Source organism: Arthrobacter sp. TMN-49, assembly GCF_054511095.1.
In genome coordinates this window covers 57,672-103,628 of sequence record NZ_JBTNDH010000011.1, presented here as the reverse complement: position 1 = coordinate 103,628, position 45,957 = coordinate 57,672, and the positions used below count along the sequence as shown (strand labels likewise).

32 protein-coding genes and 1 tRNA gene (1 of these 33 cut by a window edge) are annotated in these 45,957 nt (G+C 62.9%); 25 read left to right on the top strand and 8 right to left on the bottom strand.

Going from position 1 to position 45,957, the window contains the following annotated elements; genetic code table 11:
- Nucleotides 1-68 precede the first annotated feature (68 nt).
- The gene (locus ACX80E_RS07100) at nucleotides 69-1,790 is read right to left on the bottom strand and encodes a dolichyl-phosphate-mannose--protein mannosyltransferase (RefSeq protein ID WP_459301210.1); all 1,722 of its coding nucleotides are present in this window, start codon (nucleotides 1,788-1,790) and stop codon (nucleotides 69-71) included.
- A 160-nt stretch (nucleotides 1,791-1,950) separates the two neighbouring features.
- Here ACX80E_RS07100 and rsmI point away from each other — a divergent pair, with 160 nt between their 5' ends.
- Nucleotides 1,951-2,808: a 16S rRNA (cytidine(1402)-2'-O)-methyltransferase gene (rsmI, locus tag ACX80E_RS07095; protein ID WP_459301212.1), complete on the top strand. Its 858-nt coding sequence runs from the start codon at nucleotides 1,951-1,953 to the stop codon at nucleotides 2,806-2,808.
- A gap of 231 nt (nucleotides 2,809-3,039) precedes the next feature.
- Nucleotides 3,040-4,536: an NAD-dependent succinate-semialdehyde dehydrogenase gene (locus ACX80E_RS07090; protein ID WP_459301209.1), complete on the top strand. Its 1,497-nt coding sequence runs from the start codon at nucleotides 3,040-3,042 to the stop codon at nucleotides 4,534-4,536.
- Between the two features lie 125 nt (nucleotides 4,537-4,661).
- Here ACX80E_RS07090 and ACX80E_RS07085 read toward each other — a convergent pair whose 3' ends face one another.
- From ACX80E_RS07085 to ACX80E_RS07075, 3 genes are read right to left on the bottom strand one after another with little or no spacing between them, the layout of a single operon-like run.
- Nucleotides 4,662-7,019 (bottom strand): transglutaminase TgpA family protein, encoded by a 2,358-nt coding sequence (locus tag ACX80E_RS07085; RefSeq protein ID WP_459301208.1) that lies wholly within the window; start codon nucleotides 7,017-7,019, stop codon nucleotides 4,662-4,664.
- Nucleotides 7,016-8,344 carry a DUF58 domain-containing protein gene (locus ACX80E_RS07080; RefSeq protein WP_459301207.1) on the bottom strand — a complete coding sequence of 443 codons (1,329 nt, stop codon included), beginning with the start codon at nucleotides 8,342-8,344 and terminating at the stop codon, nucleotides 7,016-7,018. Before ACX80E_RS07080 ends, ACX80E_RS07085 begins: the two co-directional genes overlap by 4 nt.
- 9 nt (nucleotides 8,345-8,353) lie before the next feature.
- The gene (locus tag ACX80E_RS07075) at nucleotides 8,354-9,418 is read right to left on the bottom strand and encodes an AAA family ATPase (RefSeq protein ID WP_459301205.1); all 1,065 of its coding nucleotides are present in this window, start codon (nucleotides 9,416-9,418) and stop codon (nucleotides 8,354-8,356) included.
- Between the two features lie 123 nt (nucleotides 9,419-9,541).
- Here ACX80E_RS07075 and ACX80E_RS07070 point away from each other — a divergent pair, with 123 nt between their 5' ends.
- The 6 genes from ACX80E_RS07070 to ACX80E_RS07045 all read left to right on the top strand — a co-directional run bounded on the left by ACX80E_RS07070 (nucleotide 9,542) and on the right by ACX80E_RS07045 (nucleotide 16,737).
- Nucleotides 9,542-10,435 carry a TatD family hydrolase gene (locus ACX80E_RS07070; RefSeq protein WP_459301204.1) on the top strand — a complete coding sequence of 298 codons (894 nt, stop codon included), beginning with the start codon at nucleotides 9,542-9,544 and terminating at the stop codon, nucleotides 10,433-10,435.
- A 259-nt stretch (nucleotides 10,436-10,694) separates the two neighbouring features.
- Entirely contained in the window at nucleotides 10,695-11,870 is a 1,176-nt protein-coding gene (locus ACX80E_RS07065) for a transglycosylase family protein (protein WP_459301203.1), read from the top strand.
- Between the two features lie 95 nt (nucleotides 11,871-11,965).
- Entirely contained in the window at nucleotides 11,966-12,844 is an 879-nt protein-coding gene (rsmA, locus tag ACX80E_RS07060; protein WP_459301202.1) for a 16S rRNA (adenine(1518)-N(6)/adenine(1519)-N(6))-dimethyltransferase RsmA, read from the top strand.
- Nucleotides 12,845-12,846: 2 nt separating this feature from the next.
- Nucleotides 12,847-13,896, top strand: coding sequence for a 4-(cytidine 5'-diphospho)-2-C-methyl-D-erythritol kinase (locus tag ACX80E_RS07055; RefSeq protein ID WP_459301201.1), 1,050 nt, complete (start codon nucleotides 12,847-12,849; stop codon nucleotides 13,894-13,896).
- A 44-nt stretch (nucleotides 13,897-13,940) separates the two neighbouring features.
- Nucleotides 13,941-15,719 (top strand): ABC-F family ATP-binding cassette domain-containing protein, encoded by a 1,779-nt coding sequence (locus tag ACX80E_RS07050; protein ID WP_459301200.1) that lies wholly within the window; start codon nucleotides 13,941-13,943, stop codon nucleotides 15,717-15,719.
- A 181-nt stretch (nucleotides 15,720-15,900) separates the two neighbouring features.
- On the top strand, nucleotides 15,901-16,737 hold the full coding sequence (locus tag ACX80E_RS07045) for a hypothetical protein (RefSeq protein ID WP_459301199.1): 837 nt from the start codon (nucleotides 15,901-15,903) through the stop codon (nucleotides 16,735-16,737).
- Nucleotides 16,738-16,779: 42 nt separating this feature from the next.
- Here ACX80E_RS07045 and ACX80E_RS07040 read toward each other — a convergent pair whose 3' ends face one another.
- Both ACX80E_RS07040 and ACX80E_RS07035 read right to left on the bottom strand, forming a co-directional pair.
- The gene (locus ACX80E_RS07040; RefSeq protein WP_459301198.1) at nucleotides 16,780-17,712 is read right to left on the bottom strand and encodes a transposase; all 933 of its coding nucleotides are present in this window, start codon (nucleotides 17,710-17,712) and stop codon (nucleotides 16,780-16,782) included.
- 71 nt (nucleotides 17,713-17,783) lie between these two features.
- A complete protein-coding gene (locus ACX80E_RS07035) occupies nucleotides 17,784-18,218 on the bottom strand; it encodes a hypothetical protein (protein ID WP_459301197.1) in 435 nt (144 codons plus the stop codon).
- Nucleotides 18,219-18,477: 259 nt separating this feature from the next.
- Here ACX80E_RS07035 and ACX80E_RS07030 point away from each other — a divergent pair.
- The 13 genes from ACX80E_RS07030 to ACX80E_RS06970 all read left to right on the top strand — a co-directional run bounded on the left by ACX80E_RS07030 (nucleotide 18,478) and on the right by ACX80E_RS06970 (nucleotide 34,951).
- Nucleotides 18,478-18,552, top strand: a tRNA-Gln gene (locus tag ACX80E_RS07030).
- Between the two features lie 102 nt (nucleotides 18,553-18,654).
- Complete coding sequence (glmU, locus tag ACX80E_RS07025; RefSeq protein ID WP_459301196.1) at nucleotides 18,655-20,103, top strand: bifunctional UDP-N-acetylglucosamine diphosphorylase/glucosamine-1-phosphate N-acetyltransferase GlmU; 1,449 nt, start codon at nucleotides 18,655-18,657, stop codon at nucleotides 20,101-20,103.
- Between the two features lie 39 nt (nucleotides 20,104-20,142).
- On the top strand, nucleotides 20,143-21,123 hold the full coding sequence (locus ACX80E_RS07020; protein ID WP_459301195.1) for a ribose-phosphate diphosphokinase: 981 nt from the start codon (nucleotides 20,143-20,145) through the stop codon (nucleotides 21,121-21,123).
- A gap of 500 nt (nucleotides 21,124-21,623) precedes the next feature.
- Nucleotides 21,624-22,187, top strand: coding sequence for a 50S ribosomal protein L25/general stress protein Ctc (locus ACX80E_RS07015; protein ID WP_459301194.1), 564 nt, complete (start codon nucleotides 21,624-21,626; stop codon nucleotides 22,185-22,187).
- A 9-nt stretch (nucleotides 22,188-22,196) separates the two neighbouring features.
- Nucleotides 22,197-22,769 (top strand): aminoacyl-tRNA hydrolase, encoded by a 573-nt coding sequence (pth, locus tag ACX80E_RS07010; protein ID WP_459301193.1) that lies wholly within the window; start codon nucleotides 22,197-22,199, stop codon nucleotides 22,767-22,769.
- Between the two features lie 238 nt (nucleotides 22,770-23,007).
- A complete protein-coding gene (locus tag ACX80E_RS07005; protein WP_459301192.1) occupies nucleotides 23,008-25,650 on the top strand; it encodes a helix-turn-helix transcriptional regulator in 2,643 nt (880 codons plus the stop codon).
- Nucleotides 25,651-25,664: 14 nt separating this feature from the next.
- Nucleotides 25,665-28,382 (top strand): helix-turn-helix transcriptional regulator, encoded by a 2,718-nt coding sequence (locus ACX80E_RS07000; RefSeq protein ID WP_459301191.1) that lies wholly within the window; start codon nucleotides 25,665-25,667, stop codon nucleotides 28,380-28,382.
- A gap of 401 nt (nucleotides 28,383-28,783) precedes the next feature.
- Entirely contained in the window at nucleotides 28,784-30,349 is a 1,566-nt protein-coding gene (locus ACX80E_RS06995) for a sugar transferase (RefSeq protein ID WP_459301190.1), read from the top strand.
- A 10-nt stretch (nucleotides 30,350-30,359) separates the two neighbouring features.
- Nucleotides 30,360-30,818: an adenylyltransferase/cytidyltransferase family protein gene (locus tag ACX80E_RS06990; protein ID WP_459301189.1), complete on the top strand. Its 459-nt coding sequence runs from the start codon at nucleotides 30,360-30,362 to the stop codon at nucleotides 30,816-30,818.
- A gap of 53 nt (nucleotides 30,819-30,871) precedes the next feature.
- Nucleotides 30,872-32,083, top strand: coding sequence for a DUF1972 domain-containing protein (locus ACX80E_RS06985; protein ID WP_459301188.1), 1,212 nt, complete (start codon nucleotides 30,872-30,874; stop codon nucleotides 32,081-32,083).
- Nucleotides 32,080-32,928, top strand: a complete 849-nt coding sequence (locus ACX80E_RS06980; RefSeq protein WP_459301187.1) for a CDP-alcohol phosphatidyltransferase family protein — start codon at nucleotides 32,080-32,082, stop codon at nucleotides 32,926-32,928. The genes ACX80E_RS06985 and ACX80E_RS06980 overlap by 4 nt, the downstream gene beginning before the upstream one ends.
- On the top strand, nucleotides 32,921-34,048 hold the full coding sequence (locus ACX80E_RS06975; protein WP_459301186.1) for a Gfo/Idh/MocA family protein: 1,128 nt from the start codon (nucleotides 32,921-32,923) through the stop codon (nucleotides 34,046-34,048). Before ACX80E_RS06980 ends, ACX80E_RS06975 begins: the two co-directional genes overlap by 8 nt.
- Before the next feature lie 24 nt (nucleotides 34,049-34,072).
- Nucleotides 34,073-34,951 carry a hypothetical protein gene (locus tag ACX80E_RS06970; RefSeq protein WP_459301185.1) on the top strand — a complete coding sequence of 293 codons (879 nt, stop codon included), beginning with the start codon at nucleotides 34,073-34,075 and terminating at the stop codon, nucleotides 34,949-34,951.
- A gap of 7 nt (nucleotides 34,952-34,958) precedes the next feature.
- On the opposite strand, the gene ACX80E_RS06965 is transcribed toward ACX80E_RS06970, so the two are convergent.
- Nucleotides 34,959-36,113 (bottom strand): glycosyltransferase family 4 protein, encoded by a 1,155-nt coding sequence (locus ACX80E_RS06965; RefSeq protein WP_459301184.1) that lies wholly within the window; start codon nucleotides 36,111-36,113, stop codon nucleotides 34,959-34,961.
- A 588-nt stretch (nucleotides 36,114-36,701) separates the two neighbouring features.
- On the opposite strand from ACX80E_RS06965, the gene ACX80E_RS06960 reads away from it, so the two are divergent.
- The 4 genes from ACX80E_RS06960 (at nucleotide 36,702) to ACX80E_RS06945 (ending at nucleotide 45,766) form a co-directional block, all read left to right on the top strand.
- Nucleotides 36,702-37,502 carry a hypothetical protein gene (locus tag ACX80E_RS06960; protein WP_459301182.1) on the top strand — a complete coding sequence of 267 codons (801 nt, stop codon included), beginning with the start codon at nucleotides 36,702-36,704 and terminating at the stop codon, nucleotides 37,500-37,502.
- Entirely contained in the window at nucleotides 37,499-42,028 is a 4,530-nt protein-coding gene (locus ACX80E_RS06955; protein ID WP_459301181.1) for a PKD domain-containing protein, read from the top strand. The genes ACX80E_RS06960 and ACX80E_RS06955 overlap by 4 nt, the downstream gene beginning before the upstream one ends.
- A 96-nt stretch (nucleotides 42,029-42,124) precedes the next feature.
- Complete coding sequence (locus ACX80E_RS06950; protein WP_459301180.1) at nucleotides 42,125-43,033, top strand: hypothetical protein; 909 nt, start codon at nucleotides 42,125-42,127, stop codon at nucleotides 43,031-43,033.
- Nucleotides 43,034-43,150: 117 nt separating this feature from the next.
- Entirely contained in the window at nucleotides 43,151-45,766 is a 2,616-nt protein-coding gene (locus ACX80E_RS06945; protein WP_459301179.1) for a PKD domain-containing protein, read from the top strand.
- Nucleotides 45,767-45,848: 82 nt separating this feature from the next.
- Here the strand turns inward: ACX80E_RS06945 and ACX80E_RS06940 are convergent, their stop codons facing one another.
- Nucleotides 45,849-45,957, bottom strand: partial view of a hypothetical protein gene (locus ACX80E_RS06940; RefSeq protein WP_459301178.1) — the final stretch only. Its footprint extends 2,003 nt past the window's final position; only the last 109 of its 2,112 coding nucleotides appear in the window; its start codon lies off the right edge, out of view; it ends in the stop codon at nucleotides 45,849-45,851.

The window sequence follows — 45,957 nt, the reverse complement described above, 5'->3', positions numbered from 1 at the left end:
GACGCAAATGCCATAGTTTGTACTATGGCATTTGCGTCAAACGGCGGCATTTTTGCGTGGTGGGCTGGCTAGATCCAGCTGGGCAGCCACATGTGTTGTCGCCAATACTCTTGGGAGATGATTTCCCCCGCCCAGAGCGGGTAGAAGTACGCGCTGACGGCTACCACCAGGACCAGGTAAATGCCCACGATCAGAGCCCCTTGTTGGCGACGCCATGGCGGATCGCCGACCTTGCCCAGGATCAGGCCCAGAACCAGCACAATGGCCAGAATCATGAAGGGTTCGTAGGCGATTGCGTAGAAGAAGAAAATGGTGCGGGTGGGATAGAAAATCCACGGCAGAAACCCCGCGACAAAACCGGCCAGGATGGCACCGGCACGCCAGTCACGCTTGGCGATCCAGTAGCCAATCAGGAACAGGATGGCCAGCGTGCCGAGCCACCAAATGAGTGGGTTGCCAATACTGGTGATGGCAGCCGTGCACTTCTCCGCGGCGCATCCGCCCTCGCCGTTTTCGTAGTTCTTGACGTAGAACGACGTCGGCCGGCCCATGACCAGCCAGGACCACGCATTTGACTTGTACGGGTGGTCCGAGCCCAACCCCGTATGGAAGTTCAAGGCTGTGGAGTGGTAGTGCCACAGCGAACGCAGGGACTCCGGGAGCCACCCCCACATGCCGGAGGGGTTTTCGGCCGCCCAATTCCTGTCGTAGGCGTCCTTGGATAGGAACCAGCCGGTCCAGGTGGCCAGGTACGTCAGGGCGGCCACCGGAACCATGCTGACAAAGGCGAGGATGCCGTCCTTCCCCACAGCACCAAGGACCCAGTATTTGATGCCGGCAATGCGGCGGGCGTTCATGTCCCAGATGACGCTCATCAGCCCAAAGACGGCCAGGAAGAACAGGCCCGACCACTTGGTGCCAATGCACAGGCCCAGCGCAATGCCCGCAGCCAGCCGCCACCAGCGGATCCCCAGCCAGGGGCCGTAGAGCAGCACCTTGGCCGGAACTTTTCCGTCACCACCGGTCAGCGCGGCAAGCCGTGCGGCCAGCCGGCGTCGTCCGTCATCCCTGTCCAGGAGGATCGCACCAAAGGCCACCAGGGCAAAGAACATGACAAAAATATCCAGCAATGAGGTCCTGGACTGCACAATGGCGTGACCGTCAACGGCGAACAAGAGCCCCGCCGTGGCACCCAAGATCGTGGATTGGAACATTTTTTGGGCTATCAAGGCGATCAGGAACACCGAAAGGGTGCCCACCAGGGCGGCGGCGAAGCGCCAACCAAACGTGCTGTCCGGACCAAAAATCCACAGACCCAGCGCTATCATCCACTTGCCCACCGGCGGATGAACCACATACTCGGCGGTGTTCTCCAGGCCGGTGAAAATGCCCCGGTTGAACAGGTCGTTGGCGTTCTCCGCCCAATTGCGCTCATAGCCGCTCTGCAGATAGCTGTACGCGTCCTTGACGTAGTACGTCTCGTCAAAGACCAGCGAGGCGGGCTGGCCCAGGCGGATGAACCGCAACAAGCCACCCACGGCTGCCGTCAGGGCCGGTGCCAGCCAAAACCACAGGCGCAGGTCGGCGGGCGTGGTGGAGAAGGAGCCGCGCATGCCCAGGAGCCTGGCGCGCACACTCGATGACGTGAAGGCCATTGCCGGATCACGCAGCCACCGGGGGTACTTGGCCGGCTCAGTCACGGATGCCGGGGCGGGGTCCACTGCTGACCCGCCGGGAGTCGGCGACTCATCAGGGGCGGGGTGGTCCGAGGCCGCCGTGGCGGTATCCATAGCTTGGGAGTGCACCTTGCCAATGCTACCCAAATGGGTGGCTGATGCTGTGGCGCACTACGCTGGTGTCATGGAAGATGACATTGGCCAACATGACGGCGACGCACCCACCACTGACGAAGACGGTGCCGCACTGGCCGAGGAAACCCTTGACTCGAGCATGGCACCGCCCGCGCGTCCGGGGGAGGGCTACATTATTTTGGCTGCCACGCCCATTGGCAACATGGGCGACGCCTCAGCCCGCCTGATCGCCTGGTTGGGGGCTGCTGACATTGTGGCTGCCGAGGACACCCGGCGTCTGCACCGCCTGGTCACCAGTCTCAACGTCAAGGTTGGCGGCCAGATCGTCAGCTATCACGAACACAACGAGGCCACCAAGACAGCCGAATTGCTCGCACAGGTACAGGGCGGGAAGGTGCTGCTGATGGTGACCGATGCGGGCATGCCCTCCGTCTCCGACCCCGGCTTCCGGCTGGTGGCCGGGGCCGTGGCGGCAGGGGTTAAGGTGACGGCGGCGCCGGGGCCCTCGGCTGTGTTGACGGCCCTGGCCTTGTCCGGGCTGCCCACCGACAGGTTCTGCTTTGAGGGTTTCCTGCCCCGCAAATCCGGTGAACGGGCCAGCAGGCTGCACGATCTTGCCGTGGAAAAACGCACCATGGTGTTCTTTGAGGCGCCGCACCGCCTGGAAACCATGTTGCGGGCCCTGCACACAGCCTTCGGCCCGGCCCGCTCCGGCGCCGTGTGCCGTGAACTGACCAAGACGTATGAAGAAGTTGTGCGCAGGCCGCTGTCCGGTTTGTTGGAATGGGCTGAAACCACACAGATCCGCGGCGAGATTGCCGTCGTCGTCGCCGGTGCCCCGGACACGGCGCCCGGGACCCCCGCAGACCATGTTGCCGCGGTGAACGAACTCATCTCCCAGGGCATGCGGCTCAAGGAGGCGGTTGCCGTCATCGCCCATGACGTCCACGTCAGCAAGCGTGAACTGTACAGTGCGGTGCTCGCCGCCCGCGGCTAAATCGTGCACCGGCGTCGGCACCCTGTTGTACAAATGCACAGCGAATTCATTGCCCGTAGTGCGTACATGCGTAGACACTGTTATCGGCTGAGAACTACCGTGAACTAAAGCACAATGGACCGCAACAACGCCTGGCCACCTCCGAGCACATCTGGCCAGGCGTCGGCGGTCACGCCCAAGCACACGACCATCGGCCCTCGATACACGTCGTCCAAGAAACAAGGAGTCATCATGACCGTGACAGCTGCCACCGAACTCAATGAGCGCGAAAGTGCCTTGTTGGCGAGTGTTCCCACCGGACTGCTAATCAACGGTCAATGGCGCAGTGCAGCATCGGGGCGGACGTTCGGCGTTGAGGACCCCGCCACCGGCAACGTGCTTCTTGAGATTGCCGACGCCGGGGCCGCAGACGGCGCCGCAGCCCTGGACGCCGCCGTCGCCGTTCAAGAACAGTGGGCTGCCACGGCACCGCGTGTTCGTGCCGAAATCCTGCGCCGCGCCTTTGAGCTGGTCACGGCCCGCGCCGAGGACTTTGCCTTGCTCATGACCCTTGAAATGGGCAAGCCGCTGGCTGAAGCTCGCGGCGAGGTGGCTTACGGTGCGGAGTTCTTGCGCTGGTTCTCCGAAGAGGCTGTCCGCTCCTTCGGCCGGTACTCATCCAACCCCGAAGGCACAGCCCAGATCCTGGTGCAGAAAAAGCCTGTTGGCCCCTGCCTGCTCATCACCCCCTGGAACTTCCCGCTGGCCATGGCAACCCGCAAGATTGCCCCGGCCATCGCGGCAGGCTGCACCATGGTGCTCAAACCGGCTAACCTGACACCGCTGACCAGCCTCCTGTTCGCGCAGGTCATGATCGAGGCCGGACTGCCGGCAGGTGTCCTGAACGTGGTGTCCACCACCAACGCCGGCGAGGTTACCGGGCCCTTGATCAAGGACACCCGCCTGCGCAAGCTGTCGTTCACCGGCTCAACACCTGTGGGCCGGCGCCTGTTGGCGGATGCTTCCACCAATGTGCTGCGCACGTCCATGGAACTTGGCGGCAACGCCCCGTTCCTGGTCTTCGAGGATGCCGACATTGACGCGGCAGTGGTGGGCGCCATGGCCGCCAAGCTGCGCAACATGGGTGAGGCGTGCACGGCCGCCAACCGTTTCCTGGTGCACGAATCCGTGGCCGAGGAATTTGCCGCGAAGTTCGCCGCCGCCATGGGCGCCATGACAACGGGCCGCGGCACCGATCCGGCCACCAAGCTGGGCCCCCTGATCGACGCCAAGAGCCGGGACAAGGTTCACGCCCTGGTGAGCGACGCCGTGGCCGACGGCGCCCGCGCCATCACCGGCGGTGCGCCCGTCCAGGGCCCCGGCTACTTCTACCAGCCAACAGTCTTGCAAGGTGTCGAGCCGGGCTCGCGGATCCTCAGCGAGGAGATCTTTGGCCCGGTGGCACCCATCGTCACGTTCAAGAACGACGACGAGGCAGTGGCCCTGGCCAACGACACCGAGTACGGCCTGGTGGCGTATGTCTTCACCAAGGACCACAACCGTGGGCTGCGCATGGCCAACCGCATTGAGACGGGCATGATGGGTCTGAACGCCGGCGTCATCTCCAACGCTGCCGCCCCCTTTGGTGGTGTGAAGCAGTCAGGGTTGGGCCGTGAGGGCAGCCTCGAAGGCATCGAGGAGTACCAGTACACCCAGTACATTGGCTTCCCGAACCCCCACAACGCCTAGCCGCCCGCGAACTGACCCGCAGAAAACGGCCAAAATTCGCGTTTTTGACGCGATTTTCGGCGTTTTCTGCGGGTTAGTTCGCTTGTCGGGTTAGTTCGCTTGTGACGTTAGTTCGCGCGCTGAGGTCAGTTGCGGCTTAAGAACGACGGTGGCGCCATCGTGGCGCGGAGCCGTTCCCACGGCGTGGCCGTGGCGTGGAGCGCCCCTATCAGCGTTTCCACGGCACCAACTAAGTCAGCGTTGCCCACGGTACCGGTGCCGGCTTTGCCGTAGGCGGCTTGTTCGTACGCTCTCAACACCACGGCCACGTCCGCCCGGCTGCTGCGCCCCAACAACCGGGAGAACTGTTCGGCATGGCGGGCCGGCGTCAGGGCCGGGTCATAGTCGTAGCCATAGTCCACGGCCGTGGCCACCAGTTCACGCCACGCCAGAAGTTCCGGAGCGGGCCCGCCCCAGCCAGCGACCCGGTGCCGTGACCTGCGCACCTGTTGAAGCCGCCGGCGTCGAACGATCCGCCGGGCCACGGCAGGGACCCCCAACAACAAGACTGTCAGGGAAACACCTGTCAGCCACAACCAAGGGTTCGGTGATGACTGTGCGCCGTCGCCGGCCACCGCGGCAGCCGTGGCCGTGGCCGTTGGCTCGGCGGTGGGGGTGGCTGACGCCGCCACGGTGGGTGCGCTGCTCGTTTGTGCGGTGGTGCCAGCGTCAGGCTGCGCATACTCGGGAACTGCCCCGCGTGAGGGTGTCGGTTCAAAGGGCACCCAGCCGAGGCCCTGAAAATACAGTTCGGGCCAGGCGTGCGCGTCCCGCCCGGTGGCTTGGAACCCTTTCAAGGACTGCCCGGCCACCTCGCCAATCTCTGAGGTGGACGAACCCGGTGCGTAACCCACGGCAATCCGGGAGGGAATACCCAACTCACGGGCCATGACAGCCATGGCGGCAGAGAAGTGGACGCAATATCCGCTTTTAGCGTCAAGGAAGGTGGCCAACACGTCCAGGCCGGAGCCGTCGTAGCCGGCCTGGACGGGTGCGTCCAGACTGTAGGTGAAGGTGCCGGAGCGTAGATAGTCCTGCAGGGCGACAGCCTGGCCATAGGGGGAGGACTCATTCCCTGCCACCGCACGGGCCGTGGCACCAATAATTGCCGGCACGTCCGGCGGCAGGGCAGCAAATACGGGGTCCAGTGCGGCCCGGGGCTGCCAGGTGGCGGTGGCCAAGACCGCCGGGGACAGCTGTGGCATGGTGCTGCGCACCGTGTAGCTTTGGCCCGCCGTGCTGGAGGTGTTGCTCCGAATCGTTTGGGTGGCCGGGTTCCACAGCCAGGGGCCGGTGAGCCCCGTCACCTCGGTCGCCGAAAGCGGGGTCGGCAGCCACTCGCTGGCGAGCGTCGGGGTGGCAATGACTGTCAGCTTTTCGGTGGTGGGCAGCGAAGCTGCCGGCGGCCGGGCGGGGCTCAGCGATGTCAGTCCGCGGTCAAGCCCCACAGTTTGCGGGGAGGGCTGCCAGTTTTTTCCGGTGAAGTTCTCAAGCGTGCTCAACCGTAAATACTGGGCACCGTCGGAGTTGCTCACATAGGTCAGGGCCACCTCATTGGATTGTTGGCGCAGATTCCGCCCAAGCGAAATCATCGGATCAAGCTGTGAAACACCCCCGGGACCGCTGAGCCGTGAACCCTGCGGGAAAACGCCTTGCGTGAAGCCCGGGATGGCCACCGGCACCAGCATTGTCAGCAACACCACAGCAGCCCCCAACGCCATGGCTCGGGGCAGGATCCCGCCCGCCTGGGCGCCCAGTCCCGAACGGATTTTTCCTTCAGGGGCGTACCAGCTGCAGCAGCCCAGAACCACCAGGAAGCCTGCCGCCGCACAGGCAAAGCCCAGAGCGCCAACACCCGTTGTGGTGGTCAGCGCCGCGGGCATCATGATCAGTGTCAGGCCCAGGGCGCTGGCCGCCGGCATGGCCACCGTGATGGCGACTGTGTCAACGAGCAGGGCCACAAAGCCCAGTCCTGCGCAGATCAAAAAAGCGATGGCCGGGGTTGACGGAACGGGCGCGGAATTGGTCATGATCAGCGTGGAGGCGTCGGCGGCCAACTCCAGTGCGGCCCGCAGTGTGGCCGAGGTGGGCGCAAATCCCAACAAGGCCGTGCCGGGAAAGAACATCATGGTCAGGCCCATGAGCCAGCCCAGCAACGCTCCGGCCGGCGCAAAAGGACTCCAGGGGAGGTACCGACGCAGCAGGGCTGGAAACAACAGTGTCAAGGCAACCACGAAGGCGGCCTGCACGAACCAGTCAAAGTCCACCACCACCGCGCGCAGACTCAATGAGGTGCCCATGACGGCGGCAAAAACCGACACCGCCAAGACCCAGCGAGCCGGCCCGGTTTGGGGCTGGCCACGACGCTTGGGTGCGGCGGCACCGGCCTGGTCGGCGTCGTGTCGGGGCTCGGGCGTTGCCGTGTCCGTCAGTTGCCGGCTCACCGCCCACCCCCAAAGGCGGTTGCCGCTGATTCTAGCTGCGCCCAGGCCTCCGCCACTGACGAATGGTGGGTCAGGGCCGCAGCCTGCCAGCCGGCGCGGTGCAGGATCGCCAGGGCCTCACCGGCATCGGCGCCGTCAGGGCACAGCACGAGGGCGTAGGCGCTGGCCGACGGTTCGGCCGTGCTGGCCAGCAGCAGGGCCTCGGTGGCAGTGAGGGTGCCGGTGATGGCAAGCAGCGGGCCGCGACGCCGCGACTGGTGGAGTTTTTGCGCCAAGGATTCGGCGAAGGGTTCACGGTGGGGTAGTGCCGGGGTCTCTGCCAAGTCGATGGCGGCAAGGGCGGCCGACACCTCAAGGGCTGCCGTGGGCCCGCCAAAGTCTTCCTGTTCGGGGTTTGCCGCGGATGGGGAGGAGTTAAAGGCTGGCTGGCCCAGCTGGTCAAGGATGCGCAGCGAATATCCGCGCTCCAACAAGTGGGTGGCGATGGACACGGCAACGACCACCGCCTGTTCAAACGCCGGTGTTGTCCGCAGTGAGCCCGAAGGTTCGCCCGCACCGGGATGTCCGTGCAGCTGTGTGCCGAAGGCGCCGGGCCGCTGGTCAAGGATCAAGGCGGCCTCGGGGGTGGTGACGGCCTCCTCGGCACGGACCATGAGTTTGCCCGCCCTGGCGCTCACGGGCCAGTGCACGCGCCGCAGCGGATCACCGGGACGGTACTCGCGTGCCGTGGCGTCGTCGTGGCTGGCATGGGCCGGTGACCGGCTCACCTGGGCGCCGTCGTTGCCGCGCGAATCACCCAGCAGTATTGCCGGCAACTCCACGGCGGCAGGGGCCACTGTGAGCCGGTCCCCGGCGTCAAGGGCCTGCCGGGCGAAGGCCACATCAAAGGGGTCGGTGAAGTACCCCTTCAGCGGCCCGACCGTGAAGACGCCGCGGTGGCGTGGATAGAGCTCATAGTGGTAGCGGCTCAACCGCCCGTGCGGCACCACGGGTTGGGGATAGCTAAAGGGCCGGGCGCCGTAGAAACCAGGGGGCAGGGTTTCCACCAGCCGGATCCGGGACCCGCCCGGGTTGCTCCCGCGCACGTCCACGCTCACGGTGACCGCCACGCCCACCTGCGCCAGGTGCGGGGATATGTGGCGTTTGACCGAAAACGCCGGCCGGAGCGCGTAGAGCGTCAGGCATGCGATGACGGGCAGCAGGAAACAAAACACTGCCACCAGCAACAGATCGCGCCGGCCCAACACTGCGGCCAGCACGAAGGCTAGGACGCCACAAACGATCAACAACCAGCCGCGGGGCCGTAAGGGACGGAACGCAAACACTGCAGACTCCTACCGGTTCCGGGCGTCCTTCGCGGCACGCCCGTCAGGCATGCCGGGGACAGCCATGCTGGCCAACACCTCGGCAATCACCGACGCCGCCGTGACACCGGCACTGGCGGCCCGGCGCTCAACAATCAACCTGTGTGCCAGGACAGGCTGGGCAAGATCGTGAATGTCATCGGGGAGCACAAAGGCCCGGCCCGCCAGAGCCGAGGCAGCCTTGGCCGCCCGCAACAGTTGCAGCAGCGCTCGCGGACTGGCACCAAGGCGCAAATCCGGGTGTGTTCGGGTGGCCTGGCCAAGATCTACCGTGTACGCCTTCACGGCGGCCGAGACGTGAATATCCGCCACCAGCTCGATCATGGCGGAGACCTGCTGTGCCGAGGCGACAGCCTGCACGGAGTCCAGGGGGTTGCCGGATTGGTGGGTTTCCAACATGGCCAGTTCCGCGGACGTGTCGGGATAGCCCATGGAGATGCGGGCCATGAACCTGTCCCGTTGCGCCTCCGGCAAGGGGTAGGTGCCTTCCATCTCTATGGGGTTTTGCGTGGCAATCACCATGAAGGGTTCGTCCAAGGTGTACGTGATGCCGTCCACGCTGACCTGGTGTTCGGCCATGGATTCCAGCAGCGCCGACTGGGTCTTGGCCGAGGCCCGGTTGATTTCGTCCCCGATGACCAGATTGGCAAAAATGGCGCCGGGACGGAATTCAAAGGCCTGGGTGGACTGATTGAAAATGGACACACCTGTGATGTCGCTGGGGAGCAGGTCGGGGGTGAACTGAATCCTGTTCACCGAACAGTCAACGGTGCGGGCCAACGCCTTCGCCAGCAGGGTCTTGCCCACCCCGGGCACGTCTTCTAAGAGCAGGTGACCGCCGGCCAGCAGGACTGTCAGGGCCAGTCGGACAGCTTCGTCCTTGCCGTCAATAACAGTGTTCATGACTGTCATGATGTTCCGGCTCAGCTGCGCAAATCGCTCCTGGTCCATGGCCCGTGGTGCCGGAAATAGTGGAGCCGGTGGTTGCCCGGCTGCTGTGAGTGCGGCCGCCGTGAACGTCTCCTGCGCGTGCATGCTCCGCCTTCCCGCCACGTCACTGATGCGCCAACCATCCCGTTCTTGTGACCTACGCTACTATCCTGAGCGTCTTTTGGCCCTACCCGCCAACAAATTCGATAAACGATACAGTTGGGGGCTATGTGCTCCGAAGACATTCCCCGCCCTTACCGCCGTGCGACGAACACCGCCCAGGGCGGGCCGCAGAAGGGCGATTTCGCGCCGGCGCCAGCTAGGTTGGAGGTCCCCCTCTATGACAATCACACACATTTTGACGTGGGTGACTCGCCGGTGGAGCTGTCGGCTGCCCTTGATGCGGCCCAGGCCGTGGGTGTAGCGGGAGCCGTGCAGGTGGGTTGTGATGTGGCGTCGTCACGGTTCACTGTGGCCGCCGTCGACGCCGATCCCCGCCTGCTCGGTGCCGTGGCCATCCATCCCAACGATGCCCCGGCGTTGGCCCGGGAGGGCTCCTTGGATGAGGCGTTGGCGCAGATTGACGCCATGGCCGCCCACCCCCGGATTCGGGCCATCGGGGAGACCGGGCTGGATTACTTCCGCACCGGTGAGGACGGCGTGGCGGCGCAACACCACTCCTTCCGTGAGCATCTTGACATGGCCAAGCGCCGGGACCTGGCCCTGCAAATCCATTGCCGTGACGCACACCTGGATGTGTTGAGCATCTTGGCCGAGGTGGGGGCGCCGTCGCGCCTGGTTTTTCATTGCTTTTCCGGGGATGCGGAACTGGCGAGAATTTGCAACGACAATGGCTGGTACATGTCCTTTTCGGGCACCGTGACGTTTAAGAATGCCAAGAACCTTCGCGAGGCACTTAGTGTTGCCGACCCGGCCCTGGTCCTGGTCGAGACGGATGCCCCGTTCCTGACCCCCCACCCGTTCCGGGGGCGGCCCAATGCCAGTTACATGCTGCCCTACACGGTGCAAAGCATGGGGCACATTGTGGGCCGGGAGGTTGGGGCGCTCAGCCACCAGCTACGCGAAAATACGGAGGCTGTCTACGGCTCCTGGGCTGATTAGCCCTGTACGGTTAATCACTTTTCCGTTATCAACTCTTGTCCACTTGATCACGTTTAGGTTACGCTGAGGAACTAATAGCCGTGGTCGGGGAAGGCCAACGGATCATCTGCTGCGGAAATCACGCCTTGTTCGTGGTCCGGGGCGTTCGTTCGCGAGAACAATTATGGCAGCGCAGTCCTCGATGGTTCGCGGACTAAAACTGTTCATGATTGCGTCATGCCTTCTCCGTGCCCGGGTGCTCTAGAAGTTATGGGAACCAGTGAATTTTCTCTACAAAACCGATGGCAAACTGAGCGTTCTCAAACTTGCCGGCCAAGCAGCCATCCTGGTGGCCCTCGTTGCCGGACTGCTCACCTTCGCCGGTGCCAGCAAGTCCATCACCTTGGTCCTCGATGGTCAGAGCAGTTCAGTTCAAGCCTTCGGCGGGTCGGTGGCAGATGTGCTCGAGGGAGCAGATGTGTCGGTGACAGGAGAAGACCACGTCAGCCCGGCGCTGGACAAAGCTGTTGTAGACGGTGAAGTTGTCACGGTCAACACAGCCAAGGACATTCAGGTGAGCCTGGACGGTGCGGAACAAACAGTCACCACCACCTCCACCAAGATCAGCGGGTTGATCAGCCAGTTGGGCATTGCCGCCAACGCACGCCTTTCGGTCCCGGCGGATACCTTGCTGGCCAACTCCAGTGACATCAGCATCATCACGCCCAAGCAGGTCACCCTGGTCGCTGACGGCAAGAAGAGCGTCAAAACCACCACAGCGCACGATGTTTCCGGCGTGCTCGCCGAAGCCGGCGTGAAGCTCACCGCCACGGATAGGGTGTCCGTCCCGGGCGTTGCCGCCGTGGTGGAAAACATGGTGGTCAAGGTGACCCGGGTGAACACCTCCGGCACCGCCACCGCCACTGAGGCAGTCCCCTTTGAGTCCGAAGAAAAAGTAGACGCAGCACTTTTCAAGGACGAGAAGAAAACCACCCGTGCAGGGGTTGCCGGCAAGCTGGAGAAGACGTTCAGGACTGTCACGGTTGACGGCGCAGTGGTCAGCCGCACCGAGACCGGGTCCAAAGTAGTGGTGGCAGCGGTTGACGCCCAAATCTCGGTGGGCAGCAAGGAACGCCCGGCCGTCAAGCCAGCGGCCAGCGAGCCCAGCAAGGCCAGCAAGCCCAGCGAAACCGGCGAGAAGGCCCCGGCCATGTCCAATGAGGCCATGTGGGATGCCATTGCCCAGTGTGAGTCAACGGGTAACTGGTCCATCAACAACGGCAACGGCTACTACGGTGGCCTGCAGTTCGACATTGGCACCTGGATTGGGGCCGGCGGCGGAGCCTATGCGCCCAACGCCAGCCTGGCCACTAAGGCCGAGCAGATAGCCATCGCCAATAAGGTCTACGCCGACCGCGGCCTGCAGCCGTGGGGTTGCGCACACGCCGCAGGCTAGCACCAGAAGCCAAATGCAGTTCTCATCACACACTCCCTTGCCGGTTTTCACGCCAGCAGGGGAGTGAGTGCGTTAATAGCGGCTACGATTATTTAGTGACCGCACCCGAGCCCAGCCCCGCACCCCAGCCACTGCTGGGTGCCACCGAGATCCGTCGCCTTGCCGAGGAGATTGGTGTGCGTCCCACGAAAACCCTGGGACAGAACTTTGTTATTGACGGCAACACCATCCGTCGAATCGTGGCTGCAGCCAAGGTTGACCCCACCGAGACAGTCCTGGAGGTGGGCCCCGGCCTGGGCTCACTGACCCTTGGCCTGCTCGATGCCGCCGCCCGCGTGGTGGCTGTTGAGATTGATCCGGTACTGGCCGCGAAGCTGCCCTCCACGGTTGCCGCGTTCCGCCCCGCACTGGCGGGAAACCTCGACGTCGTCCTCGCCGACGCGATGCGTGTCACCGAACTGCCGGCCGTGCCCACCGCGTTGGTGGCGAACCTGCCGTACAACGTGGCTGTCCCTGTGGTGTTGCACCTGTTGGAGCATTTCCCCTCGCTGCAGCACGGTCTGGTCATGGTCCAGGACGAGGTGGCCGATCGCATGGTGGCCGGGCCCGGCTCCAAGACGTACGGCGTGCCCTCGGTCAAGGGTGCCTGGTATTCGCAGATGCGCAAGGCCGGCGTCATTGGCATGAACGTGTTTTGGCCGGCCCCGAAGATCTCCTCCGGCCTGGTGGAGTTCACCCGCCGCGAGCCGCCCGTGACCCACGCCAGCCGGGAACAAGTTTTTGCCGTCATTGATGCAGCGTTCGCCCAACGCCGCAAAACCCTGCGGGCGGCGCTGGCCGGCTGGGCTGGTGGTGCGGCACACGCCGAAACGTTCCTGCGCCGGGCCGGGGTGGACCCCAGCGCCCGCGGCGAGGTGATTGATGTGACAGCGTATGCGCGCATCGCCGAAGCCAAGATAGCTGCCACGGTTTAGCAATGGATCCCTCTAACAAGGCTGCCGGCACGTCCAAGGGCGCCGGCCCGGCACGCGGGCAGGACCCAGCTGCCGGGCCTGACCCCTTTGCGGCCGACCCCTTGTGGGCCTCCCGTGTGCACCGGGTCAAGGTGCGGGCGCCGGGCAAAATCAATGCCTTCTTGCAGGTGGGCCCGCTCCGTGACGACGGCTACCACTCAGTCGCCAGCACCTACTTGGCCGTTTCACGCTACGAGGAAGTGCTGGTCACGGCCAAGCCCGGCACCGACGCCACCGACATCACCGTCAGCATCAGCGCGGCCAGTTCGCTGGAGCCGCTGGCCCTGGCCACGATTCCGCTGGATAAGAGCAACCTTGCCGTCCGGGCGGCCTTGCTGGTGGCTGACATCAGCGCCAACCCCAGCGGCGTCCACATAGAAATCACCAAACACGTCCCCATCGCCGGCGGCATGGGCGGCGGCTCGGCAGACGCCGCCGCCACCCTGGTGGCCTGCGACGCGCTCTGGCACACCGGACTCTCCCGCGAGGAGCTGTCCCAACTCGGTGCCGAACTGGGTGCCGACGTGCCGTTCGCCCTGCTGGGCGGTGCCGCCGTCGGGCTTGGCATTGGTGAGAAGCTCACGGCAGCGTTGGCACCCACACCCCTGCACTGGGTCCTGGTGCCGGCAAGTTTTGGGCTGTCCACGCCTGCGGTGTACGGCGCCCTTGACGCCCTGCGCGAGAGTGCAGGTGTTGAGCCCAGTGAGCCGCAGCAGGTCGATGCGGGGGTTTTGGCTGCCTTGCGGGCGGGGGACCCGGCGGAACTGGCGCCGTGCCTGCGCAACGATCTGCAAGCCGCGGCCGAACACTTGGCCCCGTCCCTGACCGAGGTGTTGGCGTTGGGTGCCGAGCTGGGTGCGTTGGCCTCGCTGGTTTCGGGTTCCGGACCCACCCTCGCGTTTCTTGCCGCGGACGGCGAGCACGCCGGCGACCTTGCCGCGGCCTTGGCCGAGCGCGGCCATCAGGGGTGGGCCGTGGCAGGTCCCGTGCACGGCGCCGCAATCATCGCCTAATTTTTTTGTCCTCTTAATAATTGTTGTAAGGAAAGTGGTACCACGTGGCTCATTTGCTTGGCGGAGAAAATCTTAGCGTTGCCTTCGCCACCCGAACCGTCCTCGACGGCGTCAGTGTTGGTCTGGAAGAAGGGGACCGCATTGGCATCGTGGGGCGCAACGGCGACGGCAAGTCCACGCTGATGCGCCTGTTGGCCGGGCGGCAGAGTCCGGATTCCGGCCGCGTCACCGTGCGCGGCGGCGTCCAGGTCAGCTACCTGGACCAGACTGACGTGCTCGACGGCGACGACACCGTCGGTTTCGCCATTGTGGGGGAGGCGGCCGACCACGAGTGGGCCTCCAACCCCAAGATCCGCGAAATCATGGGCGCGTTGGTGGGCGAGGTCGACTGGCACGCCAACATCCACTCGCTCTCCGGCGGCCAGAAGCGCCGGGTGGCCTTGGCCAAGCTGCTCATTGGCGATGACGACGTCATCATGCTCGATGAGCCCACCAACCACCTCGATGTTGAAGGCGTGGCATGGCTGGCCAAGCACCTCAGGCAGCGCTGGCGTGCCAACGAAGGCGCCTTCGTGGTGGTCACCCACGATCGCTGGTTCCTGGATGAGGTGTGCACCCGCACCTGGGAGGTCCACGACGGCATCATTGACCCGTTCGACGGCGGTTACGCCGCCTATGTGCTGGCCCGCGCCGAGCGCGACAGGATGAACTCGGTCATTGAGTCCAAGCGTGTCCAACTGGTGAAGAAGGAACTGGCCTGGCTGCGCCGTGGCGCGCCCGCCCGCACGGCCAAGCCCAAGTTCCGCATCGAGGCCGCCAACGACCTCATTGCCGACGTCCCGGAGCCGCGCGACACGGTGGCCCTGTCCAAAATGGCCACGGCCCGCCTGGGCAAGGACGTCATCGACTTGGAAAACGTGTCGCTGAGCTACGGGGAGAAGGAACTGTTCAACAACATCACCCTGCGCCTGGCGCCGGGGGAGCGGCTGGGGCTGGTCGGCGTCAATGGCGCCGGCAAGACCACCTTGTTGCAGCTGCTCAACGGTGAGGTCCCGCCGTCGTCCGGCAAGGTCAAGCGCGGCTCAACGGTGAAGACCGCCGTGCTGACGCAGGAGGTGCGTGAGCTGGACGATGTCCTAAACATGCGCGTCATTGAGGTCATCGAGCGTGAAAAGCGTTCCTTCGAGGTGGGCGGCAAGGACATGACGGCCGGGCAGCTCGTGGAGCAGCTGGGCTTCACCAAGGACAAGCAGTGGACACAAGTCAAGGACCTCTCCGGTGGTGAGCGCAGGCGTTTGCAACTGCTGCGCCTGCTGGTGGGCGAGCCGAACGTGCTCATGCTTGATGAGCCCACCAACGACCTGGACACCGACACGTTGGCGGCCGTGGAAGACGTGCTCGATGGCTGGCCGGGCACCCTGGTCGTGGTCTCGCACGATCGGTACTTGCTGGAGCGCGTCACCGACCACCAGATGGCCATGTTGGGCGACGGCAAGCTGCGGGGCCTGCCAGGTGGCGTGGACCAGTACCTGGAACTGCGCGAGAATGCCGGTATGGGTCCGTCTGCCAACAATGCTGACGTGGCTGCGGCGCCGTCGGGCCCCACCGAGGGGCAAAAGCGTGATGCCCGCAAGGTGCTGAACCGTTTGGAGCGCCAGCTGGGCAAGAATTCCGCTGCCGAGGCCAAGCTGCACGAGAAGATGTCCGCCCACGTGGGCGAGTACGACGCACTGGCCGACCTCCAAGCCAAGCTGGCCAAGCTGGCCACCGAGCGCGAGGGGCTGGAATTGGAGTGGCTGGACGCCTCGGCGGTCCTGGAGTAACACGCGTCTGCGCAGCATCGGACTCCGATGGTGCGCAACAGTGAGCGCTGCGCATCATGCGAAGACGATGGTGCGCAGCAGCAAAGTCATCGTTCATGCACAAGGGGGTTGCCCCGGCTGATTGTCCACAATGACGACGCCGGGGCTGCCGCCACAGCGTTTCGTGGCCCACGCTGGTTCCATGAACTCACCGTCGGGACCACTCAAGAAACCGGTTGAAGACGTCCTGGCCTCATTGGGCCGGGCAAGCAGTCGCAAGGCCCTGCTGGCCCGTGGGCTGACGGATTGGCAACTCAGGGCGGCCCTGGCCGCCGGGACTGTGCGCCAGCTGGCCCGCGGTGTCTACGCGCTGCCGGATGCCACTGCCTTGGCTGCGCATTTGGCCACCAACCAGGCGATCCTTGATTGCTACAGCCGGGCTGAAACGCTGGGATTGTGGGTATTGCAGCCACCGGCGATCCCCCATGTGGCGACGGCCCACGGGCGCCCCGTCACCGGATGCGTGGTTCACCGGGTCAAGGGCAGACTGACATTCTGGGACGTCCTTCGCCACTGTGTTCAGTGCGGCTCGGACCTTGAAGCGCTCTGTGTGGTGGAGTCGGCCGTGGTGCTCAAGAAGTGCACCATCATTGAACTTCGGCGGGTATTCACCAGGAACAAGGACGGACGGATTCGCCGCATCATTGGCATGATTGATCCGCAATCCATGTCCATCGCCGAAACGTGCGGCCGCTACCGCCTGCGCCAAGCCGGGTACAACGTGCAGGGCCAAGCCGCCATTGCCGGCATGGGCCACTTGGACGCGCTCATCGACGGGGTGCTGGGTTTGGAGATTGACGGGGAAAAATACCACAATGATCCCAAGGCGTGGGCCGAAGATCTGCGGCGCGGCAACATACTCACCGTCAAGGGCATCCCCACCTTGCACATCAAGGCAAGCACAGCCATGTACTACCCAGACGTCATGCTTGATTGGGTCAGGCAGGCGCTGGCCACTATTGCAGCTGCGCGTCATTAGCGGTCGAATAGTGCGCAGCGAAAATTGTCAAGCTGTGTTGAGTCACGTGGCTAGTTTTTGTGGTAGTTGTGGTTTGGGCAGGTTGATTCCGACGTGCTTGGCGGGGGCTGGTGTCGTGGGTGGCCGGCGAAACCTTTCGGGGTGTCTCTGGTAGTACTCCTGATGAGCTTTATCGCGTTTTTCCCACAGGTTTTTCCATGACCCGTTGTGTACTTGTGCCGGTGAGAAGAGCGCGATGCCTGAATGTTTATGCTCGGTGCTGTACCAGTTCACGTATCCGGTGAGGTAGTCCCTGGCGATCTCAAGACTTTTGAAGACCTTGGGGTAGTTTGGCCTGTATTTCATGGTCTTAAAAGCTGACTCGCTGAAGGGGTTGTCGTTGGATACGTAGGGGCGGTTGTGGGTGATCTCCACCCCGTGGGCGGTAAGGGCGTCACGGAGCGCGTGTGACTTCATGGCCGCCCCCGAGTCGGCATGCACGATGCGCGGGGCACCGTGCCGGGCTATGGCGGTTTCAAACATGTCCGCGGCAAGCACGTCGACCTCGCGTTCTTCCACCCGCCAACCGACGATCTCACGGGAGTAAGTGTCCGTGATGGAGTAGACCTTGAACACAATGCCCCGCCATTTGGAATAGATGTCAGTGATGTCCCAAGACCAAACCTGCCCCGGGCAGGTAGCTTTCAGCACCGGCATCTCAGATGTACCGCGTTTGCGGCCGCCGCGTTTCTTGGGCACCTGGGGGCGCAGGTCCTGGTCTTCCATCTCGGCCGCGATCCGCCACCAGGTGCGCCGTGAGGCGAGCATCGCCCCAGTGTCCCACAAGGTGGCATAGGCGTTATCAACGGAGTTTCCGTCCGCCCAGCTTGCCAGGATGCGACCGCAGATCCGTTCACGGTCGGCATCACTAATCCTGCTCTCGTAGGCGCGTTCTGACTGGTGCAGGGGGTCCTGCACGCCTTGGCGTGGCTTCATCCGGTACTGCCAAGTCCCCCGGGAAACGCCCGTAATTTCGAGAGCTTCCCGCTGGGAGCCGGTGAACTCCTTCAGCTCTCTGACGAGGTCGTTTTCCGTGGCAATGAACTGGGCTGTTCGTTCGTCTGGGTTGTATCGGGCTCGGGCACGCTCAACTCGTGCAAGAGCCCGATAGCTTTTCCCAGCGCCGAATTGGTACCTTCAAGCTCAGCAATACGCTTCTCGAGGTCAGCAATTTTGGAATGGTGTTCGGCGGCTTCCCGGGCTCGCATTCTTTCAAACGCGGACCACTGGCCATTCTTGCGTGTCATGTTCCCATCGTCTCGTGGAACGAGGTTCCGGTCGAGGTCGCCCTCGAACACCATCGTGCGCCACTGTCGAAATGTCCACACCGTCAGAGACTTGGAATCAAGCCAAGCCTTCCTCGTTCCATGAGGCTGCAGATAATATTCATGGACCAACCCACGAATCTCATCCCTTGTATAACCCTGCGTAATTGATGACATGGCTGACTCCTCTAATCAAAAGAAATGAATGACTCACAACCAGCCTGACGTAGAGGGCAGCTGTGACAGTGGCGCAGTATTCCGCCGCGACGGTGCGCAGAAGCAGGAGAAATTCCGCTGGCCAGCCCGGGGGTGCTGTGACCTTTGACACGTGGCACCAAGATTCTGCCCGCCACGGCGACGCTCAAGTCGCGAAATATGCCGCCGGCGTGGCACACTATATTCTCGTGAGCTTCTCGCGAGAGCACGTAGCGCACGGTCCGCCCTGGTGTAATGGCAGCACCCCAGCCTTTGGAGCTGTGGAGTATAGGTTCGAATCCTATGGGCGGAACCACTTGTGTAAAAGATCTGGCATAAGTCCTGAGCAGGTACCATGGAATAGTTTCCCATTGCGTACGTTTTAAACGGACTCTGGTCCGGGCAGGAGTGCCACTTAGTGAGCCCCCAAGACAACCCCACCTATACCCCAGCAGCTGTCATCGTTTTGGCTGCCGGAGCTGGCACCAGAATGAAGTCACGCACCCCCAAAATCCTCCACCCCCTCGGCGGGATTTCCATGGTGGGCCATGCGTTGGCTGCGGCCAAGGGCCTGAACCCTGCCAAGCTTGCCGTGGTAGTCCGCCATGAGCGCGATCTGGTGGCCGGTCACATTGCGGCCCTGGACGCTGCCGCGCAGATCGTGGACCAGGATGACATCCCCGGCACCGGCCGCGCCGTCCAGCAGGCACTGGCTGCCCTGGACGCCGACGCCGAACTCAGCGGCACGGTGGTTGTCACCTATGGCGACGTTCCGCTGCTGACCAGCGAGCTGCTGGCCGAGCTGGTTGCCACGCACGCAGCCGACAACAACGCCGTCACGGTGTTGACGGCAGTCCTGGACGACGCCGCCGGCTACGGGCGGATCCTGCGCCACAACGACGGCACCGTGTTGGGTATTCGCGAGCACAAGGACGCCACGGATGCCGAACGCGAGATCCGTGAGATCAACTCGGGCATCTACGCCTTCGACGCGGCAGTTCTGCGCAAGGCGTTGGAGAGCGTCACGACCGACAACAACCAGGGTGAGATGTACCTGACGGATGTTTTGGCGTTGGCCCGGGCCGACGGCGGTCGGGTCGCGGCAGTCTCCACAACAGACCGTTGGCAGGTTGAAGGCGCCAACGATCGGGTGCAGCTCTCCGCCCTGGGCGCCGAACACAACCGCCGGATCGTGGCGGCGTGGATGCGCGCAGGTGTCAGCATCATTGACCCGGCCTCCACCTGGATTGATTCCACAGTGCAGCTCGCCGAGGACGTCACCATCTTGCCCGGCACGCAGCTGCACGGAATGACGACAGTGGCGCGCGACGCCGTGGTCGGTCCCGATTCGACTCTCACCGACGTCCAGATCGCCGTGGGCGCCGAAGTGACCCGCACGCACGGTTCCGGTGCCAGCATCGGTGCCGGCGCCCACGTTGGGCCCTTCACCTACCTGCGCCCGGGCACGGTGCTGGGGGCTGATGGCAAGATTGGTGCGTTCTACGAGACCAAGAACGTCACGATCGGCCGCGGTTCCAAGCTCAGCCACCTCGGTTATGCCGGGGACGCCGAGATTGGCGAGGACACCAACATTGGCTGCGGCAACATCACGGCCAACTTCGACGGCGTGAACAAGCACCGCACCATCATCGGCTCGGGTGTGCGCACGGGCTCCAACACGGTGTTCGTGGCCCCGGTCACTGTCGGTGACGGCGCCTTCACCGGTGCCGGCGCCATTGTGCGCAGGGACGTACCCGCGGGCGCCTTGAGCGTGACTGTTGCACCCCAGCGCAACGCCGAAGGTTGGACAGTGGCCAAGCGCCCCGGCAGCATTCCCGCGCAAGCGGCTGAAAATGCCGGCAATTAAGACTTCTCAACTACTCCACCATTGCGAGAAAGCGAATCCATGAGCGAACTTAGCCACAACGTTGACAAGAAACTGGTGTTGGCGTCCGGCCGCGCCCACCCCGAGTTGGCCGAAGAGGTGGCGCGCTGTTTGGGGACTGAGCTGCTGCCCCTGTCGGCGTACGACTTCGCCAACGGCGAGATCTACGTCCGCTCCGGTGAGAGCGTGCGCGGCAAGGAAGTGTTCATCATCCAGGCCCACCCGGCCCCGTTGAACAACTGGCTCATGGAACAGCTGATCATGGTTGACTCCATGAAGCGGGCCTCGGCCCGTGGCATCACCGTGGTGGCGCCGTTCTACCCGTACTCGCGCCAGGACAAGAAGGGCCGCGGCCGCGAGCCGATCTCCGCCCGTCTGGTCGCCGATCTGTACAAGACGGCCGGCGCGGACAGGATCATGAGCGTTGACCTGCACACCGCCCAGATTCAGGGCTTCTTCGACGGCCCCGTGGACCACCTGTTCGCCATTCCGTTGCTGGCAGATCACATTCGCTCCATCGTGGGGGACGACGACGTCACTGTTGTCTCGCCCGACACCGGCCGGGTGCGCGTGGCTGAGCAGTGGGCCGAGCGCTTGGGTGGGGCGCCGCTGGCCTTCGTGCACAAGTCACGGGACTTGACGGTGCCCAACCAGGCCGTGTCCAAGACTGTTGTGGGACAGGTTCAGGGCCGCACCTGTGTTTTGATCGATGACATGATCGACACCGGTGGCACCATCGCCGGCGCTGTCCGTGTCCTGAAGGATGCCGGCGCCAAGGATGTCATCATCGCCGCCACGCACGCCATCTTCTCCGACCCGGCCGCCGAACGTCTGGCCAACTGTGGTGCCCGCGAAGTGGTTGTCACCAATACGCTGCCCATTCCGGAAGAGAAGCGCTTCCCAACACTGACGGTGCTCTCCATCGCACCGTTGCTGGCCCGCGCCATCAAGGAAGTCTTCGAGGACGGCTCCGTAACGAGCCTGTTCGACGGCAACGCATAATCCACGCCTGCCAACGTCCAGCCGCTGGCGCGTCTGAACAGTGGGGCCCTCGGGTGCGTGGGCCCATTTCCCGCAGTAACTGCAGACGGCCGCCAGCCCCTCGCGAGCAGTAAGATTTTGCCACTCGTTCCTCGCGAGCAAAATCCATCCTCGCTCCGGGGCAGGCGGCCGTCTGCTGTTGGCGGCACAATTGGCGGCGCCGCAGAAAGGCGCACCGGAGCCGGCATTTTTTGTAGGCGACGTAAAGGAGACGCCAAAGGCCGCCCGCGGCCGACGCGGCGGATAGTCGCCGGAAAATGACGGGCTGGGGCGCCTTCCTGCGCCGAGGTGAACTGCCCGGCGTCGTTCTGGTAAGCTTGTGCAGTAAACCTTGGCGAGGGACGCTTGCGCGAGCAAGAGTCCGTGATCGACTGGGTCTTCTACGCTCCTGGCATTCGTGCGGTGGATTGTGTTGACCTGTTTAGTCCACGCCCACCCCAATGAATGAAGGAGCTTTTTTCATGGCTGAATTGACCCTGATCGGCGAAGCACGCAACGAATTCGGCAAGGGCGCTGCACGACGCATCCGCCGCGCCAAGCAGATCCCCGCAGTAATCTACGGCCACGGTGTTGCTCCCTTGCACATCGTCTTGCCGGAGCGCGAAACAGTTCGTGCCATCCGCGGCGCCAACGCCCTGTTGACTGTCACAGTTGACGGTGTCAAGCACCTCGCCCTGGTGAAGGATGTTCAGAAGGACCCCGTTCTGCAGATCGTTGAGCACATCGACCTGTTGACAGTCAAGAAGGGCGAGAAGGTCACAGTTGACGTTCCCGTTGTCATCTTCGGCGAGCCTGCCCCGGCCGTTGTTGTCAACCAGGAGGAAATGACCATCAGCCTCTCCGCTGATGCAACTCACGTTCCCGTCAAGGTTGAGGTTGACATTGCCGGCCGCGAAGCCGGTGCACACATCCACGCCTCGGACCTGGTCTTGCCGGCCAACGCCGAGCTGCTGACCGACGGCACCGTGCTGATCGTGCACTTCGCCGAGCCCGCAGTTGTCGAAGCCGAAGAAGTTGCAGAGTAATCATCACTCATGAGTGAAACATGGCTTGTAGTCGGGCTCGGGAACCCCGGGCCCGGCTACAGCCGTCACAGGCACAATATTGGCTATATGGTGGTTGAGGAACTAGCCTCCCGCATGGACGCCACCTTCAAAACCCACAAAGCCAAGGCCCTGGTGGCCACGGGCAGGTTGTCGCTGGGCGGGCACAAGCTGATCCTGGCCAAGCCAACAACTTTCATGAACCTCAGTGGCGGCCCGACGGCGTCGCTGGCGAAGTTCTACAACCTCGCCCCCGATCATGTGATAGCCGTCCATGACGAAATTGACATCCCCTTTGACACTGTCAAGGTCAAACTCGGCGGCGGCGAGGGCGGCCACAACGGCCTGCGCGACATCTCCAAAACCTTGGGGACCAAGGACTACCTGCGGGTACGTGCCGGGGTGGGGCGTCCGCCCGGGCGTGCCGATGCCGCAAGCCACGTGCTGCGCGATTTCTCCACGGCGGAGAACAAAACACTTCCGTTCTTGATCGACAACGCAGCCGACGCCGTCGAACTTCTAGCTGGCCAGGGGCTGTTGGCTGCGCAACAAAAATTCTCTTAATGCTGCGCCGGGGGCGAGATCTCACCGGCACGGCGTGGAACCGCCGCGGCCAAGGTAGCCGAAATCGTGGCCAAGCTCGCCGCAATCGCTGTTAGAATCAGCGTAATTACGACTGGGGTATCCTCTGGATGCCGGTCAGGTGCCTCGAAGTGTAGGGGAAAGGGTTATGACAAGCGTCTGGAGTGACTGGTCTCCTGACCGAGGAGACAAGCCAGCACATCGGTCAACTCGCCGTGACATGGGTGCTGCCGAACGGCGACGCTGGTCATCGTTCATCCGACAGGACCTTGTTGAGGTAGTTGCTGACCAACTCGCTGATCGGCAGAGCCACGGCGTGGTGGTTATTGGCCCTCGCGGCGTGGGAAAAACCACGCTGGCACGCTCTGTCGAAGCCCGTATTGCCGGCACCAGCTATGTTGTGAAGCTGTTCGGGTCAGGCACCGAAATGGCAATACCCTACGGGCTGTGGGGTGTGCAGCTGGCCCGCCTGGAGCGCAGCAGCCTGCAGACGCCCAATTCGATCATCCAGGGAATCACTGAACTGGTGCTCGCCGACGCCCACGGGCGCACCATCGTTGTGCTGCTCGATGACCTGCAAACCATGGACACCTTGAGCATGGGCGTTTTGATGCATCTGGTCTTCAGCGGCGTCGCGAAAGTGATGGTTCTTGCCCGGGCCACCAACGACCTGCCCGAGGACTTGATGTGGCTACTCAAGGATGGTCTGCTCTCGGAACTGGTCCTGGCAGCATTCACTAAAAGTGAAGTGCACGCCCTCATCACCAGGGCCCTGGGTGGTTCCGTGGCCGCAGCGACCGTGGCGGCATTGCACGAATCCAGTGGCGGAAATCCGCTGGTCCTGCACACCCTGATCCATGAAGAGATCAATCGCGGGCACCTTGTGCAACACCATGACACGTGGGTGCTCACCAGTGAACGCACCACAGCACCGTCGAGCCTGCTGGCGGAACTGGTTGCGGCCCGGCTGGAGCGCGAATCCGCCCACGTTCGTCATGGCGTTGAAATGATGTCGCTTGTCCAACGAGTCCCCTTGTCCATGGTGCTTGAGGTTTTGGGGACCGAGACGGTGTCCGAGATGGAGGAACGCAACTATCTGGACATCAGCGAGAAGGCAGGTCGCTACACGGCGCTTGCAGAACCCTTCATGGCTGAGACTGTCCGGGCCACGCTGGGCAGGGAAGAAAAAGCGCTCCTGTACCGAGAATTGACGCAGGCGGTGTCGTTGGATGCGCACGCCTTCTCGCGTCATGAATTCTTGGTCTTTGCCGCCTGGGCCCACGACGCCGGTATCCCCCTGGAGCCCGAGGTCGCCTTGTCCGCGGCAAGGGCTGCATTGGTGTACTCGGAGCCGCAGCTTGTTTTGACTTTCGCCGCCGCCGCCGAAGGTGATGCCACCGCCACCGTCTTCGCCGCCCTGGTGCGCAGTGCCGCCTATTTGTTGCTCGCCGAATACCCTAGAGCCGTGGCCGAAATCCTGCAATCCAAGGAACAAGCCGACGCCGCCCTGGGCGTTGTTGACCACGCTATCTGGGTGGGTGAACTCTGCGGTGCGTTGCTGTGGGTTGACGGGGGAGCGGCACAAATTCCGGGGCTGTTGCGTGCTGAGAGCGCCAAACTCAACGAGGCCGGCCATGATCCCGAGCAGGTGGCGAACGCCCGCAGAAGTTTGAACCTTGTGAAGTTTGAGTACCAGGTGCACAGTGGCCTGTTCAGCGAAACGGCGCTGGAGCTTGAGGCCGGCTACCGGGAAATGGTTGACACCGACTACAGCCTCTTCTGCGGCAGCCTGCTGGTGGTGGTGTGGGCGGCCACCGGGCGGGAGCTTGATGCGGTTGAATTGGCGCAAGAAATTGCCGCGCAATTCACGGGTTCCTCACGGTTCATTCGGCAACCGGACCTCCACCTGCATGGTTTGGTCCTTGCCCTCACCTGGTCCGGACAATGGCGGGCGGGCACGGAAATACTGACGCAGATGCTGGGCACCATGCGCCGACGCTCCGAGTATCACGGTGGGATCATCGAGTTGGGGTTGGGCATTGCCCACCTTTGCGCGGGCAAGGGTCTGGAGGCCGCCGACATTCTCCTGGCGGCTGTGGCGCAGCTGGAAATCCGCGACACCTACAACTGCACCCAATTGGCCTACGCGGCGTTGGGCTGCGCCTTGGCCCAAGTTGACGACGACGTCGAAGCGGCAAAGTACCTGGCCCTCGCCGGCGGTTTGGCACCCAACACGGCGTGGGTCAACCTGTCCATGACCAAGCTGTTTACCCTGTTGGCGCAACGCTGGATGGGGGACCCGAACGCCACGGAGGCTCTTGTCGCGTCTGCGCAGGAGGATATCGCCGCCGGCAGGTACACCCTGGCCGCCCAGAGCTTGTTTGGCGCCTCCGTCAGTCTTCGCGAGAAAGACCTGCAACTCTTGGAGTCGACCGCGGCCATGGGGCAAGGACCCCTGGCCGAGTTGTCCTTGCTGCTGGCGCAAGCTTCTCTGGGCAAAGATGCGGAAAAGGCGTTGACGGCCGCGGCCATGGCCGAAGACATGGACCTTGCCGCCGTGGAATTGCGGTGCGCCCTCCTGGCGTTGGATCTTGCCCGGTCCGCCGGTTTTACCCGCCAGGCCAAGGAAGCCGAGGCGAGAGTTGACCACTTGACGCCGAGTTCCCCCGCTCTCCCACTGGTGCCAGCCACCGAGGGTGTTAAACTGACACAACGCGAACTGCAGGTGGCAAAGCTTGCCGGCCGCGGTATGGCAAACCGGGCCATAGCCGAGAGGATGGGCGTCTCCATTCGAACGGTGGAAGGGCACCTGTACCAGGTTTTTTCCAAACTTGGCCTGAGTTCGCGCAACGAGTTGTTCTAGGCTGGTGAGAGCACATGAACCACGATGAGCAGGATCTGCACGGCGCTCCGTTCGTGATGCCCGGCCCCACGCCGTTTGTGCGTCAGATCGAACTTGCCGAAATTGAATATGCGATTGACAATGAGGATTGCCAGGCTGTCATAGTCCGCTACGACACCGGCCTGGGAGCCTCCAGCATTCTGCGTCACCTCGCCGAAGAAGCTGGCAAATCCAGGGCCGTGTTGACTCTCCACGGCACCCCGTCGCTGAGCGCGGTTCCCTACGGGGCGTTGGCGCCGCTGCTGGGCACGGTGAACAGTGACGACGTGAGCAGTCGAACGAACGTGTTCCGTGCGGTGTTGGCGGCCATCGCCAACAGTGGCGGCGGAGTGAGTTATGAGAGTGAACGCTCACTGGTGATAGTTGATGACGCCCACGCCATTGATCGGTCAACGGCCGAACTTCTGGTCACCTTGGTGCTCTCGGGCACCACCAAACTTGTTGCCTCACACCTGCGGAACCAAAGCCTGCCCGAACCACTGCCCACGCTGTGGAGCGGCGGCAGTGCCGAAACCATCGACGTCTTGCCGCTGAGCCGTGACCAGGGACACGACTTCGCTCAGGCCCTGCTTCAGGCTGATGTTGCGCTGCCCACTAGCTGGTACTTTTGGTCGTGTTCGGGCGGTAACCCCATGCTGCTCAAGATACTGGTGAGTGAGGCCCTTGAGGATGGCCTACTCACCCAGAGCCGGGGGATCTGGGTGTACCGGCTCGGTCATCACCGGGTGGGCCGAAACCTGCGCGACGTCGTCAGGCAACAGATTCGTGGTCTGAGCGGGGTGGCCGAGGCGGCGCTGGACCTTGTCGCGTTGGCGGAACCGGTGCCGCGGGACACGGTGGAACACGTCAGCGGCAAGGCGGCCGTTGCTGAATTGTTGGGCCGGCAACTCATTCAGCCGCAGCCATTCGATGATGGCTTGCTTAGGCTTGCCAATCCCATTTACGGGGAGGTCATTCGACAAATGGTACCCCCGGCGCGGAGCCGCATTCTGCACGACAGCTTGTTGGCCGAACTTGACGCCGAACCACTGGGAACAGAGGCGCTCCTGCGCAGGGTCAGTTGGGCCGTGGACAGCGGACTGGACGTTTCGCCCGACCGGCTCCTGCGGGCGGCCCTGATCGCCTGTAAACTTTCGCAACCCACCTTGGCGCTGGACCTTCTTGAGAACACCGCTGCGCACGAGCCGACGTTGCAGGTGCGGGCTGTGCAGGCGAGGGCCCACTTCATGTTGGGCCGCTATGAACAAGCCGCGGACCTTCTTGATGACGCGTTCGACGCGGCACGCACCTTGAGTGAACTGTTGTTTGGTGCCCTGCTGCGGGCCACCACCCGGCTTGCCCTCGGCATGCCGGCGTCGGGTATCAAGGCCGATATCAGCCAACTGCTCGGCGCCAGTGAACGGCTCATGGTGGAGTTGCCCCAAGAAGCAGCCGCCATCAGGGACCATGTTGCACAGAAGACTTCTCTGCTTGAACTGATGATGCTCTCTCAATTGGGTGACTATGCCGGCATGCTCCCGCTCATAGAGTCCGTGCTGGCTGGTGGCTCGCAGCTGTCGCCGGAGGAGCGCCGGTTGAACGAATCCATTGCCTTGGCCATGGATGCCGAACGGCTGTGCGCCCTGGGCCTGGCCACGCAAAGCCAGCAGCGCTCGGCGGAAGCGTTCGCCATCGAGCATTCGCAGGTGTATGACGTCTTCTTCATCCCCGAAATGATCGTCTTCCGCCAGCTCACCACGGCACTGTGCTCCGGTGACCTGCCCCTGGCGGCGACGCTTCTGGACCAGTTCTTTGTCGACACCGGGCCAGTCATTATCGCCTTTGGTGGTGGGGCCAACGTTGCCCGGGGCATGGGGCTGATCCGGCAGGGCCTTCTTGGCGAAGCTGTGGACGCGCTTCTTCCGGCCATTGAGTCGTTGCGGAATAACGATCCGCAGCAACTGCTCGGATTGTGCACCGCCATGGCAGCCTACACGGCCGCCAAACTGGGGCGGGGCGAACTGGCGGCGCGCCTGATTGCCGAACATCAGGAAAGACCTGCCATGTTCCTGGTCACCGCCCACGAGCGGGCCTACCTGGCCGCGGCGCACGAATATCATGCCCACGACGGTTCGGGGCTGGCGGCGTTGCTCACCCTGGCCGACAGTGCCAGGGACCAGCAGGCGCCGCTGCTGGAGCTCAACGCCCTTGCCGTTGCGGTTGAACTGGGCGAAAGGTCGCTGCTGGAGCGGTTGCTGCACGTTTCCCAGATGGTGGAAGGGCCATGGGCTGAGGCGATCTTGCACTTTGGCCAGCAACTGGCCGCCACGCCGGATGGTCACTCTGCTGGCCGGGCGTCGGCGATGACTCCGCGAACGTCGCCACAGATGAGCCAGAATTCATGGTTCTCGGCGACCGTGTTCGATGCGGCACCCCTGGCACCGGAGAATGCGCCACCGGCCAACGAGGCCGGGCAAGCAGCCATGATGTCACCGTTGGCGTTGGGCACAACCGTCCTGCCGGGCACAGATGCTGTGCTGCTCACCCGGCGGGAACGGGAGATAGCGATGCTGGCCGTGGAGGGACTATCGGACCGTGCCATCGCCGAGAAGTTGTACGTGTCGGTGCGAACAGTGGGCGGGCACCTCTACAGGTGCTACGCGAAACTGGGCATTTCGGGGCGAGAAGAACTGACCGCGGAGCTCTTTTTCTAGCGACTACCCTAGGGCGCCGAGTGATGGCGGGGTGCCACGGAAGCCCCGGGCCTAGGTACTTGGTCGACGAATCAAGTAGAAATCCGCCGCTTAATGAGTACAACGCGTAGACAAAGTAGCGTCGACGGCGGGTGATTAGAGTAGTCGCCACTGGTGTTCTTGGGCCGTGATTCTTCTTTACTTAGAACATCACAGCGGACAGCAATCCGAGAAGGTCTCACAATGCTCTGTTCTAATCGCGCAACTCTCCAGTGCCAAGTGCCGCAACACTCACTGTCCACGAATGCCAGGTGGACTCCCAATTCGGAGCCGGCGGCGGAAAAGCCTTCTGAGACCAAGGCTTTCCCCCAGCCGTCGTCGGCTCCCTACTTGCGCACTGTCAGCGAACAAGGGAGCGTCTGATGACTTCGCCCAGAATTCATGCCCCGTCCAACAAACGGCTTCCCGGCGGCATCGCAGTTCGCGCCTTCACCTCACGCCATAGAGGCCCCAAGCACGCCGTCTGGGATGCCCTGCCCCTGGAGAGCTCCGGTTCGGCCGCCGGGAGACCTGAATCGTGGTCGGGCTCGTATCGGTGGAAGCTGCGGATCACCGATTCCATCGCCATCACAGCCGTCATAGCTGTCTCGTATTTGCTGTGGTTCGGTAACGACAACTTTGGCCGCGCCGACGGGCAGGGCAGTTACCTGCTGACAGGTATTTTCCTGCTGATCTTTTGGACCCTTGACCTGGAATTTAGTCGCACCCGCGAGACAAGTGTGGTGGGCATTGGTGCCACCGAATACAAACGAGTCCTCCATTCGACGTTGCGTGTGTTTGGCGCCATGGCCATCGTGATGGTGGCCCTGAATGTGGAATTGGTGCGTGGCTTCTTCGCCTTGGCTTTTCCGTTGGGGGCGCTGCTGCTGCTCACCACACGGTGGGGGTGGCGTCGCTGGTTGGCCCGGGAACGCGAGGCCGGGCGGTGCCTGAGTGATGTGGTCATTCTTGGCCGGGCCGACGACGTCGGCTACGTGATAGGGCAACTGAAAAACAACCTTTCCGCCGGTTACAAGGTGGTGGGTGTCGCCTTGACGTCGCTGCAGGAAGCTGTGGAGCTGCACCCGCCCTGGCACAAGATCCCGGTACTGTCCACGATGGCCGATATTGGCCGGGTGATCAGCGTGACGGGTGCGCAGACGGTGATTGTGGCCGGCCCGCTGCCGGGCGGTCCCAGCGCCATCCGTGAACTCGGCTGGCGGCTGGAGGACATGTCCACCGAGCTGGTGCTGGCCTCCAACCTGACCAATGTGGCTGGCCCGCGCATTCATTTTCGCCCCGTTGAGGGGCTTCCGCTGGTGCATGTGGAGTTGCCGCAGTACTCCGGTGGCCGGCACATCATCAAACGCGCCATGGACGTGGTGGTGAGTGCGGGTGCACTGATCATCCTGCTCCCGCTCCTGCTGGTCCTTGCACTGATTGTCAGGCTCGACAGTCACGGACCTGCGCTGTTCCGCCAGGAACGGGTGGGACGCAATGGCGAAGAGTTCAAGATGGCCAAGTTCCGTTCCATGGTGACCGATGCGGAGGCGCAACTCGCTCAGCTGGCGGGCAAGAACCAGGCGGACGGTGTCCTGTTCAAGATGGTGAACGACCCCCGCATCACCCGCTGCGGGAAGTGGATGCGGAAATACTCCCTCGATGAGCTGCCGCAGTTCTGGAATGTGCTCGTCGGCGACATGAGCCTGGTGGGTCCACGGCCGCCGCTGAAGTCTGAGGTGGCCAGCTACGAAAAGCCGGCCCACCGCAGATTGCTCATCAAGCCCGGCATTACCGGCCTGTGGCAGGTCAGTGGCAGATCCAATCTGGCGTGGGATGAGGCGGTCCGGCTGGACCTGTACTACGTGGAGAACTGGTCCCTGACAGGTGATTTCATCATTTTGTGGCGGACGTTCAAGACCGTCCTCAAACCCATTGGCGCATACTAAAGGAGCTCGCATGAGTATCAAGATTGGTTACGCCGCCGGTGCCTTCGACCTGTTCCATGTTGGCCACCTGAACCTGCTGCGGCAGGCTCGTTCCCAATGTGACTTCCTGATCGCCGGAGTGGTCTCGGATGAGCTCCTGATCGAGAACAAAGGCCAGCCACCTGTCATCCCCTTGGCCGAACGGCTGGAAATTGTTTCCAACATTTCCTTTGTGGATCAGGCAATCGCCGAAACATGGCCGGACAGGCTCCAAACGTGGCGGCAAACCCCCTTCGACATTTTCTTCAAGGGCGACGACTGGAAGGGTACCCCGCAGGGGCGAGCTCTGGAACGGGACTTTGCCGCCGTGGGAGTGGATGTCATCTACTTCCCCTACACCGTCCACACCTCCAGCACTGTTCTTCGAAGGACGCTGGAAGTCATCGACCATGAATTCCTTGAATCGGGGCGAGCCCGTCGCTCATTCTAGACATACACGGAGAAATCGGTACTGCACACAACATCGTGCTGGGGAGGTCTCACATGAATACCCGTTCAACCGGCGGCGGCACCATGCGAATCGCGTTGGTGGGCACCCGCGGGGTTCCCGCCAGGTATGGCGGCTTTGAAACGTGTGTCGAGGAGGTCGGGCAACGCCTGGCCGCCATGGGCCACGACGTGGTGGTGTATTGCCGGACGGCCAAGTCCGAACAACCCGGGCCCACCCACTACTTGGGCATGGAACTGGTGCACCACTCAGCCCCGCGCAGGAAGTCCTTGGAAACTCTTGTCCACTCCGGCCGGGCAGTGGGCCACATCCTCACACACAGGGTCGACGCCGCCATCGTCTTCAACGCCGCCAACTCGCCCTGGTTGCCGGTTCTGAAGGCTGCGCGCATCCCGGTCGCCACGCACGTTGACGGGCTTGAGTGGCAGCGGGCCAGGTGGGGGAACCTTGGGCGCAAGTATTACCGGGGAGCCGAGTCGCTGGCAGTTCGTCTCTCCGACGCGCTCATCGCCGACGCCGAGGGCATCCAGGACTACTACACGGAAGAATTCAACGTCGAAACCACCCTGCTGGCTTACGGCGCCCCGATCCTTCAGGGCGGTGGGAGCTCGCGGATCGCCGAGTTCGGCCTGAGCGCCAAGGCGTACCACCTGGTGGTGGCCCGCTTCCTGCCGGAGAACCACGTCCACATGATCGTGGAAGGATACACCAAGAGCCGGGCCAAGCTGCCGCTGATAGTGGTGGGTTCGCACCCCTACGCCCAGGAGTACACGGCAACACTGCATGCCATGGGCGATCAAAGGGTCACATTTGTGGGCGGGGTATGGGACCAGGATCTTCTCGACGAGCTTTATGCCAACGCCCTTGTCTACTGGCACGGGCATTCGGTGGGCGGTACCAACCCGAGCCTGTTGCGGGCCATGGGTGCCGGGGCCGCCACCAACGCCTTTGATGTGCGGTTCAACCGGGAGGTGCTCGGTGCGGCGGGGCAGTACTTCGGCTCAGCCGCTGACATCCCGGCGCTCGCCGAGGGTGCCGAGGCGAATGTTGCCGGGGTGCACGAACGTGGTGTCGCCTCCGTGGCCCGGGCCCGGCACTACGACTGGGATGACATCGCGCAGGGCTATGAGGCCATGTGCCGGCGCATTGTGGCGGGGGAGTCCACCAAGGCACTGTTCAAGAGTCGACGGCGGTCACCAACGGTGGATCCCTCGTTTGGTGACCTGAAGAATATTGGTGCCTCATGACCGCCACCTGGAGGCAGGCCGAGGGCCCCTCACCGGTGCACGAATCTCTGGGGCAGGTCTTCCGCCGGCTTTCCCTGGCACAAAAAGGTGCCGGGCTCCACGCACCCGCATACTCCCGGTTCATCAACCGAAAAATGGGCAGGGTCCTGGCCGCCGCAGCGTACAAGGCTGGCATGACACCGAATCTGGTCACAGTGATTAGTGCGCTGTTCACCTACGCCGGCATTGCACTGCTGGTCATCGTCCCACCCGGGCCGGTGCTGGGCGTGGCTGTGGGGTTGCTCCTGGTGATCGGCTACGCCTTCGACTCCGCCGACGGCCAGCTGGCCCGGCTCAGGGGTGGCGGAAGCCCCGCCGGTGAGTGGCTGGACCACATTGCCGACGCCGTAAAAATCTCCGCCCTGCCGGTCTTTCTGGCCGTGGGCCTGTACAGATTTGAGGCCGTGCCCGTTCCCTGGCTGCTTATCCCGCTCGCCTCGGCGATTGTGGGGCCCGTGTACTTTTTCGCCATGATTCTCACCGAGCAGCTTCGGCGGTCGCTGGGAACAGTCATGCCGACGGCGCATGCTAGCAGCGGGCGGCCGTCATGGACCCGATCGGTCATGGTCTTGCCCATGGACTACGGAGTCCTGTGCCTGAGTTTCTTGCTCATGGGGGTTCTGCCGCTGTTCATGGGCCTATATGCGGTTACCGTGGCGGCGACGGCGGGTTTCACCGTTTTGGCCTTGGTGAAGTGGTTTAGAGAATTGCAGGCAGCTACCCGAACGCCATCGTTACCCGGGGATACGTCCGGGCAGGAGATCGGGCACGACGACGCGAATAAGGGAGTGAGTAACGATGACTAAAGTGGCCGTAGTAGGTGTGGGAAAGATGGGACTGTCACATTTGTCCATGCTGCGGGCCCATCCCGAGGTTGAACTGGTGGGCGTGTGCGATTCCGTCAAGTACGTCCTGGATGTGTTGGAAAAATATACCGGGATAAAAACGTTCACGGACTATGACACCATGCTGGCGGAATCGGGGGCACAGAGCGTTGTCATTGCAACGCCCACAGCCACCCACTTTCCCATGGCCGAGAAAGCCATCAAGGCTGGCTTGAATGTTTTCTGCGAAAAACCGCTGACCCTCAGCCTGGCTGAATCGAGGCAGCTGAGCGCCCTGGCGGCCGAGCGCGGCGTGGTGACCCAGGTGGGGTACCACAACCGTTTTGTTGGCGCCTTCGCGGAAGTGAAGTCGTTGCTGGACGCCGGAGCCATCGGCAAGGTCTCACATGTCTTGGCCGAATCCTACGGCCCGGTGGTGCTGGCACCCAAGGGCGGCACCTGGCGGAACCGCAGGGAATCGGGGGGTGGCTGCCTGTATGACTACGCCGCCCACGCCATCGACCTGGTCAATTGGTACCTGGGCAGTCCCGAGGGCGTCAGCGGAACCATCTTCGGCAGTGTCTTCTCCGCCCACACCGAGGACGAGGTGTACGGAACCTTGAACTATGCTGACGGTCGTTCCGCCCAGATCTCCGTCAATTGGTCCGATGAGTCCTACCGAAAAATGACCACCAAGGTGACGATTTGGGGTGACGCCGGCCGGATCGCCGTTGACCGGCAGGAATGTCAGGTGTATTTGCGAGAGACAGCAGCATTGCCCGACGGTTATGGGCACGGGTGGAATGTGCGGTACACGACCGAATTGACCCCGCCCACGTGGTTTTATCTGCGCGGTGAGGAATATAGTGCCGAGCTGGACTACTTCATCACCGGTGTGGGACGCGGGGACAGGAATGCGCCAGCGCATCAAAACTCCTTCACCAGTGCGGCCGAGGCTGACAGTGTCATTGACATGCTCATCAAGGATGCAGCAACAAAACCAAGCCCCGCACAAGAAGCCCCCGCCTTGTCCCCGAGCCAGGCAACGCCCCGGTTCTCCTGGCGACGCCTGAGCGCCGTTGCCAAGTTGCTGGGCAGCTAGCCACCACCCTAGGAGGATCGAATCATGGACACACTACTTTTTGGTGACAATCAGTTCTTTGGCGTCAACCACATGTCCGAGGAGAAAGCCCGGGCCCAGGCGCTGAAGTTTCAATCACTCGATGCGGTCATCAACGTCCTCGACGATGCCTACGCCTGCGGGCTCCGCACCTTCATGTGCACCACCCATGATCGCATTGCAGCCGTCTGCGACCATGTGCGTTGCCATCCGGAGCGTTACGAAGGCTTCGCTTTCTACCCGTGCATGCCGTATGCGCACAAATACGCCAATGCCGTGACGGATGTGGGCATGATGGGGGCGTTGAAAAAATTCCTGCCGGACACAGGACTTATCAATGCAGCCCTGGTGGGCGGCCGATCGGTGGCCCGTAAGGACGTTGAAGGCATCATCACCTTGTTGATAGATGCTGAAATGAAAATGTTTCACGGACTGCCAACGCCGGTGATCTTCTTGCAGAATGTGGTGGTGGACCTCCTCCTCGGGTTGGGCTTTAACGAGGCCTTCAGAATCTTTGCCGACCATGTGAGAACCCGGTACGGTGCGGAGCCCGGGTTCATCACCATGAACCTGCCGCGACTGCTCGATGCGTTGGAGGAACAGGGCCTTGAGAACCCCATTGTTTGCTCAAACATCAACAAGCTCGGATTCCGGATGTCAGGTGGCATTGCGGGGTACCAGGACGTGCTGGCCCACAAGAAGTTCCGCCCCGTTGCCATGTCCGTCTTGGCTTCGGGCGCCATTGCGCCCAGGGAAGCCCTTGAGTGGGTTTTGGGCCACGATGCCATTGAGGCAATAGTCTTCGGCGCATCGACCAGGTCTCACATTGAGGCAACGGTGAGCTTAGCCCAGGAAATCCGGGCCACGGCGGCAGTGCGCACCTGAGCAGCAGCTAGGGACGGGTGATCTGCGCCAGCGCCGCCACCATCTGCTGCTGGTAGCTTCGCGTGTTATGGCGGTTGGCGGCAGTCACCGCGTCTTGACGGGCTGCGGCGCGGAAACGGGTCCAATCCTTGCCGATTCTTTCAATGGCGTCAGCAATGTCTTCGGGGCTGTCGACTGCCACAAATTGCGGGGAAAGGTAGCCCCCGGCAGCTTCTAACAACCCGGCCGAATTGCTGACGACCAAGGGACGCCCGGCCAGGATCGCCTCAACAGCAGTATTGCCAAACGGCTCATCGATGCGCGAGGGAACCACCGAGATATCAGTACGCTCCAGGTACGGCCACACATCAGGGCAGAAGCCGTGAAAGGTCACGGATTCCTCCAGACCCAGTGCAGCCGTCTGATCCCGCAGCTGGGCTTCATACCATTCGTAGCCAGGGTATACGGCCCCAACAATGTCCAGATGCGCAGCGATGTTGCGGTCTTTGACCTCAAACATGGCCGCTATCAGCGTGCCAACGCCCTTTCGATTCGATAGCCGGCCAACGTACAGCACCCGCAAGGGCGGCTCCGTGCCGGCCCGCGCCTGGGACATGGACGGCGGACCGGGCACTCCGTTGTAGACGACAGAAATTTTCGGCCCCAGGCGCGGGATCGCCCCGGTCAGGACATCGGCGCTGAAGCGACTGTTGGCCACTATGGCGTTTGCCAGCAGCAGCGGCGTGGCCAGGGCAAGCCTGGAGAGTCTCGAGACTGACTTTTCGGCTTCATGCACGTGCGCCAGCACAGGAATCGCAGACATTCTGGAGAGCAAAATCCACAAAGGTATTGTCACGGTGCTGACATACACCGCGTCGGGGCGAACCTTGCGCAGAAACACCAGTCCCTTGAGAAGATCTCGCAACGATTCTGCGGCCAGCAGCACAATCCCCAGGGGTGTGCGCGCAGATTTGCGCAGCACAGGGGTTGGGCACAAAACCACCTCGGCGCCTCGCTGCGTCAGCTCCGCCCAGAGGGGGCCGGTCTCCGGCAGTGTTGCCACCACGCGATGGCCTTGGGCCACCAACCCCTCCACGGTCTCCAGGAAGACACGATCGGCGCCGTAAAGTTCCGGGTTCGGATGGGCGGCCACAACGACCATGGCTTTGAGCGTGCGGACCATATTCAACCTCCGTCGGTCAATGGTGTGGCGCATCGTGAGGGGTCCTCGCGCATTGTTCGCCAGTCTAGGCCAGGACCAGCAGGGTGGGAAGCCCGCCTGTTCTGGTGGCAAAGCCATGCCCCACTCGAGGAATCCACCCGGAACCGAGTATTCAATCGAGCCAAAGCAAGTAGTAATGGCCACCCATTCACGTAACAACGCGGATCAATAGAGTACACCCACGCAGGGTAATCATTTTTATGTTTTCGAAGTGAGGTAGGAACCACTCGGGCGCTCGGCCGGAGAGAAACTTAGAGTCAAAGTCAAGACGCCAAGAATGTCAGGCGTAGTGGAAGCCAAATAACAAGGGTGGTCTCACACCATGGGTAATACATGGAGCTTGGAATGGGGTAGCCGGGTGCCCTTCGCACCGCGAACACGGTACGCGGGGAGGCGCGCAACGCCTGCCGGCGGCGGAACCAGTGAGCGAAATCGTTCCGGCGGTCTGCTAAGGATTGGCGCGTCTTATTCGCTGAGCACGCCTCAGCGGGCAGACCACGCGGCTGCTCAAGCCAGCGCGTCATCGGCCCGGGCCCTGAAAGAGGAACTATGACACATCAACCAGCAGCGCCGGACGCCGAGCCGGACAGCCACCGGTGGATCAAGAAAATCTGGGTGATGGTGCTGGTGGGTGCGCTCGCCGTTGCCGTCTGGGGTGTCGTGCAAGCAGTCAACACCTCGCCAACAGGCTCCGAGGTGGGGCAGGCCGGCACACAGTCGCAAGCAGCAAATCCCACCGGCAGCGCAGCCGCCCCAGCGACGGCTGGGCCTACATCGACAGCTGGCACCACGCCGTCGGCCAGCCCCACAGCAAAGCCGAGCGCCCCGGCAGCAAGCAAATCTGCCGCCGCCAAACCCACGGCAGCTGCCCCCACAACGCCGGGATCCGGACCGGACCTGGGTAAGGACGCGGCCCTGGCCGCCGTGCCGCAGCCAGTCGCCGCTCCGGTGCCCCTGGACAAGGCAGTCACAGTCAATCCCGGCTTGGGCGTCTCAGTGGACAACATTGCCGCCGTCGACGGGGTCGCCGAAGGCATCGGCGAGATCGCCGGACCGGCCATCCGTTTCACGGTGGTGGTTGCCAACAACTCCGGCAAGGATCTAACAACCAACAACTTTGCTGTGACGGTCGAGTACGGCAAGGACAAGATCCCTGCCGTTCAGCTGAGCGGGCCGGGAACAGCTGCATTCCCGCCCGTCATTGCGAACAAGCAAACCGCGTCGGCCACTTTTGTCTTCAACGTGCCGCTGGCGCAACGCCAGCAGGTGCGCATCCTCACCAGCCTTAATGCTTCCTCGCCCATCGCAGCCTTTGAAGGTGCTGTGTCAGTCAGTAAAGGAACGCCATGAAAAAACGGGAATACACGGTCTCAGGTAGCCTGTTCGGCCCAGCGGGAATGCGTCGCCGCATTGTCACGCTCGGCCGGCAAACCGTGGCCACCCTCCTGGGTGCAAGCCTTGTCATGTCCTTGGGAGTCCTTGGCGCGGTGTCGGCAACAGCCGATACTGCCCCCACGGATCCCAACAATCCGGCCACGCCGGAAACTGTTTCCGCAGACGCCCTGCCCACAGTCCAAATGAACGGTGTCGCGTGGCGCCAGCTGGTGGTGGGCAACACAGTCTATGTGGTGGGTGCTTTTACTACCGCCCGCCCGGCAGGCTCTGCCCCGGGCACCAACACGGTGGTGCGGAACAACATTCTGGCCTACGACATTCGGACCGGAAACCTCATCACCAGCTTCGCGCCGAGTTTGAACGCCCAGGCCACGGCCATTGCCGCGTCACCTGACGGCACCCGGATTTATGTGGGCGGCCAGTTTACCACCGTCAACGGGGCCACCGTGTGGCGGGTCGCGGCACTCAACGCCACCACCGGTGCCCTCATTACAAGCTTCCTGCCCAAACCGGCGTCAACGGTGTATTCCATCGTTGCCACCGACACTACCGTCTACATGGGCGGTCTGTTCAAGGCTGTGGGCGCAGTAACCCGCGACCAGTTGGCCGCCTTCAGCGCCATTGACGGTTCACTGCTCGGGTGGGCTCCGTCGGCGGTTGGCGGCAAGGTCAACGCCATGGTGCTGTCCCCGGACAAGACCAAGATGGTGGTGGGTGGACAATTCACCACCCTCAATGGCTCCTCCAACCCCGGCTACGGTCTAGGGGCGGTTGATGCCGTCTCAGGGGCGCTTTTGCCCTTTGCCGCGAACTCGGTGCTGGTGCGTGACGGCGGAGCTAATGCAGCCATTGTCAGCCTGGCCGCCGACGGTGACCAGGTCTACGGCTCCGGGTTTGTGTTTGGCTCTGGTGGCAACCTTGAGGGTGTCTTCTCGGCCAATTGGAGCGACGGGGCCGTCAAATGGATTCAGGACTGCCACGGTGACACCTATGACGTTTATCCCGACGAAAAGGCCGTCTACGCCGTGGGCCATGCGCACTACTGCGGAAATATTGGCGGCTTCCCACAAACCACGCCGTGGGGATTTCATCGTGGATTGGCCTTCACCAAGGCAGTGACAGGCACCATTACCCCGGACCCGTACGGCTACTTCAACTATGCCGGCACTCCGCGTCCCTCGCTGCTGAACTGGTACCCGGACCTTGACACGGGAACAGCCTCCGGACAAAGCCAGGGGCCGTGGACGGTGGCAGGCAACACCAGCTATGTTGTCCTGGCCGGAGAGTTCTTGAACGTCAATAACGCCGCCCAGCAAGGTTTGGTGAGATTTGCGAAGAAGGAGATCGCACCCAACAAGCAGGGTCCACGACTCTCAGGTTCACGCATCAACCCCTCGGTGGTTTCACTCTCCCCGGGCACTGTACGCATCGGCTGGCAGGCCAACTGGGACCGTGACAATGAAAACCTGACGTACAAGGTCATCCGGGACGGCATCATTCCCTCACCCATCTACACCGTGACGCAGGCGTCAACCTTCTGGAACCGGCCCGCCATGGGCTATGTTGACACAGGTCTGGTGCCGGGGCAGGAGTACCGGTACAGAATCTTTGTCACCGACCCGTTCAACAATGAGGTCAGATCGGAAACCATCTACGTGACGGTGGCCGATGCGGCAGCGGCAAGCGCCTATGGCGACAAAGTCCTGGCCGACGGGGCCGCGGACTACTGGCGGCTGGGTGAAGCCGCCGGAACCACAACATCCCTAGACTGGGCCGGCTGGTCCGATCTGGCTGTGGGCACGGGGGTCACCCGCGGCGCCGCAGGGGCGCTGGCGAACGATCCCAACACCGCCAGCACCTTTGATGCGACCACCAATGGTATGGCTGCCACGCAGGCCGCACTTCCCGCTTCCAACACCTTCAGCGCCGAGATGTGGGTCAAAACCACCACCAACCGCGGCGGGAAGATCCTGGGGTATGGAAACGCCGCAACGGGACTGTCCTCCAACTATGACAGGCATGTATATATGGACAACTCCGGGCGCATCTACTTCGGGGTGTACAACGGCAGCGTCCAGACGGTAAACTCCAGCGCAAGCTACAACAACGGGCAATGGCACCATATTGTTGCCAGCCTGGGTGTCGGTGGCATGAGCCTCTGGGTTGATGGCCTGCAGGTTGCCACCAAACCAACTGTCACCACCGGCCAAACCTACAACGGGTACTGGCGCCTAGGCGGGGACAACCTCAGCGGGTGGACGGCCAGGCCAAGCAACACTTACCTCGCCGGCTCCATTGACGAGGTAGCCATCTACAACAGCAACCTAACCCGGGCCCAGCTGCAAAGCCACTACCTGCTTTCGGGGCGGACGTTGAACATCCCGGCGGACGCTTACGGGAAAGCCGTGTATGACGGCGATCCGCTGCTGTACTGGCGGGTGGGCGAAGCTACCGGGACAACGGCGGCCGATTCGGGCCCATCCTCGCACCCCGGCAGCTACAGCATCGGCGTCACCAAGGGAGCCGCCGGTGCCCTGAGCGGCCAAAGCAACACGGCCGTGACCTTCAATGGAATCACGGGGCTGCTCTCCAGCAATGATCAATTCAGCAGCCCCACCACCTTCTCTGAGGAGTTGTGGTTCAAAACAACCACGACTAGCGGTGGCAAGCTCATCGGTTTCGGCAACGCGCGGACTTTGCTTTCCAGCACCTACGACAGGCACGTCTATATGGAGACCAACGGGCGGCTGACGTTTGGCACCTATACAGGGGTGCAAAATGTGGCCACCTCCACGAGTTCGTACAACAACGGCCAGTGGCACCACATGGTGGCAACCCAGGGTGCCAACGGCATGAAGCTGTACGTCGATGGCGCCTTGGTGGCGTCCAATCCGCAAACAGCCGCGCAAAACTATAACGGCTACTGGCGTGTTGGCAGTGACACCACCTGGGGGCCGCAGCCATACTTCGCCGGCACCATTGACGAGGTGGCAGTATACCCGACGGCGATATCCGCCAATGCGGTGGCCAACCACTACGCACTGGGCACCACAGGCGCCCCGGCGAATGTGGTTCCGGTGGCGGCGTTCACGTCCTCGGCGGTCGCCTTGAAGGCCTCCCTTGACGGTTCCGGCTCCACGGACAGTGACGGCACCGTTGCTTCCTACGATTGGGACTTCGGCGACGGGACACCGCACGGCTCCGGGGCCACCCTGGATCACAGCTACGCAGTGGGCGGGACATACCAGGTGGTGCTGACGGTTACCGACAACGCCGGCGGCACGGGCACCGTGACGCACCCCGTCACGGTGGCTCCGGCACCGAATGTGGTTCCCGTGGCGGCGTTCAGCTCCTCGGTGGCGACGCTGACGGCGTCCCTTGACGGTTCCGGCTCCACGGACAGTGACGGCACAGTTGCTTCCTACGATTGGGACTTCGGTGACGGATCGGCCCACGGCTCGGGGGCAACCCTGGATCACAGCTACGCAGCGGGTGGGACGTACCAGGTCGTCTTGACTGTTACTGACAACTCCGGTGGTACGGACTCGGTGACGCACCCCGTCACGGTGGCGCCCGCCAATGTTGTTCCGGTGGCCGCGTTTACCTCCTCGGTGAATTTCCTGCAGGTTTCACTGAATGGTTCCTCCTCAACGGACAGTGACGGAACAGTTGCTTCCTACGACTGGGACTTCGGTGACGGGACAGCGCACGGCACGGGGGCAACCCTGAACCACGACTACGCTGCGGCCGGGACGTACCAGGTGGTCCTGACAGTCACCGACAACTCCGGCGGCACGGGCACGGTGACGCAGGCCGTCACACCCGTGGCAGCACCGGCGGGGGTCCTGGCACAGGACGACTTTGGCAGGACTGTCACCGGGGGGTTGGGTTCGGCCGATGTTGGCGGAGCCTGGACCCTGAGTGGTTCAGCATCCTTGTACTCAGTTTCCGGCGGTCAAGCCGGGATGGCGCTGACCAAGGCTGGTGCGGGGCCTGGGGCTTATTTGAACTCCGTGTCCTCAAGCAGTGCGGACTCCGTGGTTAAGTTCTCCCTCGACAAGATCGCCAACGGTGGAGGTTCGTACGTTTACCTTCTGGGCCGTTCGGTATCCGGCGCCGGTGACTACCGGGCCAAGGTGAAGGTGGCCGCCGACGGCACCCTGACCCTGTACACAACCCGCATTGTGGGCGGGGTTGAGACCACGCTGAGGACGGTCAACATCACCGGCTTCAAGTTGGTGGACAACCAATCCATGACGCTTCGTCTGCAGGTGATTGGCACTGGCACAACCACCATCTCGGCGAAGTTGTGGAGGACATCAACAACCGAACCTGCCGCATGGCAGGCCACCGGCACTGACACCACGGCGGCGTTGCAGGTGCCGGGGGCAGTAGGTCTGTTTACCTACATGTCGGGATCGTCAACGAACTTCCCGGTTTCCGTGAAGTTTGACGGACTGCTGGTGACACAGGTCCCCTAGCAAGGATCCAACGGAGCAGCTGAAATTCACTCGGTCCTGTGCAGCGTGGCGGCTGCACAGGACCCCAAGTGCGGAAGGGAGGTGTCGATGCCGGCCATGGAAGAACACTCAAAATGGCAGCCGGTGCGGGGCATGGCTCGGCGGTGGCGCAAAAAATACAGGAAGGCCAGCAGCGTCCTTCGGGCCTTACGGTTGAGGGCGCAGAATCGGCTCAGTCGCACGGCAGTGGTGGGAACAGTCCCGGTGGCAGTGTCACTGACAAGTTACGGTGACCGTGTCCCGTCCGTGGCCCTGGCCATCGAGTCCATCGCGGCGGGGACAGCCAAACCGGCCCGCCTCATCCTGTGGCTCGACGATGACCTTGAGTTACCCCCGGGAGGCTTGCCAAAGTCCCTGCGGCGTTTGCAGCGTCGCGGCTTAGAGATCCGTGTGGCCGAAAACGTGGGCCCGCACGGAAAGTACTTTGGCTACGTCAACTCCCTTCCCCACCATGAACTGCCGCTGGTGACGGCCGACGACGACATCATGTACCCCCGGCGCTGGCTGGGCAGCCTCTATGCCGCGCACCAGGCCCACCCGGAGGACATCAACTGCCACTGGGCCAAAGCGTTGACCACCAGCCGCGGCCGTGTTGACCCCTACGCCGCCTGGCCCGTGGTCCGTGACACCGTGGCGCGGCCGGGGAATTTTGCGCTCGGTGTCTCCGGGGTCATCTACCCGGCGGCGATGCTGAACGAACTGGCCAGCAGGGGCAAAGCCTTTTCCGCGTATTGCCCGAAAGCTGATGATATTTGGTTGCACTGGACGGCCCTGCAATGTGGGACGAAAATACGTCAAATAGTGACGGTGGCGCATCATTTCCCGATGATTCCGGGCACCCAGGATACGGCACTGGGCCAAGGCAATGTTGCCAACGGCGGCAACAACATGTGCCTCCAAAAGCTCTATACGGAAGGAGACATCCTGGCCCTGAACCAAGCAACGGCACAACAGCTGGCGCGGTAGTTTCCTCGCTCCGGCAGACAACAGTGTGCGACCAAGCCGGTCTCCCTTGGGCGCGTCCAGGTCTCAGCGTCATAGTTTTGACAGCCCAGCATGGGGCTCAATTGTAGGAGACGTATCATGACACCATCACAATCCATTGACATAACGGCTGGGACGCCGCGGTGGCGTCGTGGCTTTAGCCACCTGCGGCGGATCCGCAACGTCATGGCAGTGGCGGCAAGCACCGCGTTGATTGCCACTATGATGGTGGCAGGGTCGCGTGCAGCCACCGCCGATACGGCCCCGCCAAACCCCAATGACCCGAAAACACCTGTCACCGTTTCGGCGGACGTGCTGCCCACCGTCCAGATCAACGGCGTGGTCTGGAACCAGACCGTCATCGGCAACACCGTCTACGCCGCGGGCAGCTTTAGTACGGCACGCCCGGCCGGGGCCGCGCCCAACACCCAGACAGTCACCAGAAACAACCTCCTCGCCTACAATCTGAGCACCGGCGCGCTCATCAGCTCCTTTGCCCCGAGCCTGAACGCCCAGGCGTACGCCATCACGGCGTCCCCTGACGGGTCACGGCTCTACATCGGCGGCGACTTCACCTCCATCGGCGGAACCCAAGTCTGGCGTGTTGCGGCACTCAATCCGACCACGGGTGCCGTGATCACCTCCTTCCGGCCGCGCATGGGTGCCTCGGTGCGAGCCATCACTGTCAGCAGCTCCACCGTCTACATGGGCGGATTGTTCCCCAATGTGGGCTCAGCCACGCGCAACCGGCTGGCCGCCGTCCGGGCCTCCGACGGCGCCCTGCTGGCGTGGGCTCCCAACGCCAATCAGCGGGTCAACGCCATGGTCCTCTCGCCCAATGCCGGACAGGTGGTAATTGGCGGCGCCTTCACCACACTCAACGGCTCCAATAGGCCCGGTTACGGCTTGGGCCGGGTGGACGCCGTCACCGGTGCCACGATGTCCCTGGATGCGAACAATGTGGTGCGCGACGCGGGGCCGCAATCCGCCATTCTTTCACTCTCCAGCGACGGCACCAACTTTTACGGGACCGGCTACATTTATGGCACAGGCGGAAACTTGGAGGGCGGCTTCTCGGCCAACTGGTCGGACGGGAAGATTCGCTGGGTTCAGGACTGTCACGGCGACAGTTACGGTGCCTGGGCCTCACCCGCAGCGGTGTACATGGTGGGACACGCCCACTACTGCCTCAATATTGGCGGCTTCCCCGAGACAACGCCGCGCAGCTATCACCGAGCCTTGGCCTTCAGCAAGGCCGCCACGGGTGTCATGACCAAGGACACTCAGGGGTACCCCAGCTTCACGGGGGTGGCATCGCCGTCGTTGTTGAACTGGTACCCGGATCTGAACGCTGGGAGCTATACGGGCCAAAGCCAGGGCCCGTGGGCCGTAAGCGGCAACAACGACTACGTGGTCCTGGGCGGTGAGTTCACCACTGTGAACGGCATCGCACAGCAAGGGCTGGTCAGATTCGCCGTGAGCAGCATCGCACCCAATAAACAGGGACCAAGGAACACGGTGGTGCCAACGGCCAGCTACGTCAGCCCCGGAAAGGCCAAGGTGACATGGAAGACGTACTGGGACCGCGACAACACCAATCTCAGCTACTCGGTGATTAGGGATGGAAACACCGGATCCCCGGTCTACCAGGTCAAGCAGATCTCAACCTTCTGGCAGTTGCCGACCCTTTCCTTTACCGACAGCGGGCTCTCGGCAGGAAACCACAGCTACCGGGTCATCACCACCGACCCCTTTGGCAATCAGGTCAATACAGCCACCGTCACTGTCAACGTTCCCGTCGGCGGGACGGGGAACTCGCCGCCCACCGCGGCATTCAATGTCACCAACAACGGGCTGCAGATCTCCGTCAACGCCTCCGGCTCCTCGGATCCGGACGGGAGCATCAGTAACTATGCGTGGAATTTTGGTGACGCCAGCACCGGATCCGGGCAGCAGACTACGCATACGTACGCTGCGGCCGGCAGCTACCAGGTGGTGCTGACGGTCACTGATAACGCGGGTGCCACAGCCTCCACCACCAAAACCGTTCAAGTCTCCACCACACCTCCGGTGGGCGGGGTGGTGATCAGCGACGACTTCAACCGGACCCTCAGCTCGGGGTTGGGCACCGCCGATCTGGGCGGGGTCTGGACACTGAACGGGGCGCCGTCGTACTTTGCCGTAGCCGCCGGGGCCGGGCAGTGGAAGCTGCCCTCGGCAGGATCCGGACCCTCCGCCTATCTGCGTAGCGTGTCGCTGACCAGCGCGAATTCCACCGCTGTGCTGTCCCTGGACAAGGCCGCCGCGGGCGGGCCGGTGTACGCATCGCTGGCCGGGCGCAGCATCAGCGGCGTGGGGGAGTACCGGGCCAAGTTGAGGTTCGACGCCGGCGGGCAGGTCACCCTGTCCACCTCCAGGGTGGTGGGTTCCACCGAAACAACCCTGAGTCAGGTGGTGCTGGCCGGGATCGTGTACCAAGCCAATGCCAAACTCCAGGTCCGGATTGAGGTCACCGGAACATCACCAACCACCGTCCGGGCGAAGGCTTGGGCGGCTGGCGCAGCCGAACCATCAGCGTGGCAGCTCCAAACCACCGACAACACCGCGACGCTGCAGTCCGGGGGTGGTGTGGGGATCGTGACGTATGTGTCCGGCGCCGCCAGCAATGCCCCGCTCGTGGTCAGGATTGACAGCTTGAGCGTGAGTACCCCGTAACGCGCCGGCAGGATTAAATGGCTCTGGCCCTGCCGCCGCAGTGAATGCGGGGCAGGGCCAGAGCTATTTGGGGCTTGGTTGTTTAGCTGTTGTAGCGAATTCCGAGATCGCGTCCAACTGCCAGGAAGGCACCGGAATCTTCCCAGACGTTGGTGGTCAGGCCGGTAACAACGCTGGCGGACTGGCTGATG

Bases quoted from the DNA above. Each gene is read 5' to 3' on its own strand.
- ACX80E_RS07020 (WP_459301195.1), top strand. From the start codon at position 20,143: ATGAGCGAACTTAGCCACAACGTTGACAAGAAACTGGTGTTGGCGTCC.
- ACX80E_RS07070 (WP_459301204.1), top strand. From the start codon at position 9,542: ATGTGCTCCGAAGACATTCCCCGCCCTTACCGCCGTGCGACGAACACC.
- ACX80E_RS06965 (WP_459301184.1), bottom strand. From the start codon at position 36,113: ATGGTCCGCACGCTCAAAGCCATGGTCGTTGTGGCCGCCCATCCGAAC.
- pth (WP_459301193.1), top strand. From the start codon at position 22,197: ATGAGTGAAACATGGCTTGTAGTCGGGCTCGGGAACCCCGGGCCCGGC.
- ACX80E_RS06960 (WP_459301182.1), top strand. From the start codon at position 36,702: ATGACACATCAACCAGCAGCGCCGGACGCCGAGCCGGACAGCCACCGG.
- ACX80E_RS06990 (WP_459301189.1), top strand. From the start codon at position 30,360: ATGAGTATCAAGATTGGTTACGCCGCCGGTGCCTTCGACCTGTTCCAT.
- ACX80E_RS07005 (WP_459301192.1), top strand. From the start codon at position 23,008: ATGGGTGCTGCCGAACGGCGACGCTGGTCATCGTTCATCCGACAGGAC.
- ACX80E_RS07055 (WP_459301201.1), top strand. From the start codon at position 12,847: ATGGATCCCTCTAACAAGGCTGCCGGCACGTCCAAGGGCGCCGGCCCG.
- ACX80E_RS07045 (WP_459301199.1), top strand. From the start codon at position 15,901: ATGAACTCACCGTCGGGACCACTCAAGAAACCGGTTGAAGACGTCCTG.
- ACX80E_RS06980 (WP_459301187.1), top strand. From the start codon at position 32,080: ATGACCGCCACCTGGAGGCAGGCCGAGGGCCCCTCACCGGTGCACGAA.
- ACX80E_RS06945 (WP_459301179.1), top strand. From the start codon at position 43,151: ATGACACCATCACAATCCATTGACATAACGGCTGGGACGCCGCGGTGG.
- ACX80E_RS07090 (WP_459301209.1), top strand. From the start codon at position 3,040: ATGACCGTGACAGCTGCCACCGAACTCAATGAGCGCGAAAGTGCCTTG.
- ACX80E_RS06975 (WP_459301186.1), top strand. From the start codon at position 32,921: ATGACTAAAGTGGCCGTAGTAGGTGTGGGAAAGATGGGACTGTCACAT.
- ACX80E_RS06970 (WP_459301185.1), top strand. From the start codon at position 34,073: ATGGACACACTACTTTTTGGTGACAATCAGTTCTTTGGCGTCAACCAC.
- rsmI (WP_459301212.1), top strand. From the start codon at position 1,951: ATGGCACCGCCCGCGCGTCCGGGGGAGGGCTACATTATTTTGGCTGCC.
- ACX80E_RS07000 (WP_459301191.1), top strand. From the start codon at position 25,665: ATGAACCACGATGAGCAGGATCTGCACGGCGCTCCGTTCGTGATGCCC.
- ACX80E_RS07035 (WP_459301197.1), bottom strand. From the start codon at position 18,218: ATGTCATCAATTACGCAGGGTTATACAAGGGATGAGATTCGTGGGTTG.
- ACX80E_RS06985 (WP_459301188.1), top strand. From the start codon at position 30,872: ATGAATACCCGTTCAACCGGCGGCGGCACCATGCGAATCGCGTTGGTG.
- ACX80E_RS07040 (WP_459301198.1), bottom strand. From the start codon at position 17,712: ATGAAGCCACGCCAAGGCGTGCAGGACCCCCTGCACCAGTCAGAACGC.
- ACX80E_RS06950 (WP_459301180.1), top strand. From the start codon at position 42,125: ATGGAAGAACACTCAAAATGGCAGCCGGTGCGGGGCATGGCTCGGCGG.
- ACX80E_RS07100 (WP_459301210.1), bottom strand. From the start codon at position 1,790: ATGGATACCGCCACGGCGGCCTCGGACCACCCCGCCCCTGATGAGTCG.
- ACX80E_RS06995 (WP_459301190.1), top strand. From the start codon at position 28,784: ATGACTTCGCCCAGAATTCATGCCCCGTCCAACAAACGGCTTCCCGGC.
- ACX80E_RS07015 (WP_459301194.1), top strand. From the start codon at position 21,624: ATGGCTGAATTGACCCTGATCGGCGAAGCACGCAACGAATTCGGCAAG.
- ACX80E_RS07075 (WP_459301205.1), bottom strand. From the start codon at position 9,418: ATGCACGCGCAGGAGACGTTCACGGCGGCCGCACTCACAGCAGCCGGG.
- ACX80E_RS06955 (WP_459301181.1), top strand. From the start codon at position 37,499: ATGAAAAAACGGGAATACACGGTCTCAGGTAGCCTGTTCGGCCCAGCG.